Below are 57,671 nucleotides of genomic sequence, written 5' to 3'. Positions count from 1 at the left end.
GGACCGTTTCGATGGCATGCGTGATGCCGAGCTCCTCTAATTTTTTGCGCACCCTCGTCACATTCACCGTCAGCGTATTGTCGTCGACAAAGTCGATATCGTCCCACAGCGCTTCAAGCAGCCGTTCGCGGGACACGACTTCCCCCGCCTGCTTCAGCAGGAGATCCAGCAGCAGCAGCTCGTTGCGGCTGAGGTCCACTCTGCGTCCCTGCCATTCGGCCGAGTTCCGGGTCCGGTCGATGAACAGGCCGTTCAGCTCCGTCAGCTCGCGTCCGGTCTGCACCTGTGCATATTCCCCATAGGCACGGCGCAGAGCGCTTTTGATCTTCGCCATGACGACTTCCGAATGAAACGGCTTCGTTATGTAATCGTCGCCGCCGTTCTCAATCGCCATGATCTGGTCCATTTCCCCGACCCGCGCGGACATGAACAAGATCGGCACGCTGGAGACGGTGCGAATCTGACGGCACCAATAAAAGCCGTCATAGCTAGGCAAATTGATATCGAGCAGCACAAGCTCGGGCTTATGCCGAAGGAACGCGTCTTTAATATGTTTATAATCGGTCGTCCGAACCGCTTCGTACCCGTACTTTTCCAAGTATTCCTGAAGGATACCGGCAATCTTATCGTCATCCTCCACGATCAGAATACGATACATCTTCCCAAGTCCCCTCTCCGTTTCGCTACGGAAATATTATACCCTTTTTTTGCAAGACTCGGTTAGCCGTGCTTGATGCGGCTCCAAGAAGAGGCGCGGGCTTTTTACGGAGAGTTGCTGGGAATGCGGGAAATTCCGAAGCCCGGGCCGCTTCGCGCGCGCGGCGGCGTATGGTTCGCCTGCGGCCCTCATGAGGTGCATATCGGTGTGCAGACCGACTTCGCTCCTGCGTCGAAAGCGCATCCGGCTTTTCAGGTCAAGAATCTCGTAAAGCTTAAGCAAGCGTTAGCAGAGAAGGGAATCCTCATCCGGGAGGACGTGCCGCTGGAAGACATGCTTCGCTTTCACTGCCTGGACCCGTTCGGCAACCGGCTTGAGTTCGTCCAACGGCTGACATAAAATGCGGCCCAGGCCGGCTGTTCCCGGAAATAAAACCTTGCGCAGAAAAAAGCCCGGCGGAACCTGGAAGGTCCTGTCCGGGCCGGGCTAAAGCGCCTTACATCATATATTTGCTGCTATGGGTCGTGCCATGCTGGGAAGGCGACTGCGTTTTACTACGATACGAGCCGGATGCGGAAGCTTGACCCGACGTTGACGCTTCGGCTCCCGAGGAGACGCTGCCGAAGCTCGAGCTGCTGCCGGCAGAGCGGACGGAAGACGACGGGGCATAGCTTGTATTGTGCGAGGACGTGGTCCCGGCGTAAGTCTCATGCCCGCTGCTGTATTTGTTATTGTTGTAATCTTGGACTGATCTGGCCGAGAAATAGTCTTGGTTGTCCGTCCCGGTGACGGAGGATTTCACACCATATTCGTTGTTGTGCGCCCCGGCAGAGGAGGAAAGCGAGCTCCCGAAGCTGGAACCGACCGCTTGACTGAGGCCCGGATTATAGGCGCTTGCTCCGCTCGTTTGACCCGCCCCCGTGCCGGTTAAACTCGAACCGGCCGTTGTGCCGATGCTTGAACCGTAAGAGCTCGAACCGGTCGTCGTATGACTGAGGCCGGAGCCGGTCGTCTGGCCGTAAGTGCCGCTCGGAATCGCAGTAAAGCTGCTGCCGCCGTAAGGCGATGCGGTTGAGGAAGTCGCAGTCGCGCTGCCGGACGGATAGCCCGTCTGATGCACCGGCGCTTGGTAGAGCGGCTGGGCTTGCGGGTAAGCCTGCGGCTGCTGATGGGCGCTTTGTGCATACAGGTTTCCGCCTGCATAAGCGGCCTGCACTGCCTGATGAACGACCGAATGGAGCTGCTCGGTCTTGCGAAGCTGCTGCTGGAGCTCCTGCTGCACTTCTTGCTGCGAAGCCATGCTGATGGAGCCGTATCCGCCCGATTGAGACAACACGCTGTACAGCTCGGCCTGATCCTGCAGCGTCTTTTGCGTCAACGATACAAAGGTTTGGCGAACCGCCGGATGCGTCGCCTCCAATGCGGCGGTCGTATACTCGCGGGCCGTGCGCTTAAGCTCGGACAAGACGAGGTTCGCGACATCCTGCTCGTTCAAGTGAAAGTGAAGCGGCTGGGTCTGTGCCGGCTGGAGACCGGAGAAGTTTTGCTGATACATGTTTACCGCACCTCCTTATGGTTGCCCTAGTGGGTGGTTTGCGTTTGCTGCTGCAGCGTACGGAGCAGTTGGTCCGTATTTTGCAGACGGTCCTGCGCGATCTGCGCCAGCTTCTGCTTCAGCTGCGGATTCTGGCTTTCGGCTACGCCTTGAGCTGCAATTTTGGCGAGAAGTTCCTCGTTTTTGAGGCAGTCCGTAATATAGGAAAGCTCCTTCGTGCTAACCGTTCCTTGCTGTTGGCCTGTAATCATCCCAATCCTCCTCCTTCCTTGTTGGCCTTAGATTTCCCGAATGGTGGGAAAATATGTATGACGGTCCAAATTTATTTTTCAGTCATCTGCTAAAACAAAAAGGACGCCATGCCGGGACCCAGTCCCGACAGACGTCCTATTGCTTTATTTCTGCCCCTTCGGCGCTTCTTGCTTCGGCGCCTCTCCTTGGGGAGTCTCCGGCTTGGCCGGCTCCTTCTTGCTCAAATCGGCCAGCTCCTGAATGCTCGCGGACGGAATGGCGAAGGCCCATTCTCCGCCCTGCTTCGCGATCCAGACGTTATCGCCCTCGACGGCTCCGACGTAGACGGAGGAACTTTCCTTGCCTCCGGCGGACGCATCGGCTTCCTTAATCTCCATGCGCAGCTGCGGCTTATCCAGCCCCTTGATCTCAGCGGTCCGCTTAGCTGGCTGCTCCGAAGTCAGGAACGCCGTTTTATCCAAAAACTGGCTCGCATCCGCGCCCTTGAACTCCTTGTCGCCGAGCTTCCACACCGCCTCGTACGACTTCTTGTCTGGCTCGGTCTTGGTGATCGTCCAGGCCTGGCCTTTCCAATCGACCGTCAGTGAGCGGACTTGCTCGTAGTTCAGCTTAACCGGACTCTTTTCCATAAAATCGGTCTGCTGCTTCGCCAGCGCATTCACCGTAGATTCGCTAAGCTGGAACACTTCCGGCGAAGAATTAAACTTCGCATAATAAAATCCTTGAACGGCGGTCTTGTCGCCTACGGACAGTGTATTCGCCGTACCGCCGGTGAGGTTCACCGTAAACTCCTGCTTCGGCTTGTCGAGCCCGAATTGAGCCAGATCGGTCGGGTTGGCATCGACAGTTTTTTCTTTCTTGGCCCCGTTGAACGAATCGACCCAAGCTCCGGGAGCGTTGTCGTTCAGCGGAAGCGGAGACGGCTTGGTCATCGCCCATTTGCCGTCCTTTTGCTGCATTTCGATGATGGTTTCGCCGTTTTTGATCGTATAGCTCGCCACATCTTCTTTTTTCACCGTGACAAGCGCCGGCGCTTCCGGCTTCTTCTCCTTGAAGAAGTCCTGACTGGACGCGTACCAGAAGCCTCCGATGCAGACAAGAACCAGAACGAGCGTCGGGATTAACCGCTTCATCCTTTTCTCCTCCTCCACCAAACCACGCCGCCCGCGATCAGGAAGAGGAATGGGAAGACCAGCACCGTGCCGTAGAAAATCATATTCCCCTGCCCTGCGGTCAGCATCGCCGTCTGGATGGCGTCGCCTTCACGCGGACGAATCGTCACTTGATTTTGCTGCTCCTGCAGCCAACCGACCGTATTCAGTGCAAAGTCACGGTTGCCCTGCTGCGCGATGACGCGATCGTCGAACAACGTCGATCCGCCGAGCACGACGGCCTTCGGCTTCTTGTCTTTATCTTCGACAACGTAGCCAAGGTTGAGCGGCCCCTTCACGTCATTCGCGTCCTTGACGCTGCGACTGCTGTTGGCGAGTGTCTTCAGATCGGTTTCGCCGTAGGCTTGTTCGGTCGTCTTAAGAATCGACGTTACCGGGAAGTCCGCTACAGGCTGATCCGCATTCAGCGAGACGGCCAGAGTCATCATCGTCAGCAGGTTGTACTGCTGCAGCTTGCTCGTAATGTTATGGTTACCGTATTCCGGAATGATCGTGAGCGGATCGTACAGCATGCTCTGCTTCGGCTCGATCGCCACGGCGTGCTGGTCTTTAATACCGTATGTCGCCATGATCGCATCGATATTTTTCCAGTTGGTTGCCATATCTTTATTGAAGCCCAGCGCCAGATACAGCTTGCCCTTGCCGTTCAAATACGTCTTGATCAGCTCGGCTTCCTTGTCGCTGACATCGCTCTCCGGTCCGATGATGAACAGCATGCTGGCGTCATCCGGGATTTTGCCCTCGCGCAGCAGGTTGAGATCCTTCACCTCGTAGTTCTCGCCTTCGAGGCCGCTCTTCCACATGTTCATTGAGCTAAGCGGAATTTCGTTATGCCCGGAGAGGAAGTAAACCTTGCTCTTCTCCTTGCTGTTCAGATTGACCAGCGCCTGCGTCAGCTTCTCCTCGCCGCTGAACTTGTATTGACCCTGCTGTTGGCCGGGCAGGAACATGTCGTAATAATAGATCGTTTTCTTCTGCGTGCCGCTCTCGACTACGAGCGTTCCCGAAGGATCGGTCTCGTACTGCTTGGCGATGGCCGGCTGTTTGATGATATCGTATTCGTCAAACGTAATTTTTCCGTTTCGTTTCTTGTACTCCTGTACCAGATCGATGACCTGGCGCTTGATGTACGGATCGGTTTGATCGCTTGTCAGCGATATGATGTGCACGTCTTTATCCAGCGCCTGAAGTGTCTGGGTCGTCTGATCGGACAGCGTAAATTTTTTATTTTGCGTAAGGTCGACCTGCAGGCCCTTGACCGAACTCAGAAAAATGGTCAGCACGATGAAAATGCCGATGACCGCCAGTGACAGCACGGTCGCGTTCGTGCCGCGAATCCACTTGTTCACTTTGCCTTTCCCCCTTCTGCTTGGACTTCTTCCGCAGGTACGCGGAATCTCGAGCTTGCGCTTATCTCCACCGTTTTCTTTCGAGCACTTGAATGCTGAGCACGACGAACACCGCAATGAACGTCACATAGAAAAGGACGTCGGCGAAATCAAGCACGCCTTTCTGAAAATTCGCGGCCCGGCCGACAATCGAGAAGGTGCCGAGGTAGTCCTTGACTTTGCCGCCGATGGTGTCGCCCAGCCATTCGATCGTCCAGAACAAGAGCAGCAGCGCAAAGCCCGCGATCCCCGAAACCATCTGGTGTGCGGATAGCGAAGAAGCAAACAGGCCGACAGCCATCATCGCCGCTCCAAGCAGGAACATCGCGAGGTAAGACATCCACAGCACGGGATGATCCAAGGTGCCGTAAGCACTCAAAATCAGCGGATAGATCAAGCTTCCTACGACCAGCAGCAGTTGGACGACGAGCGCCGCCAAATATTTGCCGATCACGATCTCCGAGATGCTTGCAGGCGACGTCAACAGCAGTTCGTCCGTACCCATCCGCAGCTCGTCAGAGACGAGCCGCATGGTCAGCAGCGGAACGATGAACAGGAAAATGAACGTAATCGTGCCAAAAATCGGCCGCACGTCGACAACATAGGGCGGGTACAGGAAATTCGCGCTGAAGAAGTACCCGGCAATGACGAAAAAGAACGCAAACGCCGCATAAGCGATCGGTGAGTAAAAATACATTTGCAGCTCTTTCTTGGCTAAAGCCAGCGTTCTACGCATGAGGAACCGCCTCCTCTTCTTCCGGTGTCGGGCTGGCGTCCGCGGCCGCCGAATCCAGCGCCTCGTTCGTCGTCAGCTTCAGGAAGATGTCCTCCAGGCTGAGGCTTTCCTTCTTCATCGACACAATCGGATAGCGCTTATCGGCCATCCGGTAAAACAACGTTTCACGAATGTCCGTCTTATCCGTCGAGGCGACAACGACTTTCACGGTTTCGCCTTCGGCAGAGACGGCTACAGCCGGCTCCGCAGCTTCGGCATCGGCCGACGCGGTCGGCTCGGCCGCAAGAGCGGATGCTGCCGTCGGTTCGCCCGCAAGCTCCCGCACGCTGCCGACCCCGGGCGTGCCGCGAAGCTCCGCCAGCACCGCTTCACGCGGGCCTTTCACTTCAAGCGAGACCTCGAACGTCTCGCCCATCGTGTTCGCCAGCTGATCGGGCTGGCCGTCCAGCACGATGCTGCCCTGGTTAATGATCAACACCCGGTTGCACAGCGTGTTGATCTCCGGCAAAATGTGCGTGCTCAGCAGCACGGTATGATTCTCGCCCAGCTCACGAATGAGCTGGCGAATCTCGATAATCTGCTTCGGGTCGAGGCCGGAGGTCGGCTCGTCGAGCACGAGCAGATCCGGGTTATGCAGGATCGCCTGGGCAAGGCCGATCCGCTGCTTGTAGCCCTTGGACAGGCTGCGGATAATTTGCCGCTCGCGCCCTTCCAGACCAAGCCGCTCAATCACCCCGCCGATGCGCTGCTTCTGCTCCCTCACCGGAATGCCGCGCAGATCCGCAATAAACTGCAAGTACGCCCTAACGCTCATTTCGGGGTATAGCGGCGGTGTCTCGGGCAAATACCCGATCTTCTGCCGCGCCTTCTTCGGGTGGTCCGCCATGGACAAGCCGTCAATCGTGATCGTGCCGTGCGTCGGATTCAAGTAGCCCGTGATCATCCGCATCGTCGTCGTTTTCCCGGCGCCGTTCGGCCCGAGGAAACCGACGATTTCTCCGCGGCTCATCGAGAAATCGATGTGCCGGACCCCTCTTTGGTTCTCGTATAATTTACTGACTTGTTTCACCTCAAGCACGTCATACCCTCCCATCTGACAAATGGTTTCCTTACTATCATCCATTTCCATCTTGCGTGCCGCTTAACCTACCAACAGACCAACAACAATATACAAACGAAACAATAATGAGAGCTTAATCGAAGCTGAAAATTGGATTAAAAATTTGTGTCTAAATTGTGAACTAACTTTTCTCGCTCCTACACTTAAACGAAAAGCCCCGCTGCGATCCCGGAATGTTTGGACTTCCGAGATTACGGCGAGGCTTATTTTGCAATGATGCTATGTCCAATCCATAAAGAAAAGCTTACTTCACGAGCTGCCCGCGGGTCACGCCAAGCTGATTGGTCGCTTTCAGTGTCTTCCATACCTGCGTGCCGCCGATCTCCCCGCGCAAGGCGCGGTCATAGAGGCCAAGCACCTCGCGCACCTTCTCCGCCGTCTCCTCCAGGAACTCCACGCGGTAGGAGGATACGCCAAGCTCCATAAAGTTGGCGAGATACTCCGCGCCCGATTGATCGATGGCGTTGTACACCGTGTTGCGGCAGCCTTCGTCGACCCGCACCGGGTGCGAGAAGCCAACGCGGTCGCGCAGCGATGCCCGCTGCTCCTCGCACGGTCGGCCGCAGTTCGTGTAGTTCGTACCCGGACTCATGAATGTGCAGTAGACGCAGTGCTCGGTGTGGAACATCGGCAGATGCTGATGAATAACGATCTCCAGCTTCGACGTATCGGTCCGGCGCAGCAGATCGATCATTTGCTGAATGTTCAGGTCGTAGGACGGCGTCACGCGCTGAAGTCCCGCTTCCACGAACAAAGCCGCCGCCTTGTGGTTGGCGATATTCAGCGAGAAATCGCCGATCAGCTCGGGGCGCGCTTCTGCCGGATGCTCCGCGAAGTACCGCATGAACCAGTAAACGGCGCCCGTATTGCGCACAAGCACGGCATCGGGGCCGAGGTTCAAGATGTTTTTGAAATAACCGGTTTCGCCGGGCATGTGAATGCGCGGCGTCGCCAGCGCGATGCGCTTCCCTGCGGCGCGGGCAGCTTCCACGGCGGCCGGAAACTGCTTGATGAACTCGAAATCGGCATAGACGAGGTCGACGTTCAGCTTACAGGCCTCCTGTACCTGCTCGAGGCTCCGGCACAGCGCGGTCAGCGACGGCCGTGCGTTCGAAGCGGCCACGGGGGCCGCAGGCGCGTCACCGTAGACGTCCGCGCGCCGCTTGATGTAAGCGCGCGGGCGTTCCCGCTCCGCAACTAGCAGCTCCGCCGCCTCACGGCGCATCTGATTCAGCTCACGCATCGGCACGATCAAGTCGCCGCTCAAATGCACGTCGACGGCTTCCAGCGCAAAAACCGTTCCGCCGAGCCGCCCGAACTGCTCCTCGAACAGCGCCGCATCCATCGGCCGCTTCTCCGCGGGCACCAGCGGCAGCTCCGATTCGACCGTCACGGTATGCCCGGCCGTCACGTCGGTCCAGACGCTCTTCAGCGGTTGACCGGCCGCTCCCGTCACCTTAACCTTTACCGGAAAGACGCGGTACGGCTTGTCCGTCTCGAACGTCTGGCGCAGCCGCTTGTCCAGATGCGGATCGTTCGTCTTCCAGATCCGGTCGCCGACATGCACCCGGCTCAGATCGACGTCGCTGCGCCCGGGCACGATCTCGATCAGCCCGCCCGGCGCTTCGCCTTCCAGCTTCACGCCTTTGCGGCGCAGATCATAGACGCGGCCCCCTTCTTCCTTCTTCGTCGGGTCGCCCGCGTCGAAGCAAATGCCGTCGCCGCGCTTCAGCGGCGCCTCAAGCTCGCACAGCACGCCGTCGCGCAGCACCTGCTTCACGCGCCCCACGTACACGCCGCGGCTCTTGGGATACGTGCCTTCCACAAGCTGCTTGTTGTTCGTGCCCTTCAAAAATCCGTGCGTGAACCCGCGCGAAAAGCTCTGCTCCAGCTCCCGCAGCTCTTCCTTCGTCGGCTGCGGATTGTCGCCGTCAAAATAACGGTCGATCGCGCGCCGGTACTTCGCCACGACATTCGCCACGTATTCCGGACTCTTCAGCCGGCCTTCGATCTTGAAGGAGGTGACGCCCGCTTCGATCAGCTCCGGAACAAGCTCCAGCGCCGCCAAATCTTTGGGCGACAGCAGGTAGGCTACATCGCCCATCGGCTTCTGCTCCCCGTCAACCATCAGATCGTACGGCAGCCGGCACGCCTGCGCGCACTCGCCACGGTTCGCCGAGCGTCCTCCCCACATCTCCGAGGTCAGACACTGTCCGGAATACGAAACGCACAGCGCCCCGTGCACGAACACCTCCATCGGCAGCTTCGCCTGATCGCCGATTTGCTTGATTTGCTTCAGATTGTTCTCCCGTCCGAGCACGACCCGCTCCATATCGAACGGCTTCGTGAACTCGACGGCTTCGGGCGACGTAATCGTCATCTGTGTCGAACCGTGAATCGGGAAATCCGGCGAAAGCTCGCGGATCATTTTCACCAGACCCAGGTCCTGCACGATCACCGCGTCGACGCCAGCATCGATACAGGACTCGATCAAGGATTTCGCATCCTCCAGCTCTTCTTCAAACACTAAAATATTAAACGTCAAAAAGCCCTTCACCCCATAGCGGTGCAGGAACGACATAATATCCGGCAGCTCGTCCGTATGAAAATTGTTGGCCCGGGCCCGCGCATTGAATTTTTCGACTCCGAAAAAGACCGCGTCCGCCCCGTTCGCCACGGCGGCCCGCAAGCAATCCCAATCACCCGCAGGCGCCAGCAGCTCGATATCTGATTTGCGAAGTTCACGCATGTTGAATTCATTCCTCCGAAAAAAACGCTTTTCCTACTAGTGTACCAGAAACGGGGGCGACAAACCATGGCAAGCCCTTGCCAACGCGCACTTAACATCAAAAACTGGAAACGACGAATAAAGAGGAAATTTGTCGGATTATGACGAATATTGAAGGTACTTTACTTAGTTCGAAACGATCCGATTCGGAGGACGCGATGTTCAAAGATTTCATAACGAATGCGTCGCTGCTGGTGACCTCATTTTTTATCATCGGCCAACTGTTCAAGGACTACCGGCTGAGGCCGTCTTCTTCATGGAAAATGAGGGCGGCGGCAGGGGTTTGCTTCGGCCTGCAAGGTATTCTGCTTATGATTTACAGCGTGCGCTTGAATGAGTCCGTCATCGTCGACCTTCGTCATATCCCAATCGTAGTCGCCGCAATGCAGGGCGGGCCGGTATCCGCCGTCTTCAGCGCCGCAGTCATCATGTCCGGACGAATCGGCTTGTTCGGTCCTTCCTATACTTCCGTCCTCCCCTCGATCCTCATTATGCTGATCGGCATCACCTGCGGAGCACTGGCAGGGAACAAGGGCATATCCATGCGGCGGTTTTTGCTGCTGAATACCGTCGCGATGATTTATGTGTCCGTTGCCGTAGCTATGCAGTTTGGCCTGAACGGCCTGCAAGGCCAAGTCGCAAGCGTTCTCGCTTATCATTGGGTCATATCCACCACCGTCGGGCTGCTGTCCACATATACGTTTCTTTCCATCGTCCGGGCCCATGAATCGACCAAGAAATTGCAGCAAAGCGAAGCGCGCTACAAGCGGCTCATTACGGCTTCGCCGGACGCCACCCTTGTGCTGAGCCAGGATCTGATTGTCTTTATCAACGAAAAAGGGGTCCGGCTGCTGCGGGCGGCCGCAAGAAAAGAACTGCTCGGCCAGCCGATCTACGACTTCTTTCATCCGGACAACCGCAATACGTCCTGGACGCGCTGCCAGGACATTCGTTCGGGCAAAACGCAGCCCGAGCTGATCGAGCAAAAGCTCGTATGCCTGGACGACACCGAAATCATCGTGGAGCTGTCCGTGTCGCCTACGGTATATAAAGGTAACGCCGCCCTGCTCGTCACGCTAAGAGACATCACGGGCCGCAAAACGACCGAACGCCAGCTGCAGGAAGCGCTGAGCCTCCTGCAAAAGCTGTCGGACCTCGACGGTCTGACGGGCATCGCCAACCGCCGAAAGCTGGATGAGCATTTGGTCAAAGCCTGGTCGGGCTGCGCGGCGAACCGATCTCCGCTATCCGTCATTATGTTCGATGTGGATCATTTTAAGGCCTATAACGATTCGCACGGGCATTTGGGTGGGGATGAGGTGCTGCGCACAATCGCCTTGACGGCCAACGCCGTACTGCTGCAAAAATCTCATTTCATCGCGCGGTATGGGGGCGAGGAATTTGCCTGTATTTTAACGGAGGTCGGGGCGGAGGAAGCTTACGAATGGGCGGAGGCGATCCGGATGGCCGTAGAACGGCTCGCTTTGCCGTTCAAACCGTCGGACGCAAACGAACATGTTACAGTTAGCCTGGGGCTTGCTTCTCTCGTGCCCGACGCATCTGCTCCCCCCGAGCAATTGATCGATCTGGCGGATAAGGCGCTGTATCAAGCCAAGGCCGAAGGCCGCAACCGGACGGTATGCTATGGCAGTACCGACGAGGCAGCCGGTTAACAAAAAAACAGGGCGTTTGCCCTGTAAGTGCGTCACCGCTTGGAAGCCGCCCGGAAGGCCTCGGCAAAGCGCGCCGCTCCGACAGCGATGTCCTTCTTGGAAGGACGCGCGAACGTTAACCGCACATGGCCGCTGTCCGGCCCGAATACGCTTCCCGGCACGAACAGCACGCCGCGTTTGATTCCCTCGTCAAGCAGCCTCGCCGCGGAAACTCCCCCTGCCAACTTTCCCCACAAGTAAAGTCCGCCGTCCGGCCGCTCAAATGTCATTTCCCCTTGCAAATGCGCATTCAGCTCTTTCATCAGCAGCTCGCTCTTCAGCTTCAGCGCGCGCCGGACCCGAAGCAGGTGCCTGTGAAAAAAGTCGGAAGCCAAAAATCGCGCAGACAGCCATTCCGGCAGAACGCTCGGTCCCATATCCATCTGCTGTCTTGCTGCCGACAGCTGACGAATCACGGCCTCGGGGCCGACCAGCCACCCGGTTCTCAGACCTGGCGCCGCGATTTTGGACAGCGAGCCGACATACAGCACGACGCCTCTCGTATCCATCGCTTTCAGCGGCACCGGGGGCTCGTCCCGAAATGCGGCTAAGCCGTACGGGTCGTCTTCGACAATCGGGACGCCTAAATCCGCTGCGACTTCAAGCAGCCGTTTTCGGCGTTCCGGGCAAAGGGTGCGGCCCGTCGGATTTTGGAACGCGGGATTCAAAATGAGCATGCGCAGCTTGTCCTTGCGGATGAGCCCCGCCAGCTCTTCGGGCCGTATTCCCGCCTCATCCGCAGGCAGTGCGACCGTCCGCAGCCCAGCGCTCGGCAAGACATGGGACGAATAATGATACGACGGAACCTCGATGCCCACCGCATCCCCCGGGCGCAGCAGACAGCGCGCAATCAGATACAGCGCCTGCTGAATGCCGGACGTGACGAAGATGGACGAAGCGGTCGCATCCACCTGACGGTAGGCTCGCAAGTAGACGGTCAGCGCTTCACGAAGCGGGTACAACCCTTGCGGGTCCGTATACCCCAGCGGCTCCGTGAGCGGCTGCTCCCGCATCAGCTGGCGGAACGCCTCCATCGGGATCAGGTCCTCCGACAGCTCGCTGCCGGCCATATCGACGACCTCTGCACCTTTCCGGGCTTCCTCCCGGACTTTGCGAAGCAGGGGAGAGCCCGGCGGGGAGCTTTGCTCGGTATAGGCCCGCCAATCGACGGCCGGCTTGGGCGATTCCTCCCATTTTCGCAAGCTGACCCGGGTCCCGCTCCCTTTCCTGCGGTCGATCAATCCCCGGGAGCGCAGCTCTTCATAGGCTTGAATAACCGTGCTGCGGTTAAGCTGCCACTGTCCGGCCAGCTTGCGCTCCGGCGGCAAAATCGAACCCGGCGGCAGCTCCCCCAGAACGATGCGCCGCTCGAAATAATCGGCGATTTGTCGATACATGGGCACGGTGCCCAGGCGGTCCGGTTTCCACATAGTCGGTCCCTTTCTTCTGCAGCGGTCTGAATTACATATAATACATGTATATTGCGAAAACGAGATAACCGCCGAATAGCACGACGGCATAAATCCATGTCAGCCGCAGCAGATTTTTTCCCGTCCTCTGGTCGTAGGTGGGGTTGCCTTCTTTATTTTTGGCCGATACACCCACCACAATGGTAGCGATCAGCGCAAACAGGACGATAACGAAAATAAGCAGATACAGCATCCATTCGTTCATAAGAGCTTCCGTCCTTTCTTCTATAATAAAGGATAATCTTCTCGAAAAGTATGCGTCCTCCCCTTACTTTACAGGAGAACGAATACGGCGTAACCCACCAATCGGCCGTTTTTCCACCCATCCAATTTTTCATTCCCGCGGCTATTGGATGGGTCGGTTTAGAGGGGCGTGCAGGCCCCCGCCGGACCGCGCAAAAGTTAACAAAGCCCGCCATCCGTGCTATAATGGCAAGGTAATCTAGCCTAACGAGCAATGAGGAGATTTTTTTGATTCGATTACGACCTTATCGCAAGGCGGCGGCGATTGCGATTGTTGCAATTGCAGCCGTCGTTCTCGTCTACCTGCTGACAGCAAACAAAGAGCTGAAGGTGCGCCTGCTGTACGCCACCGCAAGCGGCGCTTCCGATCCGACCGCCTACGCGCAGCTGCGGCAATCGCCGGTCGTCGGTCTGGAGCTGGAACGGCAGGAGCTGAGCCGTCTGAGCGCCCGCGAGCTCCGGTCTTACGATTCGATTTATTTGGACCCGTCGCTGCACGGGAGCATGACAGATTCCGAGCGGAAGCTGCTTCAAGCTTACGTCCGGGAAGGCGGGCATTTATTTCTTGAGAACCCGTTTGCGGACGATTTTGACCCCGGCTTTCTCGGAGCGGGGCAAGTCGTCGACGTCCCTGCGCCGGCCCGCAGCGCACTTGGAGCCGGAGGCGAAAGTCCGTCCCTCTGGTCTTACCCGGATGTCGATACCAACCTGCAGAGCGTCCAGCAACTGCTTCGGTCTTTCGCAGACAGCTTCTTCCGTCACGATACCGAAGGAAGCTTGAGCCGGTTCTCCTGGGGCAAAGGGCTCGTCCCTTCCACGGCGCAGACGCTCGCTTCCATGAACGGCATCTCGCTTTATACGTTGAACCGGTACGGGGAAGGCACGGTGTTTTTTAGCGGCACGCTGCTGCCGAACCGGTATTTTGTAACGGGCTACGATCTAAACAGCGGCATGGACCCGAAGCTCGGCTTCGAAAAGCTGGCGGTCGAGACGAACGCGGCCAAGAAACCGACTCCGGACGCGCTGTATTTCGACCGCAGCCAGCTGCCGCTGGCGCCGTACTTCCATTTTACGTTCGCAGCCGGGAACGCCCTGCTGCGCAGCGAATACGCCGCGTTCGTCTCCAAGACGAAGCTCGGCTACAGCGTCAAAAAGTCGTACGGGCCTTACGGCCGGCCGGCGATGGCGTACCAGAACCATTTCGAAGCGCTGGAAGCGATCCGCGACGGTGAAGGCATCCAGTGGGCGGAGCTGCTCAAAAAGTACAAGCAGATCCCGTCGTTCTCGCTGGTCCGCTCGTCGTTCACGTGGGGGCGTTGGCAGGAATCGGTCGTCGTCCACTTGAACACCGGAACGAACGACAAGCCCGCCTTCGCCGGCGAGACGCCGAATTCGTTCTATTCGAGCGGCACGCGCTTGTCCGCCGACGGAGAGGCGATCCGGCTGGCCAATTATCCGGATTACCGCTCGCTCGGCGATCCGATCACGCTGCCCTACCGCGCGTACCCCGCGCTGGCCGACCTTACCGGCGACGGCCGGCCCGACCTGATCGTCGGGTCGGCCGACGGCGGATTGTACGTTTACCGGAACGCCGGTGAAACGGAGGGAGCCTACGCCGGGCAGCAGCTCCCGGCGGGACTGAAAGCGCCGGCGGCGTTCGCGCGGCGCGAGCCTTTGCGGCTCCCAAGCGGGGAGCCGCTGAAGGCCGGATCGTACGCCAGCGTGGCGGCGGTTGATCTGAACGGCGACGGCCGGCCGGATCTGCTGATCGGCCAGCCGGACGGTACGCTCGCGGTCGCCTATGGCGAAGCCGGCGGCGCGTTCAAGGCGCCCGTCCCGCTGCTGGCGGACGGGAAGCCGATCCGCGGCGCGGCGCCGATCGCGCCGGCCGTGGGCGACGTCACCGGAGACGGCATCCCCGATCTCGTGATCGGGGATGCCGACGGGCAGGTGACGCTGTACCGCGGCACGCGCGGGGCAAACGGCGCGGTCGCCTGGCATGCGGGCGAAGCGCTGTTCAAGCTGGCCGCGCGGTTTGCGGCACCGTCCGTCCGCGACATGAACGGGGACGGCAAAGCCGACCTCGTCGTCGGCACGGGGGAAGGCGACCTGCGCGTTTACGTTCAGGAGGACTCGGGTACCGGGCGTACCGCTTGGGTGGACAAAGGCGTCATCGAAGCGGCGACCGTCAACCAGCTCGGCAACCATGCGCTCGTCGGCGGGCATAATGCCGTCCCGCTCTGGTACGACCTGAACGGGGACGGCAAGGACGATCTGATCGTCGGACAGCTTGAGTTCGGCATCCCGTCCACCATCGACGATCCGAAGTTCCCATATGCGGACCAGTTGAACGAATTTATCAGGTACACGAAGGACAACGGTCTGGAGCTGTACCCGCACATTTTTGTCCATAACTTTACGAGCGACGCGCAGGAGAAGCAGGAAATCGCGCTGCATCAGAAAGCGTTCGAGAAGCTCGGCATTCCGTGGAACATGCCCGGCACGAACCAGCATACGTGGCGGATCAACAATCCCGACCGCAGCCAGACGCTGCGCAACGAACGGGAGTCCGGCATCTGGTTCAACTTCGGCTTCAAGCCGTCGAATATCAAGGCCGATCCGCGCCTTGGGGTCGAGTACAACTGGGGCCTGCCATTTCTTATGACCGATGCGTCGGGCGAGCCCGACTTGACCAAGCCGATGATGCTGAATACCCCGGCGCCGGTGCTGCGCACGGACCCGTATTATTCGACCAAAGATATCTTCGAAGCTTACGCGGCGCTAGACCTGCCGATCGATTATTTCGAGCATATCGAGTACCATTTTCCAACCCGCGTGCCGGAGCTGCTGGAATTTGTCCGGTATTTGGATAAGCTCCGGGACGACAATAGCTACAACTTTATGACCGAGCCCCAAATGGCGCGCTCGTTCCTGAATGCAATGACGACCCGCGTCGAGCTGTACCGGCCGTGGCGCGAGGTCATCGCGGACCGCATCAAGAAAATGCTCGGCATGACCGTCGAGCCCGGCTTCCGCGTCAAGGCGATCACCGACGGTGTTCCTGCGCAGGCCGCCGAATACCGCGGCACGCTCGGCCTTGTCGTCGACCGTGGGCAATCTTACGCGGCCAAGCAGGCCGTTACCGATGCCGAGGTACGCGATACGCGTGGCGGCAAGCTGTACCTCGGCGTCCCGCAGACGGCCGCCATCCGGTTCGCCGAGCCCGATCGGACGAAGGCGCTCGGCAGCGAGCCGCATCTGATGCGCTCGAACGTGCCGTACGAGCTGCAAAAATCCGCGGACCGCTGGACGCTGAAGCTGAACGCGCCCGGGATGCAGCAGGTGCAAATTTACAGCGCCGAGCCGCTGACCATCGAAGGAGCGGGACTGACCGTCGACCGGGACGAAGCGAAAGCGACTTATACGGTCACGCATTACGGCGATCCGGTGACGCTAACCGTTGCCAAAGCGGCGCATTAGTTTACATTCACTTTTTACGCGGACGGTTGTTGTGGCGGGGCCCTTGGGTCCCGCAATCGCCGTCCCGCTTTTATGCCGGCGCTCGCTGCGAGCCCGGCGTATATCGCTTGATTTTAATTTATCCGAGGAGGCTTCCCCATGCAGGAATTGCTGGAACAGCTTGAGGCGCACATCAAAAGCCGTTACGAAATCGAAGACGATGACGACGATTTTTCCGTAGACGTACACTTGTTCGATTATGGATATATTGATTCGATCGGAGCGACGGCATTAATCGCGCATATCGAGAAGACGTACGGCATCCAAGTGACGAATCAGGATTTAATGCTGTACCCGCTCAACACCGTCCGCGAAATCGCAACGTTCATCCACAACAAGAAAGAGAGGTAAGCCCATGGAATGCGTCGTTTCTTTGGAGGGACTTGTCTCCAGTCAGCACGGGCAGCTCAAATACGCCGCGTCGTTTATTGACGAAACCATCCGCGATATCCGGCTTGAATCCGGGCACATTCATATTGTTCACGACTCCCCGAAAGGCAACGCCGCCATCGAAGAGCAGGTACGCAAGCTGATCGACCGCTTCTCTCAAGGGGATTTCGGTTTCAAGGAGAACATCCTGTTCGAGCATAAGGTCGATACTCCTTACGAAGGCGATATCATCGCCGATCTCGTCGAGCGCAAAATCATCAAAGTGCTGGAGCCGGGCCTCTTTATTTTCCGCGAGCCGTTCTCCAGTCTGATGCGTTTTCTCGACTACAGCTTCGTGACGAAAATCGCGAACCGTTTTGCAGGAATTACGGAGGAACAGTACCCGGCCGTCATTCATTGCGACACGCTGAACAAGACGAATCACTTTACCTCGTTTCCGGAGCACATTCACTTCCTGTCGCACCTGCGCGAGGACCTCGAAATCATCGAAGCGTTCTCCCAATCGATCCGCGACGCCGGGGGCTGGAAGCAAGAGCAGCCGCTCGATCTGAACGCCAACCTGGCGAAGCCGAAATTCACCATGAACCCTTCGACCTGCTACCACTGCTACGAAGGGCTGCAGAACGAAACGCTTGAAGGCGACGGCGTGACCGTAACGGCCATCTCCAAGTGCCACCGCTTCGAATCGCGCAATCATACGGACTTCGGACGCCTGCTCGATTTCAGCATGCGGGAGATTATCTTCGTCGGCAAGCCGGATTACGTGAAAGAGAACCGGCTGCAGGCCATCGAATATTTGAAGGAATTGGCCGTCGAATGGAACGTGGACAGCGTGTTGGAAATCGCGAACGATCCGTTCTTCACGAACGATTTCCAAGTCAAAGCGTCCTTCCAGCGGAATCAGGAAATGAAGTACGAGCTTCGGCTGACGATTCCGAACATCAACAAGTCGATCGCCTGCAGCTCCATCAATTTCCACAGCAACACGTTCGGCAATGCGTTCAATATTAAAATGGGCAAGCGCAATGCGGTTACCGGCTGCGTCGGGTTCGGCATCGAGCGCTGGGCGTTCGCCTTCTTCGCGCAATACGGCTTGGACGAAGCGAACTGGCCTGCAGCGTTCCGCGAGCAGTACCACGCCTGGCAGCAAAAATCGCTCTAGCACCGCAACCCGTGTTTCTGTGATTGATAACTAATGATCGCCTTCATTGGAAAGTGTGGGTTTTCCCGTTATGATCGCTTTTCTTCGCAAAAACAGCTTCGTGCTGCTGCTGTTGGCCGCTTTCGTGCTGTCGGACATCCTCATCTCTTGGTGGGACCCGATGGTAACGTCGCGGCGTTTTTATAAGAACGATTTTACGAAGACGCTCTTCCATCACGATTGGCAAAATCGGGGGCCGGCCTTCTACGGCAACTCCGCGGTGACGGGGGCGTATATCGAGACGGATTCGACCGCCAAGCTGGTGGAGCTCGGGCTTTCCTACGGGAAGCTGACCGATCTGAAAGCGATTTTGGAGCAGCAGCGTTTCCATGTAGAGGGACAGCTTGTCGTAGGCATCGACGTGCATACGATGATCGACAGCCTGGATACGGACCCGACCTACCAGTGGTTCAAGCCTTGGTACCAGCCTTACGTCTACGCGTACCGCGACTATTTCCGCGATACCGGGACGGAGCTTGCCTGCGGCTTGTATCAAGGGCTGCTGAAGCAGGATGCCGCCCGGTTCGAAGCATGCGCCCGCTTCCCGGAGACGCTAAAGCTGAGCGCGTCCGATCCGCTGGCTTACCAGCCGCGCTGGATCGACAAGGAGCTCTACTTCGGCCGAAAATCCGACGAGGATCTTCGCAAAAAATGGGACGAGTACGAGCAGCGGTTCGGCTGGATGACCAACCGCGATTTCAAGAACAATCTGGACGCGCTGGACTTCATCATCGCTTACAGCAAGCAGCAAGGCTTGCCGCTGCGCGTCGTCTGGATGCCTTGGAACCGCGGCTACAAGCTGCCGCGCTACATGCCCGCTTTGCAGGAAGAAGTCAATCGGCGCCTGCAGGCGGCCGGGGTTCCGACGCTGGATCTGCTGACGGCCTACGATCCTAAATATTTTCACGATCTCGTCCATCTGAGCCGTCAGGAAGGCGCTCCGGTGTTTACGAAGGAGGTGGACGCATGGCTCGCAAAATCGTCGAAGTGATCGTTTATCTCGCCATGCTCATCATGGTGCTGATCTATTTTACCGGCAAAGGATTGTTCATCTACGAAGGGTTCTGATCTTGTCTTGATCGGCGCGGGCCCCGATCGGTCCTTCCGTCCCGCTCCGGGCCGGTTTCCGACCCGCACGGCGGATGCATATGTTGGAGGAATCTTCGATGTGGTATTTAAATATGAACGCGGTTATGGCCATGACCGGCATGGTGCTCGTGCTTGCCCTGACCCGGCGGTGGGCGGATAACAAACGGCTGCTGCTGCTCGCGTTCAATCTATGCTTTTTGCTGCTGTTCAGTAAAAAGCTGCTCGCTTTTTACTTGGCCTACACGGCGTTGAACTATTTGGCCTTTCTATTTCTTAGTCACACGTCGCGCTTTCGCAAGGGCTGGTTCATTCTGCTGATCGCCGCCAATGTCGCCGCTGTCTGCTCGCTGCGGCTGTTCGGGATGGAAGTATTCACTCACCCGCTGTTCGACGTTGTGATTGTACTCGGCTTGATCTACAACGTGCTCAAGGTGATTGATGCCCTGTATTTTGCTTACTTCTTCGGCAAAGACGCCCGCGCGAAAGTTGTCGACTATTTCAACTATATTTTGTTCATCCCTACATTTACGTCCGGCCCGATTCTCAAATTTCGCGATTTCATGGCGGATACGAAGCAGCCGTATCGGGTGGATTCCGCACTGACGGAAAGTAGCATCAAACGGATCATTCTCGGTATGTTCAAGAAGATCGTGCTTGTCACCTGGATGACCGACGTGTTCAATGCCATGTCCGGGCAAGAGCTTTACACGCATCAATCGGTATTTTTGATGGTCTGGTTTTATGCTCTGATTTACTTCGATTTCTCGGGCTACTCCGATATTGCGATCGGATTCGGACGGCTGATGGGCTATAACATACCGGAAAACTTCAAGAAACCGTTCCAAGCGCCGACGCTGACGCAGTACTGGCGCAATTGGCACGCTACGCTCGGCGACTGGTTCCGCGATCATATCTTTATATTTTTCTCGCGCCAGACGCCGACCAAATGGACCGCTGCCGGCTTGTCCATCCTCATCATGGTGCTGATCGGGCTATGGCACGGCTTTAGCTGGCTCTATCTGCTGTGGGGCGTCTACCACGGCGTGGTGATCGCGCTGGAGAACCTGCTCGGGAAAACGACGGTCAACAAGAAAAAAGTATCCCGGACGTACTTCTACGCCCGCTGCGTGTTAACGCAGCTGATCGTTACCGCGGCTGTTATCGTCTACAGCGGCAAAAGCGAAACGGTACTCCACATTTACCGCGGTCTTTTGAATTGGCCGTTCTAAATATGATAAAAGCAGCGTCCCTTTGCGGGCGCTGCTTGTTTTTTCAGAGCGAAACTCGCGAATATACCTCAACTGGCATCGGATTGCTTCCCGGGCGTCTTCATCACTTCTTCATTAGCCGGGGCAGCTTGAACGGTGCATTGCAGCTGATTGCCGTTCGCCGTTATATACAATTCCCCCACATATTGAAACACATCGTCGCAGTCCTTCTTATGTACATGCACGCAGCCCGATTTCGTATTAATGTTGAGCGAGAGCTGATCGGGCAGCTCCACCAAGCATTGAAACTTTTTAAAGTTGTTTGGGAAACGCAGCCAGGTGCCTGATACCGTTTCAACAATTTGCGTATCTTTGCTCATCTTACGATCCGCCCTTTCCTTAAAAAGTTGCCCCTTCCCTCCCCCGGTCCGAAGAGAATTATTTCCATTGTAAACCAATCAAAAGGAAAAGAAACGGGAATGTTGTCGGGCGCTTTGTCGAAAGCTAAACTTTGCCTAGCGAACAAACATTCGCTGTGCCGTATATTTTAAGAAAATTGCCAGAAAATAAGGGTAACCCCCTGGAAGGAGAACGTGATTCCGAATGCTGACCACTCTTATCGCACTTGCGGCCGTCGTATGTGTGATCTCTGCCGCTGCGTCATTTATGCTGGCCCGAAGGCAACAAAATAAGGAATTTGACAAAAACACAGACCCAAACACAGTCAAGCATCCCGTCATGGCCAATCCGATGCTTATCGTTTATGTGCTTTTTCCGATCGTTCTGGTTGCCGGTGCAGTTATCTGGTCTTACTATTTTAAATAAGTCGGAGGTTACTTCCGTGGATAAAAAAAATTACTATGTTTCCGTTCAGTCAAAGACGATCATGCAGCATCAGGGCGATGCGGCTTACGAGTTGGAAATCGAGGCCACACCGGAGGAAGTCATCAAGCTTAAGGAATTATTCGAAGATGTGGAATACGCAGAAGAACTTACCTTCTCCAGAGCCCATTTTCCGGGTATTCCTTATCATCATGACAAGGAAAACGATACCTATGACATCTATTTGAAAAACGTCTATCAAACGCTGTACAGTCTGGGTACCGATGAAACGAAAAAACATATTCAAACGATGAACGTGTTAGACTGAGTCGTGAACTTTCTACGAAAACGACACCCCGATGCGTTATGTCCGAAAATCCTACTTTGAGCCGTGCGCAATTAGTGATATAATTTGGATGAGCGTTCTATTGTACGCGCGTTCATTTTGAATTATTTCCGGAGGTGTCCCATGAAATTAGGCGTATTTACGGTATTATTCCAGCAGAAGCCTTTCGAAGAAGCACTTGACTACATTGCATCCAAAGGACTCGACGCTGTTGAAATCGGCACCGGCGGTTACCCGGGCAAAGCCCACTGCGACCCGGATGTGCTGCTCAGCGATAACGGCAAACTGAAAGCATTCAAGCAAGCGATCGAATCCCGCGGACTGACGATCAGCGCACTCAGCTGCCACGGTAACCCGCTCCATCCGCAAAAAGCGCTCGCCCAAGCCGATCACGAAGCGCTGCTTAAAACGGTGGACCTTGCCCAGAAGCTTGAGGTGCCAGTCGTCAATGCGTTCTCCGGCTGCCCGGGTGATTCCGATAACGCAAAATATCCGAACTGGCCGGTGGCCCCTTGGCCACCCGATTTCCAAGAGATTCTCGATTGGCAGTGGGCCAACAAAGTGATTCCGTACTGGACGGAAACCGGTAAATACGCTTCCGAGCGCGGCGTGAAATTCGGTCTTGAGCTGCACGGCGGCTTCTCCGTCCATACTCCGGCTACGCTGCTGCGTCTGCGCGAAGCGGCCGGCGACGTCATCGGCGCGAACCTGGACCCGAGCCATATGTGGTGGCAAGGCATCGATCCGGTGCAGGCGGTGAACATTCTTGGCCGTGCAGGCGCCATACACCATTTCCATGCTAAAGATACATCGATCGATCCGATCAACGTCAACCGTTACGGCGTCACGGATATGCAGTCCTACGCCAACATGCTGGACCGCGCTTGGCAGTTCCGTACCGTCGGCTATGGGCACGATCTCAAGACGTGGGCAGACATCATCAGCGCTCTTCGCTTGGTCGGCTACGACTATGTCGTCAGCATCGAGCATGAAGACGGCTTGATGTCGGTGGACGAAGGCTTTACGAAAGCGGTACAAAACCTGCAGCAAATCCTCATCAAAGAGCCGCTCGGCGAAATGTGGTGGGTATAAGGCCTTTTTCAAGCTGTGAAAATCGATGGAGCACTCCCTCTACTCGGGAGGCGCTCCTTTTTATATGTTTGTGAGGTATAGTCCCTCTTAAAACGCCAAAAGGACAGCGTCCCGTCGGGAGACCTGTCCTTATCCGTGCATGTATAGTCTTATTCGCGTCTCTGCAGCAGCTTATAGCTTGCCCATCCAGCCCATAACCATTACTACGCTCAAGGTTACGAATACGGCCAAGCTAACCAAACCAAAGCCAATGGCGAACGGATTTTTCTTTTTAGCGCCGAGCAACCGGATCAGGCCGATGGCAATAACTAGCGTGAACAAGATCACGAAGATATCGAAACCGGAAAAGTTGCTCGTCGTGGCTTTTGCCGCTTCTTCAGCCAAAAACATGGAGGGACCTCCTTCAATATGCGAAAATACTTAATTTCTATCTTATCTTGACTAGCTTGGAAGTGCAAGCGATTTATCTAGATGTAACAACTTTGTCAACATTTTCGCCGGGAAGCGGCAGGGCTCGACTTTTTTCGCCGTTGCCTCCTTGTGAGGCACTTCACTCAAGGCACTGATGAACAACGATTTCTCGAATCTTCCGCGCAAATATAAAGTGTCCATTTTTTCTAACATTTATAACTCCGGACATGCGGGAACTCCGTGTCTAGCCTGCAAGGCACACTCGTGAAAACGCCGGATGGGATGACCGATGCCTTCGCGGCATTAATCGGGCCGGGGGCTCAATTCAATCACTTGGCTCCCCGCAAAAAAACGCCGCGCGCAAGCGAGTTTTTCCCGGCTTGGAGCAGCGTTTTTTCTTATCCCTAATCTTATCGGCTGTCGCAATTAAACGGCCGCATCTTCGATTTCTTTCAGCCGTTTATAGTAATCTTCGGAGCGCGCTTTGTCGCGTTCCAGGATCGGTTTCAGGTATTTGCCGGTATATGAACCGTCTACCTTTACGACTTCCTCCGGCGTTCCGGAAGCGACGATGGTACCGCCCCGGTTGCCGCCTTCCGGCCCAAGATCGATGATATAATCCGCCGTCTTGATTACATCGAGGTTGTGCTCGATGACGAGGACGGAATCGCCGTTCTCGACCAAGCGGTGCAGTACCTTAAGCAGCCGGTCGATATCATGGATATGCAATCCGGTCGTCGGCTCGTCCAGAATATAGATCGTCTTGCCCGTGCTGCGGCGATAGAGCTCGGCCGCAAGCTTCACGCGCTGCGCCTCTCCCCCGGAGAGCGTCGTCGCCGGCTGACCCAGATTCATGTACCCGAGACCGACGTCCATCAACGTCTGCATTTTTCGGTGAATGCGCGGAATGTTTTTGAAAAACTCGCACGCATCCTCAATCGTCATTTCCAGCACTTCGGAAATGTTCTTGCTTTTATATTTCACTTCCAACGTTTCACGGTTGTACCGTTTGCCTTTGCATATCTCACACGGCACGTAAACGTCCGGCAAGAAATGCATCTCGATCTTGATGATGCCGTCGCCCTTACACGCCTCGCAGCGTCCGCCCTTCACGTTAAAGCTGAACCGGCCTTTCTTGTAGCCGCGCACCTTCGCTTCGTTAGTCGCCGAGAAGACGTCGCGGATATCGTCAAATACGCCGGTGTACGTAGCTGGGTTCGAACGAGGCGTCCGCCCGATCGGTGATTGATCGATGTCGATCACTTTGTCGACATGCTCCAGTCCTTTGAACTCCTTGTAGTCGCCCGGGCGAACCTTGGCACCGTTCAACTCTTTCGCCAACGTTTTGTACAAAATTTCGTTAATCAGCGTACTCTTGCCGGAGCCGGAAACTCCAGTCACACAGCCGAATACTCCGAGCGGAAACTTCACATTGACGCCGCGCAGGTTGTTTTCTTTAGCCCCGCGGATTTCCAGCCATTTGCCGTTCGGCTTCCGCCGCTCGGCAGGGACGGGAATAAACTTGCGGCCGCTGAGATATTGCCCGGTCAACGATTGCTCGTCCTGCATAATCTCCTTGGGCGTACCTTGGGCAATCACCTGGCCGCCGTGAATGCCCGCGCCCGGTCCAATATCGATGATGTAGTCGGCAGCCAGCATCGTATCTTCGTCGTGCTCGACCACAATCAGCGTATTGCCCAGATTCCGCATATGCTCCAGCGTCTGGATCAGCCGGTCGTTGTCCCGCTGATGCAGTCCGATGCTCGGCTCGTCCAAGATGTATAGAACGCCCATCAGGCTCGACCCGATTTGCGTCGCCAGACGAATCCGCTGCGCCTCGCCGCCGGAGAGCGTACCCGCCGCGCGGTGCATCGTCAAATAGTCGAGTCCGACATTGACGAGGAAGCCCAGACGCTCTTTGATCTCCTTCAAGATCAGGTGCGCGATCTGCGTCTCGCGGTCGGTCAGCTTCAGCGAGTCGAACCATTGCTGCGCCTCCCCAATAGATAGCGAGGTGACATGCGCGATATTTTTATCCGCTACGGTTACCGCCAGCGTTTCCGGCTTCAGGCGGGCCCCCTTGCACTTGCCGCAAGGCTTGGCGCTCATGTAGTTCTCGATATGCTCACGGATGCCGTCGGAGAACGTCTCCCGGTAACGACGCTCCAGATTGTTCACGATGCCTTCGAAAGGGACCATCGCTTCCTTCTTATGTCCGAAGTCGTTCTCGTAGCGAAAGCGCACCTTTTCCCCGCCGGTACCGTTCAGCAGCTTCTGCATCTGCTCTTTCGTCAGCTCGCTGACTGGAACATTTCTCGGGATACCGTAGTGCTCGCACACCGCCGCTAGGAACTGCGGGTAGTAGTTCGACGTGCTGCCGGCCCATGCTTCGAATGCTCCCTCTTCGATGGAAAGCTTCGGATTCGGAACGAGCAGGTCCGGGTCGACGATCATCTTTTGACCCAAGCCGTCACATTCCGGACATGCGCCGAACGGACTGTTGAACGAGAACATCCGCGGCGCCAATTCTTCTATACTGAAGCCGCATTCGGGGCAGGCCAGATTTTGGCTGAACAGCAGCTCTTCCTGATCGATCACGTCCACGATGACGCGCCCCTCTGCCAGCTTTAAAGCTGTCTCTAGCGAGTCGGCCAGACGCGTCTGGACGTCGTCCTTCACGACGATCCGGTCCACGACCACTTCGATCGTATGCTTTTTGTTTTTTTCCAGCTCGATCGTTTCCGACAGCTCGCGAAGCTCGCCGTTGACGCGCACGCGGACGAAGCCTTGCTTCTGGATATCCGCCAGCAGCTTCGAATGCTCACCTTTGCGTCCCGAAACGATCGGCGCCAAAATTTGCAGCTTGGTGCGTTCCGGATACTCCATGATCCGGTCGACCATCTGCTCGACGGTTTGAGAGGTAATCTCGATTTTATGCTCCGGACAGTGCGGACGCCCGATCCGGGCGAACAGCAGACGCAGATAGTCGTAAATTTCCGTCACCGTACCCACGGTGGAACGCGGGTTGCGGCTCGTCGTCTTCTGGTCGATGGAGATGGCCGGAGACAATCCGTCGATCGAGTCGACATCCGGTTTGTCCATCTGGCCGAGAAACTGCCGCGCGTAGGCGGACAGCGACTCGACATATCTTCTTTGCCCTTCGGCATAGATCGTATCGAACGCCAAGGACGACTTACCGGAGCCACTCAGACCGGTCAGGACGACAAATTTATCCCGCGGAATGACGACGTCGATATTTTTCAGGTTGTGCGCCCTGGCGCCTTTAATTACAATGTTGTCTCTGGCCACGTTTCGAAAGCCTCCCTTGACTACAGCTCGGCCTTCAATTCGAGCACGGCATCGCGGAGCTCCGCGGCACGCTCAAACTGCAGGTTTTTGGCTGCTTCCTTCATTTCCTGCTCCAACCGTTCGATCAGCGAGATGCGATCTTTCTTCGACATCTTCGCCTGCTTCACTTCCGACAAGTAGTCGGCCTTCTGCTCGGCCACCTTGGTGGCTTCAATCACATCGCGCACTTTCTTCTGTATCGTTTGCGGCGTAATGCCGTGTTTCTCATTATAAGCGAGCTGGATCGTCCGGCGGCGGTTCGTTTCCTGAATCGCCTTATCCATCGAATCGGTCACTTTGTCCCCGTACATAATAACATGCCCGTTCGCATTGCGCGCCGCCCGCCCGATCGTCTGGATCAAGGAACGTTCCGCACGCAGGAAGCCTTCCTTGTCGGCATCGAGAATGGCCACAAGCGACACCTCGGGCAAATCCAGCCCTTCCCGCAGCAGGTTGATGCCGACGAGAACGTGGAATGTGCCAAGCCGCAAGTCGCGCAAAATCTGCATCCGCTCGAGCGTCTTGATGTCCGAATGCAAATACCGGACCTTGATGCCGATTTCCTTGAAGTAATCGGTCAAATCCTCGGCCATCTTCTTCGTTAGCGTCGTAACGAGTACCCGCTCGTCTTTCTTAATCCGGTCTTGAATTTCTTCCAGCAGATCGTCGATCTGCCCTTTAGTCGGACGCACCTCAATCACCGGGTCCACGAGTCCCGTCGGACGAATGATCTGCTGCACCATCTCCGGACAATGCTCCAACTCATACGGTCCCGGCGTCGCCGAGACATAAATGATCTGGTTCACTTTCTCTTCGAACTCCTCAAAACGGAGCGGCCGGTTATCCAGCGCCGAAGGCAGCCGGAAGCCGTGATCGACGAGCACTTCCTTGCGCGCCCGGTCGCCGTTGTACATCGCGCGGACCTGCGGCAGCGTCACGTGCGATTCGTCTACGATCACAAGCATGTCGTCCGGGAAATAATCGAACAGCGTGTACGGCGTCGCCCCGCGCTCGCGGAACGTCAGCGGCCCCGAATAGTTCTCGATCCCGGAGCAGAAGCCCATCTCCTGCATCATCTCGATGTCGTAGCGCGTCCGCTGCTCCAGCCGCTGCGCCTCCAGCAGCTTGCCCTCTCCGCGCAGCTGCTCTAGCCGCTCCTCCAGCTCCCGCTCGATGTTCACGAGTGCCCGCTTCATCGTTTCCTCGTGCGTCACGAAGTGGGACGCCGGGAAGATGGCGATATGATCGCGTTCGCCGACAATCTCGCCGGTAAGCACGTTAATCTCCGTGATCCGCTCGATTTCATCGCCAAACAGCTCCACACGGACCGCTTGCTCGCCGCGTGAAGCCGGAAAAATCTCAATAACATCGCCGCGCACGCGGAACGTGCCTCGCACGAAGTTCATATCGTTGCGCTGGTACTGAATGTCGATGAGCCGATGTAAAATGTCGTTGCGGGAACGCTCCATACCGACTCGCAGCGACAGCACGAGATCCCGGTACTCCATCGGAGAACCGAGGCCGTAGATGCACGATACGCTCGCGACGATAATGACATCACGGCGCTCGAAGAGCGAGCTGGTCGCCGAGTGCCGGAGCTTGTCGATTTCTTCGTTAATGCTGGAATCCTTCTCAATATACGTATCCGACGACGGAATGTACGCCTCCGGCTGATAGTAATCGTAATAGCTGACGAAATAGGAAACGGCGTTGTTCGGGAAAAACTCCTGCAGCTCGCTGCACAGCTGCGCAGCTAGCGTCTTGTTATGCGCAATCAGCAGGGTCGGTCGGTTCAACTGGGCGATCACATGGGCCGCCGTAAACGTCTTCCCCGTTCCCGTTGCGCCAAGCAGCGTCTGATGTCTTTTCCCTTCCCGTATGCCGTTCACCAGCTGCTCGATTGCGGCCGGCTGATCCCCTTGCGGCTGAAACTCCGCTTCGAGCTGGAATTTCTTGTCGCTGAAGACGACTTCATTCATTTTGCTCATCTGATCACCCGTTCATTAAAAAGACTTTGTTTTCCTTCTAAACTTTTATCTGCCATATTCCGATAAATAACTAAGCATCGGTTGACGCGCGTTCGACTCCGTTCGACGATTTCCTTTGATAGGAATATTTGTTCCCATATATTATACCTTTTTTCTCTTTCTGTTGCAAACGAATCCCATTTCCTGTTTTTCCAAGGCTTCGCTTGCGCAGAAAAAAGAAAAAGGAACGCAGCACAACATTAATTTTAGAAATCTAGGGGTGGAACGACAGTGGACTTGACTACATTAATAGGTATTATCGTAGGCCTGGGCGGTCTGATCGGCGGCTATCTGATGGACGGCGGTCACCTTTCCGCGCTGGTGGTTCCCAGTGCCATGCTCATCATTTTCGGCGGAACGTTCGGAGCGGTCATGATCAGCTTCCCGATGTCCCAGCTTAAGCAAATCGGCAAAGCTTTGGGAATGGCGTTCAAAGAGCCGAAGCGCGACCACGCCGCGATCATCGACGAGTTGGTCGACATGGCTACGATCGCCAGACGCGAAGGCGTGCTTGCCTTGGAGCAGCGCGCACAAGAGCATAACAACCCGTTCCTGCGGGACGGTCTCATGATGGTTGTCGACGGCACCGATCCGGAGCTGACCCGGCAAATTCTGGAGCTGGAGATGGATGCGATCGAGCACCATCACGAAGGCTACGCCAAAATGTTCGAGGCGGCCGGCGCTTATGCTCCGACGATGGGGATCATCGGTACCGTTATGGGCTTGATCCACGTGCTCGGCAACTTGTCTGATCCGGGAAGTTTGGGGCCGGCCATTGCCGTTGCGTTTACTGCAACGCTGTACGGCGTATCGTCCGCAAACGTTCTTTACCTGCCGATCGCAAGCAAAATCAAAATCCGCAGCAAAGAGCAAATCTCCGAGATGGAATTGATGCTGGAAGGCATCCTCGCGCTTCAAGCCGGGGAAAACCCGCAGCTCATCAAAAAGAAACTGAACTCGTTCCTCCATCAGGAACATAAAAAAGTCGAAGGCGCAGGTGAGGCCGGTGGCGCGGAAGAATAAAAAGCAGGAAGCCCCCGAAAACCACGAGCGATGGATGGTTACCTATGCGGACCTGATTACGCTGCTGCTCATCTTTTTTGTCATCATGTATGCGATGAGCAAGGTGGACGTGCAAAAATATGAGGTACTGTCACAAGCGCTGAAGTTTGAATTCATGAAGGCCGATACGATTATGCCGAAGGGCATGGGCATCTCCGGTTCCGCCAACCCGGCGAAGGGCGGAGACGACAGCACGAAAACCGAGCAGCAGCTCAGGGAAATGAAAGAAAGAGAAGAGCAGGAGAAAAAGGAACGCCAGCTCGAAGATCTGCTCAAAAAAGTGCAGGTCTATATCGAAGAAAACAATTTGCAAACCCAAGTGTCTGCAGCCAATACGCCGCGAGGGGTAGCCGTCACGCTGAACGATCTGTTCCTGTTCGATCTCGGCAAAGCGGATCTGAAGCCGCCCGCGGTTCCGGTCCTAACCAAGCTGGCAAGCTTGTTCCCGACGCTCGACGCGACGGTCAGCATCGAAGGGCATACGGACGACCTGCCGCTAGTAACAGGCTCCTTCTACAAAGACAACTGGGGGTTGTCGCAGGCTCGTTCGCTTTCGGTACTGCGATATTTCCTCTATGAAACACAGCTCGATCCGAAAAAGCTCGTTTCGACGGCCTACGCGGATACGAGACCGGTAGCGGAAAACAACAGCGCAGAGAACCGCGCCAAAAATCGCCGGGTCGAAATTGTCGTGCTGCGGGAGAAGCCCGCTTCCGCTCTTCAACCGTCAGGCAATTAAAGCCTGCCCCATTGCTTATTACCGCATTTTACGGTTATTTGAAACAAGCCGCTTGGCGTGATTATGTCTCTCACGCCAGCGGCTTGTTTTTGCTTATACCGATTTGGAATCCGAACGATTGCTGAGCAGTCCGACCGGCTTGCGGCTGAAGTACGCCCAGATCGGCCGCTGCCTTACCTCTGCGTAGTGAAGCGCCTCTTGATCGGGGGCAAGCACGATGCCAAGCTGATGGTGCTCTCCCGAAAAAATGGCGCGCTTCAAAAATTTGCTTTCGCCCGCCAAATTCAAAATTTCCAGCTTGCAGAACGCCGAGTTCTGCTGCATCGCTTGATGCAGGTCCTGCTTCGTACGGATCGGGATGCCGTTCACTTTGTGAACGATCTCGCCGACGGCAAGACCAAGCTCGTCCGCCGGACTGCCGGGCAGAACGCCCAAAATTTTCAACCCGCGACTGCCGTGTACATATAGTGGACTGCGCCTCGCTTCATCCCACCGGCTGTAGGCGATCATCGCTTCGTGCATCAGGATGCACAGCACGGATGCCACGGCCATAAACGGCGGCCACCAGGCGGCTACGGCTGCAAACAGCAGCAGGGCAGCGGCATAGAGCAGCAGCAGGTTCGAGCTCAGCTTCACTTTCTCCTGAGGCAGCCGCGACATTGTCATCTCGGTAAAGCCGATCATCACGGGGAAGCCGACGATCGTCCAGCCGTGCTGCCACAAATCGCCGCCAAGCAGCGGCGTCCAAGGCAGTGCCGTCCCCCCGGCCATCGGCACGAGAAGAAACAGCGTCATCGGCCAGTAGCCTTGCAGCTGATATCCGCCGACAATTTTGCCCCGCTTGCTCTCGTAAAACATCGGCGTACCGAGCCGCGTGCCTTGAAAGCGTACGAACAGTGCTTCCGCCAGATGCAGAACCGCCACAAGCGCCAGCATGGACGGCATATTCAATGACAACAGCGGTCCCGTTACCCAAGTCCAGGAAGCCGCAGCCTCTCCGTCGTATAATGCGGGGAATGCCCTTATGACTACTTGCGCCACACCGATGACACCTACGGCATAAGCCCAACACATAAAGCGCATCCGCGCGAAAATAAGCAGCAGAGAAACAAGCCACAGCAGTACAACTGCCTCCGGCTGAACGGACGCCCCGATTCCCGCCATCAGGACGGAAGCGGCAAGACCGCCTACCCAGCCCCACAGCACGGTTCTCCACGTTTCCGATAACAGTGAATGCAGCTTGGTCGCGAACAGCTTCCGTTCGAACGCAATCTGCCGGCGGTACTGCAGCACGATGAATAAAATGCCTACATAGTAAAAAGGATGCGTCAACAGCTGCAACAGCGCCCGAAGTCCCCTGTGCGCCAGTTCCAAACCAAAGTCCATGGCCGGCTCCTTTTGTTTCTAATATTAAAAAGAAAACCTCCAGCGAGGCCGTTAAGTCGGGCGGCCCCGATAGAGGTTGTTATTTCGACGCGGATGCTTCGTTTTCCTGCCGTCGGCTGAATTTCCCTAAATCCCGGAAGCCGTTACTTCTTAACGGCACCTTGCATGTACTCGACAGCCGCCTTAAGCTGCAGGTCGTTCTTCGGATCGCGAATCTCGGTCAGGATCGCCTTCTCCAGCTTGTTCGCCGTCTCGGTATCCACCTCGCCGGTAATCGGCAAACCGTTCAGCCGCTGGAACGCTTTGACGGCCAGTGCTGTTTTTTCGCTGAAGTAGCCATCCTGCCGGTCCGGGCCGAGGCCGAGGCCCTGCAGCATGATCTGCAGATTTTTGACGTCCTCGTTGTTCATATCCGGCTTAAGCGTCGTTTTTTTGCTTAGTGGTGCCACTTTGAAGTAAGCCGGTTGTTCGACGGGCATCGTCGGCGCAATGCCTTTCTTGTGAATCCAGGTGCCGTTCGGCGTGAGCCACTTGTAAACGGTCATCTTGATATTGCTGCCGTCGCCCATTTCTTTCTCGAACGTGACCTGAACCGTACCTTTGCCGAACGTGTTCTCTCCGATCAGCTGGCTCCCTGCGGAGTCGTGCAGCGCGCCGGCCAGTATCTCCGATGCGCTCGCGCTGCCCTTGTTGATGAGCACCGACACCGGGTACGGCTTGCCGGTTCCCTGCGATGCCGTCTCCTCGCGCTTGCCTTTGCGGTCCTCGATCTGAACGATTCCCTTGCCTTTCGGTATGAACGGCTCGACAATTTCTACGACCGCGGTAAGCAGACCGCCCGGATCGTTGCGCACGTCGATGATGAGTCCCTTCATCCCTTTGTCCTCCAACGCTTTCAGCTCTTCCTTGAACCGTTTGGAGGTGTTGCTGGAGAACTGCCGGATTTCGATTTTGCCGATCTGTCCGGGCAGCATCTCGCTGTATACGGTCTCGACATCGATGTCATCACGGACGACGATCATCTGGATCGGCTCCGGCGCCCCGGCCCGCAGCACTTCGATTTTGGCCTGCGTGCCCTTGGGACCGCGGATCTTCATAATCGCCTGGTTGAGCGACAGCCCTTCCAGCTTCTCTCCGTTGATCGAGACGATGATGTCGTGCGCGTGAAGTCCGGCCTTCTCGGCCGGCGACCCTTTGATCGGAGAGACGATGGTCACTTTGCCGTCTTCGGAGGTAACCTCCGCGCCAATGCCTTGGAACGACGAAGAGATGTTCTCGTCGAACTGCTGCGCCTCCTTCTGATCCATATACACCGTAAACGGATCGTCGAGCGTAGAGAGCATCCCGTTGACCGCGCCGTTCACGATCTTGTCGTGATCGACATTGTTTAAAAACTTGCCTTCGATCAATTGGTACGTCGTTGCCAATTTTTTGTAGTCCTTGCTGGTCAGCCCTGATTTCACGTCGGCGGATGCCGGGTTCTCCAAGCCGACGGCGGCGAAAATCGACGGATGTACGATCGTCAGCGTCATAATGCTGCTTGCAAACATGGACAACAGGACAAACGCCAATACGGTACGTCCTTTGAATGTCATTTTATAGTCCCACACCGCCTTTGCTGTTCCCGCTACTTGACTAACTTGTCTTTCTAGTTTATGACAAGCCAAGAAAAAATATGAACAGCAGCATTATCTCAAATACGGCTTCGGATCAACCGGATCTCCGTCGATGCGGACTTCAAAATGCAGATGGTTTCCGGTCGAACGGCCGGTGGAACCGACCTCTGCAATCTTTTGACCGCGCTTGACGGTGTCTCCCTTCTCGACGACAATGCCGTCGTTGCGGATATGCCCGTACAACGTCCATACGCCTTTGCCGTGATCGATGACCACGCAGTTGCCGTACCCGCTCCACCAGGAAGCGACGATGACGACGCCGTCCTCCGCCGCAAAAATGTCCGTTCCGTTCGGGGAAGGCAGGTCGAGTCCGGTGTGCGTTGATTTCCGTCCGTTAATCGGGTCGGTCCGGGTGCCGAAGTCCGAAGACATCTGTACGACGCGCGGCAGCGGATACCCGAACTTGCCGCCACCGTAAGTATAGGCAGGGGTTGCAGGCGCTGCAGTAGCCTTAGGCTTCTTGGCGTTCTCCGCCGCTTTGGCCTGCTGAAGTGCGCGCTGTTTATCCGCTTCCTGCTTCGCCACTTCAACGAGCTGCTTCTGCACATCCTCGCTGATATCTTCCAATTCCTTTTCCTTTTGGGAAAGGCTTGCGATTTTGACTTCCTTTTCTTTTTCCTTCACGACAAGATCGGCTTTGATGGCCGCCGCTTGGGCATACAAAGTTTTTACCTCCGCCAACTGCTTTTCAATCACCACGCGCTTGTCGGCGATCACGGCCTTGTCCCGCTTGTTCGCTTCCAAAATTTCTTTGTCCTGCCCGACAATCGACTTGAGCGCCTGCAGACGGTCCAAGAAATCGCTGAAGCTGGTGGAGCTGAGCAGCACGTCAGCGTAGGAAACGACGCCGTTCATATACATCAGACGCAGCCTGGATCTAAGCATCTGGTCGCGGGAGACGATTCTCGCTTCCGCTTCCTCCAGCTGCTGAGCGTTCTCCTTCAAAGAGGTCGTGACGCTCGACACTTGGTCGTTCAGCACGTTGAGCTTCTTGTTCGTCGCGTCGATTTGGCCGAGGATCGCGGTAATATCATTCGACGTCTGCTGCTTTTCCTGCTGCACCTGATTGATTTGCTTTTCCGTCTCGTTCGCTTTTTGCTGCGTTGCGGATTTCGATTTTTTAAGCTCATTGATTTCCTGCTGAATCCGCTGCGACTCCGACAGCGCAAAGCCGTACTGCGGAGCGATAAGCGTTCCTAGCAAACCGGCCGTGACAACAAGAGGCACCCAAGACTTCTTCAACATCCGTTCCTCCCCCGACTATTCATCCGAGATTGATCGTTGGTTAGTTGGTTATTAAACTTTCAAAAATTTGCGGACCGACAGCGTACTTCCCCAAATGCCGATCATAATGCCGATGCCTAGCAGAAGCCCTGCCGTCTTAAGGCTGATCGCTTCAAAGGGCAGCAGTTGAACGAGCAGCAGGTTCAGGTCAAGCTGGATCGCCCGCATCATTTCCCAATACCCGTACAGCAGCAGGCCGACGGGAATTGCCGAACCGATAATGCCGAGCAGCGCCCCTTCGATAAAGAACGGCCAGCGGATAAATGAGTTGGTCGCCCCGACGAGCTTCATGATCGAAATCTCGCGGCGGCGCGCCACGATCGTAATTTTAATCGTATTGGAAATCAGGAACATGGCGGTCAGCGCCAAACCGGCTACGATACCCAGCCCGACGTTGCGGACGATCGACGTCACTTTGAACATCGTCTCTACCGTCCCTTGTCCGTAGCTGACCCGGTAAATCGGCTTCGTCGGCTTGCCGTTGTTCAAGCCCTCGATCTGCTTCGCCACCGCTGCGACCTCGCGAGGGTCGGTCACTTCGACGGTGAAGGAATCGTTCAACGGATTGTTCTCGCCCTCGAACCCTTCGAGCAGCTGCTTCCCGTCTCCCAGCTTTCCGCGCAAGTATTCAAGCCCTTCCTCTTTGGAAACAAACTTGACCTTCGAAACGTTAGAGATGGCCGAAATTTCGTTTTGCAATGAAGTTACCTGATCCTCCGGCGTTTTCACCTCTAGATACACCCGGATCTCAACCTGCTGTTCGATCTGCTGGGTCAAGTAATTGACATTCAACGTCAGAAGCAAAAAGACACCCAAAATAAACAAAGAAATCGCAATCGCACTAATGGAGGCAAAGGACATCCAGCCGTTTCGAACGACGTTTTTACCGCCTTCGCGAAGATGCCTGACGGCCGTGTTAATCCTCATAGCCGTAGTCACCCCTTACCTCATCCCGGACAAGCTTGCCCGATTCGATGGCCAGTACCCGCTTGCGCATCGTGTTGACGATTTCTTTGTTGTGCGTTGCCATAATGATGGTCGTGCCGCGGAAGTTGATTTCTTCCATCAGCTTCATAATGCCCCAAGACGTGTCGGGATCGAGATTCCCCGTCGGCTCGTCCGCGACGATGACGGAAGGGCTGTTCACGATCGCCCGGGCAATGGCGACCCGCTGCTGCTCGCCCCCGGAAAGCTGGGTCGGCAGAGAATTGATTTTGTCCTTGAGCCGCACGAGCTCCAGCACTTCGAGCGTGCGCTTCTTGATGAGCTTCTTCGGCGCCTCGATCACTTCCATGGCGAAGGCGACGTTCTCATATACGGTAAGCTTCGGGAGCAGCCGGAAGTCTTGGAAAATGACCCCGATATTGCGCCGGACAAACGGAATTTTGCGCTGTTTGAGCTTCTCCAGATTGAAGCCGTTGACGAATATCGTGCCTTTGGTCGGTCGCTCTTCTCTGTAAATCAATTTCATAAAGGTCGATTTGCCGGCGCCGGAAGGGCCAACGACATAAAGGAAGTCGCTTTGGTCGACCTTGACGCTGATGCCTTTCAAGGCATGGCTGCCGTCAGGATACGTTTTCCAAACGTCCTGCATTTCGATCACGATATCACATCCTGAAAAATTTGCGAGTCTGTAGACCGCCTCGAGAAGCGGACTTGATGCCAGCCTTTACAAGTTCGACATAAAAGCGCAAAATCCTTTATCCGACAGTGAATTTCTACAGTTTCTTCACATTTCGGAACACCGGTTCGGCTCAAAGTATAGGACAATGCGACTCACCGCCTCGCTCTTCTTCGACCGGATCGTACAGCCCGCGCGGCCTTACTCGGACGATTGGCGAATGACGGCGAATGGAAAGTTTAGGAGCTTGGCCGCATATATATGAAGAGGTACAAGTGTATCGAAGAACAAAAGGAGACCCCATCATGCCTCGATGGAATCTGCATTTTCACTGGATCTGGATCGGCACGCTGACGCTGATGCTGGTCATTTTCCTGTCGGTAACCGCCTACGGATCGCTCGCCTGGGTTCCTGCAGGTGCGCATGTTGCGGGTTGGCCGATCGGGGGCCTGTCCTGGCCTGAGCTCGAACGTCAGCTTGCTTCGAAAACATCGGCGCTGTTGGAGCAAAAGGTCCGGCTGACCGTGCCGGGAGGCGGCAGCACCGAGCGGACACTCCGGCAGCTCGGGCTTGAGATCAACGGCCAGGAGCTGCTGTCGCAGCTTCAGCCCGTTCGGGAAGGGCCGCCGTACCGGCGGGCGGCGGCCCGCTGGCGGTTGCGGGGAGCCTCGCTTGCGCTGACGCCCGCGCTGTCCGCAGACAAGCTGCAGGCCGCGCTGAACGAAGCTTTCCCGCAAGTGTACGCCCGCAAGCCAACCGATGCGAAACGGCTGATCGACGCGAACGATGGCATCAGCTACGTCCCCGAGGCCCGTGTCGAACGAGTCGACGAAGGGCAGTTGTTAAGCCGGCTCAAAGCGGCGCTGCCGGATTGGGGAGCCATTACCGCAGCACCCGCACCCGCCGACGGGCCGGAGGCTGGAGGGCGCCAGCAGCAGGCGTCTGCCGTCATCCCGCTGGACGTTCCGATGCGAACGCAAGAGCCGGCGATTACGGAGCAAGCGCTGCGCGCGCAGGGAATTATACGCAAAATCGGCGAGTTCACGACCGTGTCGCCGCCGGCTCCAGCCGCCGTCAGCATCGAAGGACGGGTGCATAACGTCCGTTCGACGGCTGCTTCCCTGCAGGATGTGCTGCTGAAGCCGGGCGAGGTGTTCGACTATGCTCCGTTCATTGAGCGGACGGAGAAGCGTTTTGGCTTCAAGGAAGCGCCTGTCATCGTGAACGGCAAGCTCGTTCCCGGCATCGGTGGCGGCATCTGCCAGGTATCATCGACGCTGTACAACGCCGTCCTGCGGGCGGGTTTGGCCGTCGTGGAGCGGCGAAATCATTCGCTCCCCGTGAGCTATGTCGCGCTGGGGCAGGACGCCACGTTCGCCACCGGCCATATCAATTTCAAATTCCGCAACTCGACGGACCACTATTTGTTGATCCGCACCTCCTCGGACGAGCGCAGCGTCACCGTGAAGCTGTTCGGCCAGACGCCGCCGGACGTCACCTACGAAGTCGAGTCGAAGACGCTCGAAACGTTGGCGCCGCCGGTCAAGTACGTGCTGAATCCGACACTGCCGAGCGGCAAACAGGAAATCATCATGCAAGGAAAACCCGGATATGTCGTCGAAACGTTCCGATATAAGAAGCAGAACGGCGTTGTCATTTCACAGGAAAAAGTATCGCGCGATACTTACCACGCCCAGCCGACCGTGATCGCTTCCGGCGGTGGTTCGGGAACCCTCGACCGCACAGCGCCTCCGCCGGGCGAGTCGCCTGCGCCGCTGATCGAGGACGGCGTCCGCGGGCCGACCTTCCGGTGACCGTGTGCAGACATAAGAAACCCCCACTCCGTCTGAAGGCAATCGGCTAAGGTAGCCGACCTTTTGCGGGTGGGGATTTTGGACTTACCTTATCTGCTTCTCGTGAAATACTCCTCGAACCAAGCCGACGAACCGGCCAGTACGGCTTCCGCCCGTTCGATCGCTTGACTCACCTGCGCCGCGGCGGTACCACCGTAGACGTTGCGGGCGTTTACGACACTTTCCGGCTGCAGCACGTCGTAGATATCCTGATCGAACTGCTTGGAAAATTGATGGAATTCCTCCAGCTTGAGGTCGAGCAAATACTTTTGATTTTGGATACAGTAAAGTACGGTTTTGCCGATGACTTCATGCGCTTGGCGGAACGGCATTCCTTTGTTCACCAAGTAGTCCGCGATATCCGTCGCATTGGAGAAGTCCTGGTTGACAGCTTGGCGCATCCGGTCCTTGTTTACCTTCATCGTGCTGATCATCGGCGCGAACAATTGCAGCGCGCCCTGCAGCGTGCGGACCGTATCGAACATGCCTTCTTTGTCTTCCTGCATATCCTTGTTGTAGGCGAGCGGCAGCGACTTCAGCACGGTCAGGAGGCCGAACAAATTGCCGTAGACACGGCCCGTCTTGCCGCGCACAAGCTCGGCGACATCGGGATTTTTCTTCTGCGGCATAATGCTGCTGCCGGTACAGAAGGCGTCATCCAGCTCGATGAACCGGAACTCCGTGCTGGACCACAGCACGAACTCCTCGCTGAGGCGAGAGAGGTGCATCATAATCGTCGCCGCGTTCGACAGGAACTCCAGAATGAAATCGCGGTCGCTCACCGCGTCGAGCGAGTTCTCGTACACGCCGTCGAAGCCGAGCTGCTCCGCTACGAAGTGACGGTCGATCGGGAACGTCGTCCCGGCCAGCGCCCCGGCGCCCAGAGGGAGCACGTTCACGCGCTTGTAGCTGTCCTGCAGACGCTCGATGTCGCGCTGGAACATCGACACGTACGCCATCAAATGATGGGCGAACAAAATCGGCTGCGCCCGCTGCAAATGCGTGTAGCCCGGCACAATCGTATCGAGGTTCGCTTTCGCTTGTCCGATCAGCGCCTCCTGCACCTTGTTCAGCAGACCGACAAACTCTACGACCCGTTTGCGAAGCCATAAATGCATATCCGTGGCTACCTGATCGTTGCGGCTGCGGCCGGTGTGCAGCTTGCCTCCGACCGGGCCCACCTCGTCGATCAGCGCCTTCTCGATGTTCATATGAATGTCTTCGTCGCTAACGGAAAATTCCATTTCGCCCCGGCGAATCACACTCTGCACCTTCAGCAAGCCATCCTTGATTTTCTCCACGTCGTCTGCCGGAAGAATGCCGCATTTGCCCAGCATGGTCACATGCGCCAGACTGCCCTGGATGTCCTCCTCGGCCAGCTCCTTGTCGAACAGGATCGACGCCGTATATTCTTCGACCAGTTGGTCCGTCTTTTTCGTAAACCGTCCGCCCCACAGCTTGGACATATCAGCGTCCCCCTTTTCCTATATCGTAAGCACCGAATGATTGCCGCCCGGTATACACAGCCTTAGGGCTTCCCGTTGACGGAAAACCCTAAGGCTCGAAGTGTTACAGGCTAATGATGGCCGGCTTCTCGCCTGCCGCGATTTATTTCGCCGCGTTTTGCTCGACGCCGGAAGCGACACGCAAACGCAGGGCGTTCAAACGGATGAAGCCTGTCGCATCACCTTGGTTGTACGCTTGCGTCGGATCGGCTTCCATCGTCGCAATGTGCGGGTTGTACAAGCTGACCGGGCTCTTCACGCCGGCGGCGATCACGTTGCCTTTGTACAGCTTGAGGCGCACCGTGCCGCTCACGTTTTTCTGGCTCTCGGATACGAGCGCCTGCAGCGCAAGCCGCTCCGGAGCGAACCAGAAGCCGTTGTATACAAGCGAGCTGTAACGCGAGATGAGCGAGTCGCGCAGATGCATGACTTCGCGGTCCATCGTCAGCGATTCCATCTTGCGGTGAGCGGAGAACAGAATAGCGCCGCCCGGGGTTTCGTACACGCCGCGGCTCTTCATGCCGACGAAGCGGTTCTCCACCATGTCGACACGGCCGATCCCGTGCTTGCCGCCCAGCTCGTTCAACTTCTCCATCACGTGCAGCGGAATCATACGCTCGCCGTTCACGGCCACGCAGTTCCCCTGCTCGAATTCAAGATCGACATATTCCGCTTGGTCCGGGGCATCCTCCGGGTCCACGCTCAGCAGATACATGTCTTTGTTCTCTGGTGCGCTCGCGTCAAACCACGGATCTTCGAGCACGCCGCTCTCATAGCTGATGTGCAGCAGATTGCGGTCCATCGAGTACGGTTTGGCCGCCGAAGCGGTGACCGGAATGCCGTGCTTTTCGGCATAAGCAATCATCTCGGCCCGACCCGGGAACTGCTCGCGGAACTGCTCCAGACGCCAAGGCGCGATGACCTCGATCTCCGGCGTCAGCGCCGCAGCCGTCAGCTCGAAGCGGATTTGGTCGTTGCCCTTGCCCGTTGCGCCGTGAGCGATCGCCGTAGCGCCTTCCGCTCGCGCGATTTCGACCATGCGCTTTGCGATCAGCGGCCGCGCAATGCTGGTGCCGAGCAGGTATTGTCCTTCATAGAGCGCGCCTGACTGGAACATCGGATAAATGAAATCGCGGGCGAATTCTTCGCGCAGGTCGTCGATGTATACTTTGGAGGCGCCGGTGTTCAGCGCTTTCTCCTCCAAGCCGTCCAGCTCTTCTTTTTGTCCGATATCCGCGGTAAAAGCGATGATCTCGGCATCGTACGTTTCTTTCAGCCATTTCAGAATGATCGACGTATCGAGGCCGCCCGAGTAGGCCAATACGATTTTTTGCTTTGCCATGTAGTTCCCGCTCTCCTTTAATTGTAAGCTTTCCGAATATTACAAGATCGCTGCCATGACTGCCTTTTGCGCGTGCAGCCGGTTTTCCGCCTGATCGAAGATGACGGAGTTGGGTCCGTCGATGACCCCTTCGGACACTTCTTCCCCACGGTGTGCCGGCAAGCAGTGCATGAACAAGAAATCTTTTTTCGCATATTTCACGAGCTCGTCGTTGACTTGATAGTTTTTGAACGCGATCTCCCGTTCCTTTTGCTCCGCCTCGAAGCCCATGCTGGCCCACACGTCCGTATAAATGACGTCCGCGTCCGCCACCGCTTCTTTCGGGTCGGCTCCCACATAAATGGTTGCTCCCGCTTTGGCGGCACTTTCCTTGCATTGACGCAGCACTTCTTCGTCCGGCTCGTAGCCTGCCGGCGTCGCGACGGCGAAATTGACGCCAAGCTTGGCCGCGCCCATCAATAAGGAGTGTACCATATTATTCCCGTCGCCGATATAGGCCACTTTGAGCCCTTGCAGACGGCCTTTTTTCTCATAAATCGTCTGGTAATCCGCCAGCGCCTGGCACGGATGGGACAAATCCGTCAAGCCGTTGATTACCGGCACCGTTGCGGCCCGCGCCAGCTCAATGACCGTGCGGTGTGCGAAGGTGCGGATCATGATGCCGTCCAAATAACGCGACAGCGTCTGCGCCGTATCGTGAATCGATTCGCCGCGCCCGATTTGCAGGTCGTTCTTGCTGAGGAACAGCGCATGCCCCCCAAGCTGATACATCCCTACCTCAAACGATACCCGCGTCCGCGTGGACGATTTTTCGAAAATCATGCCGAGCGTTTTGCCTTTGAGCGGCTGGTACGCTTCCCCCGCTTTATGCTTTCTCTTGAGCTCGACCGCGAGCTCGATCAAATATTGAATCTCTTCCGGCGCATAATCGACCAAACCGATAAAATCGCGCCCTCTGAGCTGAACTGCCAAATCTTGTTGTACTGTTCCCGCCATGGATGTCTCTCCTTTCGGTATGCCTATTCTTTGTCAGCCTATACAGCGGCTGCAGCTTTCTTCGCCAATACGCTGCAAATCGTCTCCAGCCCGCGATCCAATTCTTCCTTCGAGATCAACAAGCTCGGCGCCAAACGGATCACATTCGGTCCCGCCGATACGACGAGCACGCCCTGCCCGTGAATTTCCGAGATCAACTCCGCCGCCGGCACGGTCAAACCGATGCCGATCAGCAGCCCAAGCCCGCGGATCTGGCCTACCAGTGGATTGTCCGTCAGCTTCGTTTGCAGCTCGCTCATAATGTAACTTCCCAACTCCGCCGCCCGCTCCGGCAGCTTCTCCGCCAGCATCGTCTCCACGGTCGCAATACCCGCTGCGGTGGACAAGTAGTTCCCGCCGAAGGTGGAGCCGTGGCTGCCCGCCGTGAACGCTTCGCGCAGCTTCGCCTTGCCGAGCAGCGCGCCGATCGGCATGCCGCTGCCCAGCCCTTTCGCCAGCGTGAACAAATCCGGCTCAATGCCGTAATGCTCATAGGCAAACAGCTTGCCTGTGCGTCCCATACCGGTCTGGATCTCATCCAGGATGAGCAGCAGCCCGTGCTGCTTGCACAGCTCCGCCACCCGTTTCACAAACGCAGTATCCGCCGGATTGACGCCGCCTTCGCCTTGCACCAGCTCAAGCATGATCGCGCACGTCCGGTCGCCGATCAGCTTCTCCAAAGCGTCCGCATCGTTGTACGGCGCGTACACGAAGCCTTCCGGCAGTGGCGCGAAGCCTTCTTTCACTTTATCCTGTCCCGTAGCCGTCAGCGTTGCCAGCGTCCGGCCGTGGAACGACATGTCGAAGGTAATGATCTCGTAGCGCTGCGGCTGGCCGAGCACCTTGTTGAAATAGCGACGCGCCAGCTTGATCGCCGCTTCGTTCGCCTCCGCTCCGCTGTTGCAGAAAAACACCGCATCGGCGCAGCTGTTGTCCACAAGAAGCTGAGCGAGCTTCTCCTGGTTCGGAATGTGGAACAGGTTGCTCGTATGCCAGAGTGTATCGACCTGCTCCTTTAGCCGCTGAGTCACCTGTTTCGGCGCATGCCCGAGGTTCGTCACCGCCAGCCCGCACATCAAATCCAGATACTCCTTGCCATGCTCATCCCACAGACGGCTGCCGTCCCCCTTCACAAACGTAAAAGGATACCGTGCGTAGTTCGGAAACAATGCGCTTTGAGCCTCTCCCATGTCGTTCACTCCTTTTTCTCGGATCATATTAGAATTAGTGCGATTTATTCCTTCACAATGCGGGTGCCGATTCCGCCGTCCTTCAACGCCCGGCTGAGCACTTCCGGCTCTGCGCCGTTGACGATGACGACTTCGCGCACCTTGCCTTGAATACACTGTACCGCTGCGCGCACTTTCGGAATCATCCCGCCGTAAATCTCACCGCTGGCGATCATTTCGTCGATCTCGCGAACGGTGACCGAAGGCAGAACCCGCTTCTCGCCGTCCACCGTCTTCATAATGCCGGGCACGTCCGTCACGACGATCATCCGCTCCACACCCAAGTGCGATGCGACGGCACCGGCCGCCGTATCGGCGTTAATGTTGTAGCGTTGGCCGCCGTCGGCTCCGATGCCGACCGGCGCGATGACGGGAATGTAGCCCATCGCCACGATGCCCTGTACAAGCTCGGCATTCACCTGCGTCACGTCGCCGACGAGCCCGATCTCGTGCGCGTTCGCCACCGGCGCCGCCTCGATCAAATGTCCGTCGACGCCGGACAAGCCAAGCGCCTTCGCCCCGGAAAGCTGGATTTTGCGGACGATTTCTTTGTTAATTTGTCCAGCCAGCACCATTTCGACCACATCAAGGACAGCTTCGTTCGTTTTGCGAAGGCCGTTCACGAATTCGGACTCAATGCCCAGCTTGCCGAGCGTATCCGAGATCGCCGGACCACCGCCGTGCACGATGACAGGGATGATGCCTTCCGCCTGCAGCCGCTTCAAATCGTCGAAAAAAAGCTCCGGCAGCGCCGCTAGCGTACTGCCGCCGCATTTCATCACAAAACAATTGCTCATCCGAACCGTTCCCCTTATCGTTTCACCGGTCTGCAACACGGGGGTTGCGGGTGGTTTGTTTTCGCTTTATTTGCCGCGCTTCAAGCTACGTCCGGTACGCCGCGTTGATTCGGACGTAATCATAGGTCAAATCGCAGCCCCACGCCGTCGCCGACGCTTCGCCCATATGCAGGTCGACATGGATGAGCACGAAATCGCCCTTCAAGTATTCCGCAGCCCGCTCCTCGTCGAACTTCACCGGACGCGATTGCTCCAGCACGACAATATCGCCGAGGCGGATGTCGACGGTTTCCGTCTTCACCGGATACCCCGCGCGGCCGACCGCCGCGATGATGCGTCCCCAGTTCGCATCGGCACCGAAGCATGCGGATTTCACCAGGCTCGAGCCGATGACCGTTTTCGCAATCGCCCGTGCCGCTTCACGCGAATCCGCGTTCGCCACCGTGACCTCGATCAGCTTCGTTGCGCCTTCGCCGTCCCGCGCAATCGCCTTGGCCAAGTACTCGCCGACATGGTTGAATGCAGCCTTGAATGCCGCCCAGTCCGCATGCTCCGGCGTCAAGCGCTCGTTCTCTGCCAGTCCGCTTGCCATGACGACGACCATGTCGTTCGTGCTCGTGTCACCGTCCACAGTAATCATGTTGAACGTCGAATCGGTGACGTCGTTCAGCAGCTTTTGCAGCTCGGCGCTTTCGATCTTCGCGTCGGTCGTCATAAACCCGAGCATCGTCGCCATGTTCGGATGGATCATGCCCGATCCCTTCGCCGCCCCGGCAATATGCACGGTACGTCCGCCGACCGTCACGCGAACGCAAATTTCTTTTTTGACCAGATCGGTCGTTAAAATCGCCTGGCAGAAGTCATCCCCGCCATCCACGCTTACCGCCGCCGGAAGCTTCTCAATGCCTCCGAGCACCTTCGGCATCGGCAGCAGCTCGCCGATTACGCCTGTGGACGTGACGCCGACCAGATGCTCGGCTACGCCGAACGCTTGGGCGCCCGCCGCACGCATCGCGCGCGCATCGTCTTCGCCCTGTTGGCCCGTGCAGGCATTGGCGTTGCCGCTGTTTACGAGCATCGCCTGCAGCTTGCCGCCCTGCGCAATGCTCTCTTGCGTCACCTTCAGGGGAGCCGCCTGAAACTGGTTCAGCGTATAGACGCCTGCCGCTTCAGCGGGCACCTCGCATACAATCGCGCCGAGATCGTGACGCTCCGTTTTTTTCAATCCGCAGTGTAGCCCTCCTGCACGAAACCCCTTTGGCGTCGTCACGGAGCCGTCAGGCACTATCGTAAACGCATCGTTAACTTTTGTCGCCATCGCTTTCTTCACCTGTTCCCTTACGTTATGGATATACCGGAGTGAACGCGAGACCCGTCGCTTCATCCCAGCCCATCATCAAATTCAAGTTTTGAATGGCTTGCCCGGCCGCCCCTTTGACTACATTATCGATAACCGACACGATCGTCAGGCGCCCCGTACGCGAATCGAGCGACAGCCCAATATCGCAATAGTTCGAGCCCCAAACTTCCTTCGTCGCCGGGTATTTTCCCTTGTCCCGGATGCGCACGAACTTGCGGCCTTCATAATATTGACGGTACAGCTCGCGAATGTCGTCCTCGCTCCGCGGGCTTGTGAGATTCACATAAATCGTAGATAAAATACCGCGCGTCATTGGCACCAAGTGCGTCGTGAACGTCATGACGACTTCTTCCCCGGCAAGCCGGCTCAGCGCCTGCTCGATCTCCGGCGTATGCTGGTGCTTGTTCACTTTATAAGCCAGGAAGTTTTCGTTGATTTCCGAATAATGCACGAGCAGGCTGAGTCCGCGTCCCGCGCCCGATACGCCCGACTTCGCATCCGCGATGATCGACTTCGTATCGATCCAGCCGCTTGCCGCAAGCGGCGCCAGACCAAGCAGCGTGGCCGTCGGATAGCAGCCTGGGTTGGAAATGAAGTCCTTTCCCCGCACTTCTTCTCCAAACACCTCGCACAGCCCGTAAACGGCTTTCTTCAAATATTCCGGATCGGCCGGCTTATGCTTATACCACGTCTCGTATACGTCGCCCGATTGCAGGCGGAAATCCCCGGAAATATCGATGACCTTCAGCCCGGCATCCAGCAGCTTCGGCGACAGCTCGGTGCTGACTCCGTGCGGCGTTGCCAGGAAGACAACGTCCGCTTTGCTTCGGATCAACTCGACATCGACCGCATCCAGCCGGTCCGTCAAAATTTGATTCAAATGCGGATAGCCGTCCGCAATCGGGGCTCCGGCGCTCGAGGAGGAAATTACCGAGGTAATCTCCACATTCGGATGCGCCAGCAAAAGCCGGATGAGCTCTACCCCGCCGTAACCGGTTGACCCGACGATCGCCGCTCTTAATTTTGTAGTCATGTTCCGTCCCTCCACTTGCAAACTATGTATTATTATACATTCTGAAGCATAATAATTCAACGATATTTTTACCCTATTCATCACCCGACCCTACTGTCCGCGCGGGTGAAAAGCTTGCTGACGCCAAGCGTTTTTCATTGCATCGGAGGCAAGCGTATGCTCTGCCCCGAATCATCTTGAACTGAAGCTTACCCCATGATAAAATTTATGAAGCAAAAACGTCGCCGTAAACGGAGTTGTTCCGCATGAACAAGGTAGAGGCCGAATTCGGCAACTTGGTGAAAGCGTTCCGCAAACGCCATATGGGCAAAGGCCCCCGGGAGATTCGCACGACGTTCTGCAAGCATTGGGCCATCTGCGAGATGGAGGGCAACCTGTCCCCCGTCGAAAAATTCATTGCTTCCGCCGCCGACGGCAAGCAGGCGCTGCGTTCGGCACGCACCGAGATGGTCAAGGAAATGTACCGCTTGCACCGGCCGGTAGAAATGGAAAAGCTGCTCGGCGCAAACTTCGTCGATCTGTTCGTAGACATCGACCTCGATAAAGATATCGGCATGAGTATTTTCGTATTTGATGAAGATATTGAGAAGAAGTTTAGCACTTAGTGCATTTGCGCTGCAAGCACACGACTTTACAATTGTATATGTGCCGTTGGCACTTGGCAGCGAACCTGCTCAAGACTAACCGCCGCAACAGATCCGCTCTCGTCTTCCGCAACCGTTCGGAAATCGGGAGCTGTATCTTTGTGGCTTTTTTTATCCCATTTTCACGAAAAGGTGGTCTTCTTTCTATGGGTTCTACAAAGCATACTGGGCGCATCTCGCTCCCTTCCCGCCCCGATCCGTCGCTGTGGGTCAGCAAGGTGCCGTTCGGCCTGAACCGGATCAAGCCGCGGCATATCCGCGATACGTTCAAAGCATTCTGGGACAATCGCGACCAGCTCCCCTACGCCGCACGCATCTTAACTCAGGGCGTCTGCGACGGCTGCGCGCTCGGCGTTTCCGGGCTGTACGATCAGACGCTGAACGGCCCACACCTGTGTACGACCCGGCTCAATGTGCTGCGGCTGAATACGATGCCGGCGATCCGGGAAGAGGTGCTGCATGCGGATATCGACGAACTGCGCCGGTTGGACAGCACTGCGCTGCGCAAGCTCGGACGGCTGCCGTATCCGCTTATCCGCCGCAAAGGCGAACGCCGGTTCAGCCGGATCACGTGGGATGAAGCCCTTAACGAAATTGCCGCCAAAATCCGCAGCATCGATCCCAAGCAGCTCGCCTTCTATTTGACGGCGCGCGGCATTACAAACGAATCGTATTACACGGCGGCCAAGGTAGCGCGTTTTCTTGGGACGAATCATATCGACAACGCATCGCGCATCTGCCATTCTCCGTCCAAAACAGCATTGAAAAGGTCCGTCGGGATCGGAGCTTCGAGCTGCAGCTACAAAGACTGGATCGGCACGGACGTGCTCGTCTTCTGGGGCAGCGTGGCGGCAAACAACCAGCCGGTGTCGACGAAGTACATGTATGCAGCCAAGCGGAAGGGGACGAAAATCATCGTCATCAACCCGTACTATGAGCCGTCCATGGACCAATACTGGATTCCGTCGATTGCGGAATCGGCTTTGTTCGGCACCAAGCTGACCGACGACTTCTACCAAGTTCATATCGGCGGGGATATTGCTTTTATGAACGGCGTCATGAAGCATTGGTTCGAGATGGAGGAGGCCGATCCAGGTTCGGCCGTCGATCACGAGTTCGTCCGAGTGCATACGAACGGGTATGAAGAGCTGCGTACCCATGTGATGGCTCAGGACTGGACACTGCTGGAATCGTCGTCAGGCCTGTCCCGCGAACGCATGGGAGACTTCGCCCGGATGCTCGCTGCAGCGAAGTCGGCGGTGTTCGTGTGGAGCATGGGACTGACGCAGCACCGCTTCGGCACGGACAATATTTCGCAGGTGGCTAATCTGGCCTTGCTGCGCGGTTTTCTGGGCCGCGAGCATTGTGGCCTGATGCCGATCCGCGGCCACAGCGGCGTGCAGGGCTCGGGCGAGATGGGCGCCGACCCGTTCAGCCTGCCGGGCGGCGAATTCAAAGGCGGCGACATCGAACGGATCGAGCGGCTGTGGAGCTTTCCCCTGCCGAAATGGCAGGGGGACATCGTCGGCGTATCGCTGGAAAATGCGCTGCTGCCGGAAGAGCATGAGCGGAAGCTGAAAGTATTTTATACGTCCGGCGGCAACTTTCTGGAAACGATGCCGGACCCGGAATTTGTGGAGCGCTGCCTCGCCGATGTCGAGCTTCGCGTCCATCAGGATATTATTCTGAACACGTCGACTCTGGTCGACGCGAAAGAAACGGTCATCGTCCTCCCCGCCATGACCCGCTATGAGCAGCCTGGCGGAGGGACGTCCACTTCAACGGAGCGAATGGTATACTTTTCGCCGGAGATCGAAGGGCCCCGGATGCCGGAGGCCAGAGCGGAATGGGCTATTTACGTTGATCTTGCCGCCCGCGTCAAACCGGAAGCGAAGCACTTGATCGGCTGCGAAGACGCCTTCGCGATCCGGGAGGAAATCGCGTTGGCTGCGCCCAACTATGACGGGATTCAGCATTTGCGCCATCGCGGCGACGTGTTTCAATGGGGCGGCGCCTGGCTCTGCGAGGGAGGCAATTGCCCGACAGAGGATGGCCGGGGGACGCTGCTGCCGATCGAGCTGCCTGAGCTGCGCAAGCCCGAGGGGCATTTTTACGTGACGACCCGCCGGGGCAAGCAGTTCAATTCGATGGTCTACAGCGAGACCGATCCGTTCAACGGCGCAGACCGGTACGACGTGCTGATGAACGAGCTGGACGGGCGGGCGCTTCTGCTTCGGGAAGGCGACGCCATTGTCGTCTACAACCGGTACGGAGCATTTCACGGCCGGGTAAAATGGGAACGCATCAAGGAAGGCAACATCGAAGTTCATTGGCCGGAGGGGAACGTGCTGATCCCGAAAGGGGTATATGAGCCGTTCGCAGGCATTCCGGAGTACAATACGACGGTCATTGTGGAAAAAGCGGAGACCTATCACGCCTTCAAGGATACGAAGTACGTGGAGCGGCGCATTGAAGAGCTGGAAACGGAAAGCGGGTGAGGCCCATGGATAAAGAGCGTCCGGTGGCGAGCCGGGCCGTCTGGCATTATGACGGGGAAAAGCTGCAAGCCCGGAACGATCAGATCGCTTCGGAAAGGCCTTTTACTTTGGAGCTTGACGGAGAGGAATTTGCCACCATCGTCTGTACTCCGACTGATTTGGAAGATTTGGCATTCGGCTTTCTCGCCTCTGAAGGCGTCATCCGGACGGCGGACGAGGTGATCGGGCTTGCCGTCGATCCTCGCCGGGGCTTGGCCCAAGTCCGCCTGCTCCACCCGGAGCGCGGCCGCGGTCTGGACCATTCCAAGCGGTTCATCGGCTCGTGCTGCGGCAAAGGCCGTCAGTTTTATTTTCGCAGCGATGTACGCACAGCCAAGACCATCATGTCGCGGCGGACGATTACTCCGGCTCAATGTATCGGCTTGATCCGACAGCTGCAGGACGGCTCGGACCTGTTTCGCGAAACGGGCGGGGTGCACAACGCGGCCCTCTGCTCCCCGGATCGCCAGCTTGTCTGCCGGACGGACATCGGCCGCCACAACGCGCTCGACAAGGTGTTCGGCCACTGCTTGCGCGAGCGCTTATCGATGAAGGACAAAATCGTCGCCTTCAGCGGGCGCGTCAGCTCGGAGGTGCTGCTCAAGACGTCCAAAATGGGCGTCGGCACGCTGCTTTCCAAGTCTGCGCCGACCGATCTCGCACTCGAGCTGGCAGACGAGCTGGGCATTACCGTTATCGGCTTTATTCGCGGCAGCTCGTTCAATGTGTATTCGCATCCGGAGAGAATTACAGAGTCATCTGGCGACTAGCCGGTCAAACGGTTTTCAACCCAACCTTATGGAGCGGCTTCGTGCGGTTACCCCGCCCGCGGCCCTCTTTACCTTTCTCATGGCCCCGCTCCGGAGCCCATCAGCTTGAATCCTTCCCCCAACACTTCGTTCGTATCACTTAGAATGACAAAAGCCTCCGGATCCAGCTTCCGGACCAACGTTTTTAACCGGGTCACTTCCGTTTGCCCCACCACGACCATCAACACCGTGCGGCTTTGACCCGTATACCCGCCTTTGGCTTCCAGCTCCGTCAGCCCCCGGTCCAGTTCATGCAAAATCGCTTCCCGAATTTTGTCCGAAGCCGACGAGACGATAAAAGCTACTTTGGAGTAATTTAATCCGATTTGTACGACAGTGATCGTTTTGCTTGTCACAAACAGCCCGATGAGTGCGTACATTGCTTTTTCCGGGGACAGCACGATACCCGCCGATAAAATAACTAGCCCGTCCAGCATCGCAACACACAGTCCGAGGCTAATGCCGGTATATCGGTGGATAAGCTGCGCGGCCAAATCCAAGCCCCCTGTAGACCCCCGGCCACGAAACACAAGCCCCAGTCCCATCCCGATGAGGATGCCGCCGTAAATGCTGGCTAGCAATAAATTGTGCGTCAAGGAAGGAAGCCCTCTCGTCAACAGAACCATCAAGGGGAGCACTACCGATCCAACCGCCGTCTTGACGCCGAACTGCCTCCCCAGCAGCAAAGTGCCAGCAATAAACAATGGAATGTTCAAGGCCCATTGAGTGAAAGCCGGCTCGAAGCCGAAAAGTGTCTGAACGATGATACTGATGCCTGTCACCCCGCCCGATGCAACCTGGTTTGGGCTCAAGAATACATTAAAGCTGACTGCAATCAGAAGCGACCCGACAAGCAGGAGGGCATATTCCTTAAGCAAGCCCTGCCCGCGAGGCAGAACAGCAGCTCCCCGCCCCTTCCATCCCATTCGTCTGCCCGATCTTCCGGTGCCTTCGATCACCGACATCCGCTCTCCCCCTGCATAAAAAAACTACACGCCAGTCCCGGCTGTTTCCCCGGCCGAGCCGAACCTCCCATCGGGAGTTGGCGATGCCAGCGGAATACCGTTTCTAACGTGTAGGATGAGCTTGCCTGTTTAATTTTATGATGCGCCGTTTTCTTTGTCCGGCTTATTGATTTGCTGGCGCAAATAGGCGTCGATAAATGCGTCCAAATCGCCGTCCATCACAGCGCCGACATTGCCGGTTTCCTCTTGGGTCCGGTGATCCTTGACCATGCTGTACGGATGGAATACGTACGAGCGGATCTGGCTGCCCCATGCGATGTCGGAGACTTCGCCGCGGATTTCCGCGAGCTGCTTTTGCTGCTCCTCGATTTTTTTCTCGTACAGCTTAGACCGGAGCATTTTCATTGCGCGCTCGCGGTTCTTGATCTGCGAACGTTCCGTCTGGCAGCTGACGACGACGCCCGTCGGAAGGTGGGTAATCCGTACCGCCGAATCCGTCGTATTGATGTGCTGGCCGCCCGCTCCGCTGGAGCGGTACGTATCGACCTTGAGGTCCTCCGTACGGATCTCGATTTCCACGTCATCATCAATTTCGGGCATTACATCGCACGATACGAATGACGTATGGCGGCGCCCCGAAGCATCGAACGGCGAAATACGCACCAAGCGGTGTACGCCTTTTTCCGCCTTCAAATAACCATAGGCGTTGTACCCTTTAATAAGCAGCGTCACGCTTTTCACACCGGCCTCATCGCCCGGCAAATAATCGAGCACCTCGACCTTGAAGTCCCGCTTCTCGGCCCAGCGGCGGTACATGCGCAGCAGCATCTCCGCCCAGTCCTGCGATTCCGTTCCGCCTGCCCCTGGGTGAAGCTCCAGAATCGCATTCAGACGGTCGTACGGCTGGCTGAGCAGCAGCTGCAGCTCGAAGTTCTCCAGCTTCTTAATGAGCGCGGCGATCCCCGCCTCAATCTCGGCCACCATGCTGTCGTCCTGCTCCTCCTGCATGAGCTGGGCCATGACCTCGAGGTCTTCGTATTCCGAAGCTAACGCCTGGAACTCGTCGACTACGCTTTTGACTCCGTTCGCTTCTCCAATCAGCTTCTGCGCCCGTTCGTTGTCGTCCCAAAAATCCGGCGCAGACATCTTCTCTTCATAATCCGCGATCTGCTCAAGCTTCAGATCTAAGTCAAAGAGACCCCCTGAGCTCAGCCAATCGCTTGGCCGTTTCTTGCAAATCCCGCTTTACATCCGCTTCTAACATCATTCAGCACCTCTATCCGTTAATTTTGCACCCTGTTACCGAAAAGGGAGACCGGAGCGACGCCCCGACCTCCCGCTTCCTATACATTTACCGCGCCATTGGCTTACCAGACAGTTAAAGCTACACACCGTGGCACTGTTTGTATTTCTTCCCGCTGCCACAAGGACACAGATCATTACGTCCGATCCGGTCTTCGCTTACCGCAGGCTGCTTCGGTGCCGGTTCGCCGTTCGTAGCCATCTCGTGCTCATCGACCACCGCTTCGCGCACCAGGTTCGTTTCCACATGAGCTTTCATGATGTAGGTCGAAACTTCTTCCTGGATGCTTTGAATCATCTCATTGAACATCTCGAAGCCTTCGAACTGGTATTCGCGCAGCGGGTCCGTACCGCCGTACGCCCGGAGATGAATCCCTTGACGCAGCTGATCCATCGCATCGATGTGGTCCATCCATTTGCTGTCGACGGCGCGAAGCACGACGACCTTCTCGAACTCGCGCATGAACTCCGGACCGATCTGCTGCTCGCGCTCTTCGTAGAGACGCATCAAGAGATCTTTCATATATTCGACGATCTCTTCTTTTTCTTTGCCCCACAGCTCGTCTTTGCTCAGCTGGCCTTCATGCAGGAACGTGCCGTTCGCGTAATCGACGATCGCTTGCAAATCCCACTCTTCCGGAACGAGATCTGCCGGACAATGCGCTTCGACGACCCGATCGATCACCGGCATCATCATGCCAAGCACGATGTCGCGAATGTTCTCGGACTCGATCACCTCGCGGCGCTGCTTGTAGATGATTTCCCGCTGCTGGTTCATGACGTCGTCGTATTGGAGGACGACCTTCCGCACGTCGAAGTTGTTGCCCTCGACCCGCTTCTGAGCCGACTCGATCGCTCTGGAGATCAGCTTGCTCTCGATCGGTTGGTCTTCCTCGAACCCAAGGCGGTCCATCATGCCCATGATGTTCTCCGCTCCGAAACGGCGCATGAGCTCATCTTCCAGCGACAAGTAAAACTGGGACGAACCCGGATCGCCCTGACGGCCTGCACGGCCGCGGAGCTGGTTGTCGATCCGGCGGCTTTCGTGCCGCTCCGTACCTATAATATGCAGCCCGCCGACTTCGGCTACTCCGTCCCCGAGCATAATGTCCGTACCACGTCCCGCCATGTTGGTCGCGATCGTCACGCTGCCCGGTTGACCCGCGCGCGCAACGATTTCCGCTTCCTCTGCATGGTATTTCGCGTTCAAGACTTTATGCGGAATGCCTTTCTTCTTCAGCATCTCGGATAGCCGCTCAGAGTTCTCGATCGATACGGTACCGACGAGCACCGGCTGGTTGTTCTTATGCTTCTCCACGATCTCGTTTACGACCGCGCGGAATTTGCTGGCCACCGACTTGTACACGACATCCGGCATGTCTTTCCGGACCATCGGTTTGTTGGTCGGAACGACAATAACGTCCAGGTTGTAGATCTTCTTCAATTCTTCTTCTTCCGTCTTCGCCGTACCGGTCATCCCGGACAGCTTGCGGTACATCCGGAAATAGTTCTGCAGCGTGATCGTCGCGAGCGTCATCGACTCGTTCTGCACCTGCAGCTTCTCCTTGGCTTCAATCGCCTGATGAAGCCCTTCGCTGTAACGACGGCCCGTCATCAAACGGCCGGTAAATTCGTCTACGATTACGATCTCGCCATCATGTACGACATAGTCAACATCGAGGCGCATGATGATGTGGGCCTTCAAGGCTTGCTGAACATGGTGGTTGATCTGCACGTGGTCATGATCGAACAAGTTTTCGATACCGAAGGCACGTTCCACCTTCGCCACTCCCGGTTCGGTCAAAGCTACGGACCGGAGCTTCTCGTCAACCGTGAAGTCTTCATCTTCCAACCGGCTGACAACCTGATCGGCAATATAATACAGATCCGTTGACTTGGCGGCTTGCCCGGAAATAATCAGCGGCGTACGGGCTTCGTCGACCAGGATCGAGTCCACTTCGTCAATAACCGCGTAGTACAACGGACGCTGTACCATTTGTTCCTTGTACACGACCATGTTGTCACGCAAATAGTCGAAACCGAACTCGTTATTCGTTCCATAGGTAATGTCGCAAGCATAAGCCTGCTGCTTCCCATCGTGCGACAGGTTCGGCAGGTTGACCCCGACGGTCATCCCGAGGAATTCGTAGATTTTACCCATCTCGCCGCTGTCCCGTTGGGCCAAGTAATCGTTGACCGTAACGACGTGCACGCCCTTGCCGAGGAGCGCGTTCAAATACACCGGAAGCGTACCGACCAGCGTCTTACCTTCCCCTGTACGCATCTCCGCGATTTTGCCTTCGTGCAGCGTCATACCGCCAATCAACTGCACGTCATAGTGACGCTTGCCCAAAACGCGCTTGGACGCTTCACGCACAACGGCGAACGCTTCCGGCAGCAGATCGTCCAGCTCCTCGCCTTTTTCCAAGCGTTCACGGAATTCAACAGTTTTGCCTCGCAGCTGTTCATCGGAAAGCGGTTCGATCGAAGGTTCGAGAGAATTAATGTATTCCACGGCTTTCCACATGCGCTTCAATTCACGCTCATTCGAATCGCCAAATATTTTTTTAACGAGTCCTAGCATGTTGCTAATCCCCTTCCTTATTAAAAAACAATAGCCTATCCTAAATTGTAACAGTTTGCGCCTTTCACCGCAACAAACCTGCCCCGATTTCCCGAATCTACTAAAAAAGAGCCTGCCCGAACGCGCAGGCATCGCTAGATGCACCGCTGAAGCGTTCGAACAAGCTCGGTTCTTTTCTTAAGTCATCCGACGGTTTATCTGGCCGGCTCGATGAGGCCGTATTTTCCGTCATTGCGTTTGTAGACCACGTTGACTTGCTCGGTATCGGAATTGGAGAAAACAAAGAAATTATGGCCTACCATGTTCATTTGCAAAATCGCCTCTTCCACATCCATCGGCTTCAGCGTAAAACGCTTCGTCCGCACCAATTCGTAATCGTCTTCATCGTCCAGAGAATAGGAAGCGTCCGGCAGTTCCATCCGGAACAGATCTTTAATGCCGCCTTCCAGGCGAATTTTGCGGTTGGCTTTTGTTTTGGCCTTGCGAATTTGACGTTCCAACTTGTCCACAACCAGATCGGCGGCTGCGTACATGTCGGCGTGCTTCTCCTCCGCCCGCAGCATAAGGCCGGTAAGCGGAATCGTCACCTCAACGGTTTGCATACCTTTCACAACGCTCAGAGTGACATTGACTTCAGATGTAGGGGGAGCTTCAAAGTAGCGTTCCAGTCTGCCTAATTTTTTCTCGACATGGTCTTTCAACGCTTCCGTTACCTCGATGTTTTCACCGCGAATGTTGAATTTCATGTGCGACTCCTCCTTTCATACTTACATTATACTATATTCACCCCCCGCCTTCAAAAATCCTTCATAAAATTCGAGGAAAATTTACAAAATATTTGGACAATTTATGGCAGTCGTGTAAACGCTTCCTTATAGCTTTTTTCGATAAGGTCCAGACGCACGAAAAACACCCTTGGATTCCCCAAGGGTGTGATCAAGTTCGCGCTAATTTTGTCCAAACAATAACCATCTATTACGAGCGGCCGAAACCGGCCGGATGATTACAACTTGACGACGTTAGCCGCTTGAGGACCACGTGCGCCCTCTACGATATCGAACTCAACGGATTGGCCTTCTTCCAAAGTTTTGAAGCCATCGGTTTGGATAGCGGAGAAGTGTACGAATACGTCGCCACCGTCTTCACGCTCGATGAAACCGTAACCTTTTTCTGCGTTAAACCATTTAACTTTACCTTGCATGTAAAACATTCCCTTCATTATCAAATAACTGCAAGCATCGCTCACAATTCGAATATATCATCCCCAACTCCCCGCTGTCAATCGAACTTGGCCGTGTTGGTGAAATATTTCGAAAATTCGAGTATTAACATGGCGTTAATAAAATACTCACAGCCGAAAAGCCTGTTGTGTCGCGGTTTATCGACATTTTTCGCAAAGTTATCAACAGAGTTATGCACATTGTCCACAGGGGTGGAAAGTTTCAGGCCATACATAATCGATATGTTTATTCGTTTGGCATTTGGGAGGCACATTCTCGATATAGGCTTGTGTTTTTGAGCATCTGTAGAGAATAACGAACATTTTTTGTGAACGCAACATTAATCACAACTTAGTTGCCTTATAAATTACTCAACCTCTCCATAGCGAGAGTATAATTATGCGAAGCAGAAAACTGGTAACACTCTTTTGCTCTTTCTTTCATATCTATGAACTCATAAAATATGCCCAGATTATAGGCTGCTAAGTATGTCGATGTTCCATTAACAATTTCTTTGGTTGATTGCCCCCCCAAATTCAAACACTGCAGATAAGACGTTTCAATCATTGGAATAAGCATACTAGAATCCTCGGGCATAGCAATGGCTAGTTCCGTATAAATTAATCCACAAACAAAATGAAAATCCGGAATCTCTTTAAGCAGATCCGCTTCCGAACCAATTACTTCTAAAGCTCTTTCTAGGTTATGATTATTCAAGAGCACGTACAGGAAATCAACAATAGCCTCTTTCGCATAGCCGGCTTTGACCTTTAGCAACTGATATCCCTGCTCAAAATATTGTTCTGAAATGGAAGATTCGTTCAGCCCCTTATATTCTTTAGCAATTTGGAACAAAGATAAGAATCTGCAGGCTTTTGATCTAATGCTGTTCTAAGTAACCGGAGATTCCTTTCAGACTTATTTGTCCCATAATAACCATCATGTAAAACATAAATACCGGTATCTATTCTAGGTAAATCACTATCCAACTGTTCGTGTATGATTCCAGAATACTTAATACCCTTTGGGAAAATACGCGAGACGCTTGATTTTACCGTTTGTCGTTGAGCATTCTGCAAAAAGCTGCTTTTAATCTGGATGCGGCCAATCTTCTCTCCACTAGCAATAAAACTTCTCAGACT

Annotated in this window: 49 protein-coding genes and 1 pseudogene (1 of these 50 running past the window's edge); 17 read left to right on the top strand and 33 right to left on the bottom strand. The window is 56.1% G+C overall.

Annotated elements, in window-relative coordinates; genetic code table 11:
* A protein-coding gene (locus tag PEL01S_RS24240) for a response regulator transcription factor (protein WP_127462099.1) crosses the window boundary here: on the bottom strand, positions 1 to 658 show its 5' portion. 47 nt of this gene lie to the left of the window's left edge; 658 of the gene's 705 nt are visible here — the first part of the coding sequence; its start codon is at positions 656 to 658; its stop codon lies beyond the left edge, outside the window.
* A 75-nt stretch (positions 659 to 733) separates the two neighbouring features.
* On the opposite strand from PEL01S_RS24240, the gene PEL01S_RS24235 reads away from it, so the two are divergent.
* Positions 734 to 1,057 (top strand): VOC family protein, encoded by a 324-nt coding sequence (locus PEL01S_RS24235; protein ID WP_127462098.1) that lies wholly within the window; start codon positions 734 to 736, stop codon positions 1,055 to 1,057.
* 97 nt (positions 1,058 to 1,154) lie between these two features.
* Here PEL01S_RS24235 and PEL01S_RS24230 read toward each other — a convergent pair whose 3' ends face one another.
* From PEL01S_RS24230 to PEL01S_RS24200, 7 genes are all read right to left on the bottom strand, one after another.
* A complete protein-coding gene (locus PEL01S_RS24230) occupies positions 1,155 to 2,213 on the bottom strand; it encodes a spore coat protein (protein WP_063188544.1) in 1,059 nt (352 codons plus the stop codon).
* 26 nt (positions 2,214 to 2,239) lie between these two features.
* Complete coding sequence (locus PEL01S_RS24225; protein ID WP_010496881.1) at positions 2,240 to 2,464, bottom strand: spore coat protein; 225 nt, start codon at positions 2,462 to 2,464, stop codon at positions 2,240 to 2,242.
* A gap of 144 nt (positions 2,465 to 2,608) precedes the next feature.
* On the bottom strand, positions 2,609 to 3,598 hold the full coding sequence (locus PEL01S_RS24220; RefSeq protein ID WP_127462097.1) for a DUF4340 domain-containing protein: 990 nt from the start codon (positions 3,596 to 3,598) through the stop codon (positions 2,609 to 2,611).
* On the bottom strand, positions 3,595 to 4,986 hold the full coding sequence (locus PEL01S_RS24215) for a GldG family protein (RefSeq protein WP_010496878.1): 1,392 nt from the start codon (positions 4,984 to 4,986) through the stop codon (positions 3,595 to 3,597). The genes PEL01S_RS24220 and PEL01S_RS24215 overlap by 4 nt, the downstream gene beginning before the upstream one ends.
* Positions 4,987 to 5,047: 61 nt before the next feature.
* Entirely contained in the window at positions 5,048 to 5,761 is a 714-nt protein-coding gene (locus PEL01S_RS24210) for an ABC transporter permease subunit (RefSeq protein WP_063183216.1), read from the bottom strand.
* Positions 5,754 to 6,839 (bottom strand): ABC transporter ATP-binding protein, encoded by a 1,086-nt coding sequence (locus tag PEL01S_RS24205; RefSeq protein ID WP_127462096.1) that lies wholly within the window; start codon positions 6,837 to 6,839, stop codon positions 5,754 to 5,756. The genes PEL01S_RS24210 and PEL01S_RS24205 overlap by 8 nt, the downstream gene beginning before the upstream one ends.
* A 286-nt stretch (positions 6,840 to 7,125) precedes the next feature.
* A complete protein-coding gene (locus PEL01S_RS24200; protein ID WP_127462095.1) occupies positions 7,126 to 9,630 on the bottom strand; it encodes a U32 family peptidase in 2,505 nt (834 codons plus the stop codon).
* A gap of 197 nt (positions 9,631 to 9,827) precedes the next feature.
* Between PEL01S_RS24200 and PEL01S_RS24195 the strand changes: the two genes are divergently transcribed.
* Entirely contained in the window at positions 9,828 to 11,342 is a 1,515-nt protein-coding gene (locus tag PEL01S_RS24195) for a sensor domain-containing diguanylate cyclase (RefSeq protein WP_163767751.1), read from the top strand.
* A gap of 32 nt (positions 11,343 to 11,374) precedes the next feature.
* Here PEL01S_RS24195 and PEL01S_RS24190 read toward each other — a convergent pair whose 3' ends face one another.
* Together PEL01S_RS24190 and PEL01S_RS24185 are read right to left on the bottom strand one after the other, a co-directional pair.
* Positions 11,375 to 12,811 (bottom strand): aminotransferase-like domain-containing protein, encoded by a 1,437-nt coding sequence (locus PEL01S_RS24190; protein ID WP_127462093.1) that lies wholly within the window; start codon positions 12,809 to 12,811, stop codon positions 11,375 to 11,377.
* Positions 12,812 to 12,842: 31 nt separating this feature from the next.
* A complete protein-coding gene (locus PEL01S_RS24185) occupies positions 12,843 to 13,055 on the bottom strand; it encodes a hypothetical protein (RefSeq protein ID WP_010496865.1) in 213 nt (70 codons plus the stop codon).
* Positions 13,056 to 13,321: 266 nt separating this feature from the next.
* Here PEL01S_RS24185 and PEL01S_RS24180 point away from each other — a divergent pair, with 266 nt between their 5' ends.
* The 5 genes from PEL01S_RS24180 (at position 13,322) to PEL01S_RS24160 (ending at position 20,521) form a co-directional block, all read left to right on the top strand.
* Positions 13,322 to 16,573 (top strand): FG-GAP repeat domain-containing protein, encoded by a 3,252-nt coding sequence (locus PEL01S_RS24180; protein WP_127462092.1) that lies wholly within the window; start codon positions 13,322 to 13,324, stop codon positions 16,571 to 16,573.
* 138 nt (positions 16,574 to 16,711) lie between these two features.
* The gene (locus PEL01S_RS24175) at positions 16,712 to 16,963 is read left to right on the top strand and encodes an acyl carrier protein (RefSeq protein ID WP_025847831.1); all 252 of its coding nucleotides are present in this window, start codon (positions 16,712 to 16,714) and stop codon (positions 16,961 to 16,963) included.
* Between the two features lie 4 nt (positions 16,964 to 16,967).
* On the top strand, positions 16,968 to 18,164 hold the full coding sequence (locus tag PEL01S_RS24170; RefSeq protein WP_127462091.1) for a class-II aminoacyl-tRNA synthetase family protein: 1,197 nt from the start codon (positions 16,968 to 16,970) through the stop codon (positions 18,162 to 18,164).
* Positions 18,165 to 18,234: 70 nt separating this feature from the next.
* A complete protein-coding gene (locus PEL01S_RS24165; protein ID WP_127462090.1) occupies positions 18,235 to 19,194 on the top strand; it encodes an SGNH/GDSL hydrolase family protein in 960 nt (319 codons plus the stop codon).
* 175 nt (positions 19,195 to 19,369) lie between these two features.
* A complete protein-coding gene (locus PEL01S_RS24160; protein WP_127462089.1) occupies positions 19,370 to 20,521 on the top strand; it encodes an MBOAT family O-acyltransferase in 1,152 nt (383 codons plus the stop codon).
* Between the two features lie 68 nt (positions 20,522 to 20,589).
* Here PEL01S_RS24160 and PEL01S_RS24155 read toward each other — a convergent pair whose 3' ends face one another.
* Positions 20,590 to 20,880 (bottom strand): hypothetical protein, encoded by a 291-nt coding sequence (locus PEL01S_RS24155; RefSeq protein WP_063183227.1) that lies wholly within the window; start codon positions 20,878 to 20,880, stop codon positions 20,590 to 20,592.
* Positions 20,881 to 21,103: 223 nt separating this feature from the next.
* Between PEL01S_RS24155 and PEL01S_RS24150 the strand changes: the two genes are divergently transcribed.
* The 3 genes from PEL01S_RS24150 to PEL01S_RS24140 all read left to right on the top strand — a co-directional run bounded on the left by PEL01S_RS24150 (position 21,104) and on the right by PEL01S_RS24140 (position 22,760).
* Entirely contained in the window at positions 21,104 to 21,325 is a 222-nt protein-coding gene (locus PEL01S_RS24150) for a hypothetical protein (protein ID WP_063183229.1), read from the top strand.
* Positions 21,326 to 21,341: 16 nt separating this feature from the next.
* Entirely contained in the window at positions 21,342 to 21,650 is a 309-nt protein-coding gene (locus PEL01S_RS24145) for a hypothetical protein (RefSeq protein WP_127462088.1), read from the top strand.
* Positions 21,651 to 21,791: 141 nt separating this feature from the next.
* A complete protein-coding gene (locus PEL01S_RS24140) occupies positions 21,792 to 22,760 on the top strand; it encodes a sugar phosphate isomerase/epimerase family protein (protein WP_063183232.1) in 969 nt (322 codons plus the stop codon).
* 171 nt (positions 22,761 to 22,931) lie between these two features.
* On the opposite strand, the gene PEL01S_RS24135 is transcribed toward PEL01S_RS24140, so the two are convergent.
* On the bottom strand, positions 22,932 to 23,150 hold the full coding sequence (locus PEL01S_RS24135) for a hypothetical protein (protein ID WP_010496849.1): 219 nt from the start codon (positions 23,148 to 23,150) through the stop codon (positions 22,932 to 22,934).
* Positions 23,151 to 23,411: 261 nt separating this feature from the next.
* Between PEL01S_RS24135 and PEL01S_RS34615 the strand changes: the two genes are divergently transcribed.
* Entirely contained in the window at positions 23,412 to 23,579 is a 168-nt protein-coding gene (locus PEL01S_RS34615; protein ID WP_157244118.1) for a hypothetical protein, read from the top strand.
* An 18-nt stretch (positions 23,580 to 23,597) separates the two neighbouring features.
* Here the strand turns inward: PEL01S_RS34615 and uvrA are convergent, their stop codons facing one another.
* Together uvrA and uvrB are read right to left on the bottom strand one after the other, a co-directional pair.
* On the bottom strand, positions 23,598 to 26,480 hold the full coding sequence (gene uvrA / locus PEL01S_RS24130; RefSeq protein WP_127462087.1) for an excinuclease ABC subunit UvrA: 2,883 nt from the start codon (positions 26,478 to 26,480) through the stop codon (positions 23,598 to 23,600).
* Between the two features lie 20 nt (positions 26,481 to 26,500).
* Positions 26,501 to 28,498, bottom strand: coding sequence for an excinuclease ABC subunit UvrB (gene uvrB / locus PEL01S_RS24125; protein WP_063183468.1), 1,998 nt, complete (start codon positions 28,496 to 28,498; stop codon positions 26,501 to 26,503).
* Between the two features lie 279 nt (positions 28,499 to 28,777).
* Here uvrB and PEL01S_RS24120 point away from each other — a divergent pair, with 279 nt between their 5' ends.
* Positions 28,778 to 29,569, top strand: a complete 792-nt coding sequence (locus tag PEL01S_RS24120) for a flagellar motor protein (RefSeq protein WP_063183238.1) — start codon at positions 28,778 to 28,780, stop codon at positions 29,567 to 29,569.
* Entirely contained in the window at positions 29,553 to 30,347 is a 795-nt protein-coding gene (locus tag PEL01S_RS24115; RefSeq protein ID WP_063183239.1) for a flagellar motor protein MotB, read from the top strand. Before PEL01S_RS24120 ends, PEL01S_RS24115 begins: the two co-directional genes overlap by 17 nt.
* A gap of 93 nt (positions 30,348 to 30,440) precedes the next feature.
* On the opposite strand, the gene PEL01S_RS24110 is transcribed toward PEL01S_RS24115, so the two are convergent.
* The 5 genes from PEL01S_RS24110 to ftsE form a co-directional block, all read right to left on the bottom strand.
* Positions 30,441 to 31,733, bottom strand: coding sequence for a PDZ domain-containing protein (locus tag PEL01S_RS24110; RefSeq protein ID WP_127462086.1), 1,293 nt, complete (start codon positions 31,731 to 31,733; stop codon positions 30,441 to 30,443).
* Positions 31,734 to 31,876: 143 nt separating this feature from the next.
* Positions 31,877 to 33,328 (bottom strand): S41 family peptidase, encoded by a 1,452-nt coding sequence (locus PEL01S_RS24105; RefSeq protein ID WP_063183243.1) that lies wholly within the window; start codon positions 33,326 to 33,328, stop codon positions 31,877 to 31,879.
* Positions 33,329 to 33,421: 93 nt separating this feature from the next.
* The gene (locus PEL01S_RS24100) at positions 33,422 to 34,654 is read right to left on the bottom strand and encodes a murein hydrolase activator EnvC family protein (RefSeq protein WP_127462085.1); all 1,233 of its coding nucleotides are present in this window, start codon (positions 34,652 to 34,654) and stop codon (positions 33,422 to 33,424) included.
* Positions 34,655 to 34,705: 51 nt separating this feature from the next.
* Entirely contained in the window at positions 34,706 to 35,620 is a 915-nt protein-coding gene (gene ftsX / locus PEL01S_RS24095) for a permease-like cell division protein FtsX (protein ID WP_063183247.1), read from the bottom strand.
* Positions 35,610 to 36,296 (bottom strand): cell division ATP-binding protein FtsE, encoded by a 687-nt coding sequence (gene ftsE / locus PEL01S_RS24090; RefSeq protein WP_108535262.1) that lies wholly within the window; start codon positions 36,294 to 36,296, stop codon positions 35,610 to 35,612. Before ftsE ends, ftsX begins: the two co-directional genes overlap by 11 nt.
* 323 nt (positions 36,297 to 36,619) lie before the next feature.
* On the opposite strand from ftsE, the gene PEL01S_RS24085 reads away from it, so the two are divergent.
* Positions 36,620 to 38,128 carry a VanW family protein gene (locus PEL01S_RS24085; RefSeq protein ID WP_127462084.1) on the top strand — a complete coding sequence of 503 codons (1,509 nt, stop codon included), beginning with the start codon at positions 36,620 to 36,622 and terminating at the stop codon, positions 38,126 to 38,128.
* A gap of 89 nt (positions 38,129 to 38,217) precedes the next feature.
* On the opposite strand, the gene argH is transcribed toward PEL01S_RS24085, so the two are convergent.
* The 7 genes from argH to argC form a co-directional block, all read right to left on the bottom strand.
* A complete protein-coding gene (argH, locus tag PEL01S_RS24080; RefSeq protein WP_063183251.1) occupies positions 38,218 to 39,633 on the bottom strand; it encodes an argininosuccinate lyase in 1,416 nt (471 codons plus the stop codon).
* A 142-nt stretch (positions 39,634 to 39,775) separates the two neighbouring features.
* Positions 39,776 to 41,014, bottom strand: a complete 1,239-nt coding sequence (locus PEL01S_RS24075; RefSeq protein ID WP_063183253.1) for an argininosuccinate synthase — start codon at positions 41,012 to 41,014, stop codon at positions 39,776 to 39,778.
* A 39-nt stretch (positions 41,015 to 41,053) separates the two neighbouring features.
* Positions 41,054 to 42,010: an ornithine carbamoyltransferase gene (gene argF / locus PEL01S_RS24070; protein WP_063183254.1), complete on the bottom strand. Its 957-nt coding sequence runs from the start codon at positions 42,008 to 42,010 to the stop codon at positions 41,054 to 41,056.
* A 38-nt stretch (positions 42,011 to 42,048) separates the two neighbouring features.
* Positions 42,049 to 43,239, bottom strand: coding sequence for an acetylornithine transaminase (argD, locus tag PEL01S_RS24065; protein WP_063183256.1), 1,191 nt, complete (start codon positions 43,237 to 43,239; stop codon positions 42,049 to 42,051).
* Between the two features lie 44 nt (positions 43,240 to 43,283).
* Positions 43,284 to 44,075 carry an acetylglutamate kinase gene (gene argB / locus PEL01S_RS24060; protein WP_127462083.1) on the bottom strand — a complete coding sequence of 264 codons (792 nt, stop codon included), beginning with the start codon at positions 44,073 to 44,075 and terminating at the stop codon, positions 43,284 to 43,286.
* A gap of 85 nt (positions 44,076 to 44,160) precedes the next feature.
* Positions 44,161 to 45,393, bottom strand: coding sequence for a bifunctional glutamate N-acetyltransferase/amino-acid acetyltransferase ArgJ (gene argJ, locus PEL01S_RS24055; RefSeq protein ID WP_127462082.1), 1,233 nt, complete (start codon positions 45,391 to 45,393; stop codon positions 44,161 to 44,163).
* Between the two features lie 25 nt (positions 45,394 to 45,418).
* Positions 45,419 to 46,468 (bottom strand): N-acetyl-gamma-glutamyl-phosphate reductase, encoded by a 1,050-nt coding sequence (gene argC, locus PEL01S_RS24050; RefSeq protein WP_127462081.1) that lies wholly within the window; start codon positions 46,466 to 46,468, stop codon positions 45,419 to 45,421.
* Positions 46,469 to 46,713: 245 nt separating this feature from the next.
* Between argC and PEL01S_RS24045 the strand changes: the two genes are divergently transcribed.
* The 3 genes from PEL01S_RS24045 (at position 46,714) to fdhD (ending at position 50,419) form a co-directional block, all read left to right on the top strand.
* Positions 46,714 to 47,073 carry a Na-translocating system protein MpsC family protein gene (locus PEL01S_RS24045; RefSeq protein ID WP_063183261.1) on the top strand — a complete coding sequence of 120 codons (360 nt, stop codon included), beginning with the start codon at positions 46,714 to 46,716 and terminating at the stop codon, positions 47,071 to 47,073.
* A gap of 185 nt (positions 47,074 to 47,258) precedes the next feature.
* Positions 47,259 to 49,610, top strand: coding sequence for an FdhF/YdeP family oxidoreductase (locus PEL01S_RS24040; RefSeq protein WP_127462080.1), 2,352 nt, complete (start codon positions 47,259 to 47,261; stop codon positions 49,608 to 49,610).
* Between the two features lie 5 nt (positions 49,611 to 49,615).
* Positions 49,616 to 50,419: a formate dehydrogenase accessory sulfurtransferase FdhD gene (fdhD, locus tag PEL01S_RS24035; protein ID WP_127462079.1), complete on the top strand. Its 804-nt coding sequence runs from the start codon at positions 49,616 to 49,618 to the stop codon at positions 50,417 to 50,419.
* Between the two features lie 77 nt (positions 50,420 to 50,496).
* Here fdhD and PEL01S_RS24030 read toward each other — a convergent pair whose 3' ends face one another.
* The 7 genes and pseudogenes from PEL01S_RS24030 to PEL01S_RS34950 all read right to left on the bottom strand — a co-directional run.
* Positions 50,497 to 51,384, bottom strand: a complete 888-nt coding sequence (locus tag PEL01S_RS24030; protein WP_127462103.1) for a YitT family protein — start codon at positions 51,382 to 51,384, stop codon at positions 50,497 to 50,499.
* A 174-nt stretch (positions 51,385 to 51,558) separates the two neighbouring features.
* A protein-coding gene (gene prfB / locus PEL01S_RS24025; RefSeq protein ID WP_108535271.1) for a peptide chain release factor 2 occupies positions 51,559 to 52,687 on the bottom strand; the annotation gives its coding sequence in 2 pieces (ribosomal slippage) (positions 51,559 to 52,614 and positions 52,616 to 52,687; 1,128 coding nt in all).
* 120 nt (positions 52,688 to 52,807) lie between these two features.
* Positions 52,808 to 55,309 carry a preprotein translocase subunit SecA gene (gene secA, locus PEL01S_RS24020; protein ID WP_063183268.1) on the bottom strand — a complete coding sequence of 834 codons (2,502 nt, stop codon included), beginning with the start codon at positions 55,307 to 55,309 and terminating at the stop codon, positions 52,808 to 52,810.
* Positions 55,310 to 55,503: 194 nt separating this feature from the next.
* Positions 55,504 to 56,055 (bottom strand): ribosome hibernation-promoting factor, HPF/YfiA family, encoded by a 552-nt coding sequence (gene hpf, locus PEL01S_RS24015; protein WP_010496820.1) that lies wholly within the window; start codon positions 56,053 to 56,055, stop codon positions 55,504 to 55,506.
* Between the two features lie 257 nt (positions 56,056 to 56,312).
* Entirely contained in the window at positions 56,313 to 56,510 is a 198-nt protein-coding gene (locus PEL01S_RS24010) for a cold shock domain-containing protein (protein ID WP_010496818.1), read from the bottom strand.
* A gap of 379 nt (positions 56,511 to 56,889) precedes the next feature.
* A complete protein-coding gene (locus PEL01S_RS24005; protein ID WP_127462078.1) occupies positions 56,890 to 57,384 on the bottom strand; it encodes a hypothetical protein in 495 nt (164 codons plus the stop codon).
* Positions 57,351 to 57,671: pseudogene (locus tag PEL01S_RS34950) on the bottom strand (glycosyltransferase family 2 protein); the annotation flags it as partial. The gene PEL01S_RS24005 and the pseudogene PEL01S_RS34950, both read right to left, overlap by 34 nt.

Source organism: Paenibacillus elgii NBRC 100335, from assembly GCF_004000865.1.
Lineage (GTDB): Bacteria > Bacillota > Bacilli > Paenibacillales > NBRC-103111 > Paenibacillus_G > Paenibacillus_G elgii.
This window is presented reverse-complemented; position numbering and strand designations above follow the sequence as displayed.

Excerpts from the sequence above, each read along its gene's own strand:
- PEL01S_RS24235 (WP_127462098.1), top strand. The coding sequence starts at position 734 with ATGCGGCTCCAAGAAGAGGCGCGGGCTTTTTACGGAGAGTTGCTGGGA.
- PEL01S_RS24200 (WP_127462095.1), bottom strand. The coding sequence starts at position 9,630 with ATGCGTGAACTTCGCAAATCAGATATCGAGCTGCTGGCGCCTGCGGGT.
- PEL01S_RS24190 (WP_127462093.1), bottom strand. The coding sequence starts at position 12,811 with ATGTGGAAACCGGACCGCCTGGGCACCGTGCCCATGTATCGACAAATC.
- PEL01S_RS24100 (WP_127462085.1), bottom strand. The coding sequence starts at position 34,654 with ATGTTGAAGAAGTCTTGGGTGCCTCTTGTTGTCACGGCCGGTTTGCTA.
- PEL01S_RS24225 (WP_010496881.1), bottom strand. The coding sequence starts at position 2,464 with ATGATTACAGGCCAACAGCAAGGAACGGTTAGCACGAAGGAGCTTTCC.
- PEL01S_RS24140 (WP_063183232.1), top strand. The coding sequence starts at position 21,792 with ATGAAATTAGGCGTATTTACGGTATTATTCCAGCAGAAGCCTTTCGAA.
- secA (WP_063183268.1), bottom strand. The coding sequence starts at position 55,309 with ATGCTAGGACTCGTTAAAAAAATATTTGGCGATTCGAATGAGCGTGAA.
- PEL01S_RS24085 (WP_127462084.1), top strand. The coding sequence starts at position 36,620 with ATGCCTCGATGGAATCTGCATTTTCACTGGATCTGGATCGGCACGCTG.
- PEL01S_RS24110 (WP_127462086.1), bottom strand. The coding sequence starts at position 31,733 with ATGGACTTTGGTTTGGAACTGGCGCACAGGGGACTTCGGGCGCTGTTG.
- PEL01S_RS24230 (WP_063188544.1), bottom strand. The coding sequence starts at position 2,213 with ATGTATCAGCAAAACTTCTCCGGTCTCCAGCCGGCACAGACCCAGCCG.
- PEL01S_RS24220 (WP_127462097.1), bottom strand. The coding sequence starts at position 3,598 with ATGAAGCGGTTAATCCCGACGCTCGTTCTGGTTCTTGTCTGCATCGGA.
- PEL01S_RS24040 (WP_127462080.1), top strand. The coding sequence starts at position 47,259 with ATGGGTTCTACAAAGCATACTGGGCGCATCTCGCTCCCTTCCCGCCCC.
- PEL01S_RS24105 (WP_063183243.1), bottom strand. The coding sequence starts at position 33,328 with ATGACATTCAAAGGACGTACCGTATTGGCGTTTGTCCTGTTGTCCATG.
- PEL01S_RS24195 (WP_163767751.1), top strand. The coding sequence starts at position 9,828 with ATGTTCAAAGATTTCATAACGAATGCGTCGCTGCTGGTGACCTCATTT.
- PEL01S_RS24010 (WP_010496818.1), bottom strand. The coding sequence starts at position 56,510 with ATGCAAGGTAAAGTTAAATGGTTTAACGCAGAAAAAGGTTACGGTTTC.
- argJ (WP_127462082.1), bottom strand. The coding sequence starts at position 45,393 with ATGGCGACAAAAGTTAACGATGCGTTTACGATAGTGCCTGACGGCTCC.
- PEL01S_RS24170 (WP_127462091.1), top strand. The coding sequence starts at position 16,968 with ATGGAATGCGTCGTTTCTTTGGAGGGACTTGTCTCCAGTCAGCACGGG.
- ftsX (WP_063183247.1), bottom strand. The coding sequence starts at position 35,620 with ATGAGGATTAACACGGCCGTCAGGCATCTTCGCGAAGGCGGTAAAAAC.
- PEL01S_RS24135 (WP_010496849.1), bottom strand. The coding sequence starts at position 23,150 with ATGTTTTTGGCTGAAGAAGCGGCAAAAGCCACGACGAGCAACTTTTCC.
- fdhD (WP_127462079.1), top strand. The coding sequence starts at position 49,616 with ATGGATAAAGAGCGTCCGGTGGCGAGCCGGGCCGTCTGGCATTATGAC.
- PEL01S_RS24075 (WP_063183253.1), bottom strand. The coding sequence starts at position 41,014 with ATGGCAAAGCAAAAAATCGTATTGGCCTACTCGGGCGGCCTCGATACG.
- PEL01S_RS24030 (WP_127462103.1), bottom strand. The coding sequence starts at position 51,384 with ATGGGATGGAAGGGGCGGGGAGCTGCTGTTCTGCCTCGCGGGCAGGGC.
- argC (WP_127462081.1), bottom strand. The coding sequence starts at position 46,468 with ATGACTACAAAATTAAGAGCGGCGATCGTCGGGTCAACCGGTTACGGC.
- PEL01S_RS24175 (WP_025847831.1), top strand. The coding sequence starts at position 16,712 with ATGCAGGAATTGCTGGAACAGCTTGAGGCGCACATCAAAAGCCGTTAC.
- argF (WP_063183254.1), bottom strand. The coding sequence starts at position 42,010 with ATGGCGGGAACAGTACAACAAGATTTGGCAGTTCAGCTCAGAGGGCGC.
- PEL01S_RS24185 (WP_010496865.1), bottom strand. The coding sequence starts at position 13,055 with ATGAACGAATGGATGCTGTATCTGCTTATTTTCGTTATCGTCCTGTTT.
- PEL01S_RS24165 (WP_127462090.1), top strand. The coding sequence starts at position 18,235 with ATGATCGCTTTTCTTCGCAAAAACAGCTTCGTGCTGCTGCTGTTGGCC.
- PEL01S_RS24045 (WP_063183261.1), top strand. The coding sequence starts at position 46,714 with ATGAACAAGGTAGAGGCCGAATTCGGCAACTTGGTGAAAGCGTTCCGC.
- PEL01S_RS24150 (WP_063183229.1), top strand. The coding sequence starts at position 21,104 with ATGCTGACCACTCTTATCGCACTTGCGGCCGTCGTATGTGTGATCTCT.
- argD (WP_063183256.1), bottom strand. The coding sequence starts at position 43,239 with ATGGGAGAGGCTCAAAGCGCATTGTTTCCGAACTACGCACGGTATCCT.
- PEL01S_RS24155 (WP_063183227.1), bottom strand. The coding sequence starts at position 20,880 with ATGAGCAAAGATACGCAAATTGTTGAAACGGTATCAGGCACCTGGCTG.
- PEL01S_RS24160 (WP_127462089.1), top strand. The coding sequence starts at position 19,370 with ATGTGGTATTTAAATATGAACGCGGTTATGGCCATGACCGGCATGGTG.
- argH (WP_063183251.1), bottom strand. The coding sequence starts at position 39,633 with ATGTCCAAGCTGTGGGGCGGACGGTTTACGAAAAAGACGGACCAACTG.
- argB (WP_127462083.1), bottom strand. The coding sequence starts at position 44,075 with ATGAGCAATTGTTTTGTGATGAAATGCGGCGGCAGTACGCTAGCGGCG.
- uvrB (WP_063183468.1), bottom strand. The coding sequence starts at position 28,498 with ATGAATGAAGTCGTCTTCAGCGACAAGAAATTCCAGCTCGAAGCGGAG.
- hpf (WP_010496820.1), bottom strand. The coding sequence starts at position 56,055 with ATGAAATTCAACATTCGCGGTGAAAACATCGAGGTAACGGAAGCGTTG.
- PEL01S_RS24210 (WP_063183216.1), bottom strand. The coding sequence starts at position 5,761 with ATGCGTAGAACGCTGGCTTTAGCCAAGAAAGAGCTGCAAATGTATTTT.